The 48282-nt window shown below is 55.7% G+C and carries 42 protein-coding genes and 1 rRNA gene; 17 read left to right on the top strand and 26 right to left on the bottom strand.

The features are described from left to right. Together CSQ89_RS04950 and CSQ89_RS04945 are read right to left on the bottom strand one after the other, a co-directional pair. Positions 1–69 (bottom strand): 16S ribosomal RNA (locus tag CSQ89_RS04950); the annotation flags it as partial. Between the two features lie 457 nt (positions 70–526). Continuing rightward, positions 527–703 (bottom strand): oxidoreductase-like domain-containing protein, encoded by a 177-nt coding sequence (locus CSQ89_RS04945; protein ID WP_099405078.1) that lies wholly within the window; start codon positions 701–703, stop codon positions 527–529. A 64-nt stretch (positions 704–767) separates the two neighbouring features. Here CSQ89_RS04945 and dnaX point away from each other — a divergent pair, with 64 nt between their 5' ends. The 10 genes from dnaX (at position 768) to CSQ89_RS04895 (ending at position 10525) form a co-directional block, all read left to right on the top strand. Beyond that, entirely contained in the window at positions 768–2537 is a 1770-nt protein-coding gene (gene dnaX, locus CSQ89_RS04940) for a DNA polymerase III subunit gamma/tau (protein WP_099405072.1), read from the top strand. 39 nt (positions 2538–2576) lie between these two features. Next, positions 2577–2906, top strand: coding sequence for a YbaB/EbfC family nucleoid-associated protein (locus tag CSQ89_RS04935; protein WP_099405071.1), 330 nt, complete (start codon positions 2577–2579; stop codon positions 2904–2906). A gap of 30 nt (positions 2907–2936) precedes the next feature. Then, positions 2937–3533, top strand: a complete 597-nt coding sequence (gene recR / locus CSQ89_RS04930; protein WP_099405070.1) for a recombination mediator RecR — start codon at positions 2937–2939, stop codon at positions 3531–3533. A 119-nt stretch (positions 3534–3652) separates the two neighbouring features. After that, positions 3653–4390, top strand: a complete 738-nt coding sequence (minC, locus tag CSQ89_RS04925; protein ID WP_099405069.1) for a septum site-determining protein MinC — start codon at positions 3653–3655, stop codon at positions 4388–4390. A 65-nt stretch (positions 4391–4455) separates the two neighbouring features. After that, the gene (gene minD, locus CSQ89_RS04920; protein ID WP_099405077.1) at positions 4456–5265 is read left to right on the top strand and encodes a septum site-determining protein MinD; all 810 of its coding nucleotides are present in this window, start codon (positions 4456–4458) and stop codon (positions 5263–5265) included. Positions 5266–5268: 3 nt separating this feature from the next. Next, positions 5269–5532 carry a cell division topological specificity factor MinE gene (gene minE, locus CSQ89_RS04915; protein WP_099405068.1) on the top strand — a complete coding sequence of 88 codons (264 nt, stop codon included), beginning with the start codon at positions 5269–5271 and terminating at the stop codon, positions 5530–5532. Between the two features lie 83 nt (positions 5533–5615). Beyond that, entirely contained in the window at positions 5616–7334 is a 1719-nt protein-coding gene (locus CSQ89_RS04910) for an SEL1-like repeat protein (protein WP_099405067.1), read from the top strand. 246 nt (positions 7335–7580) lie between these two features. Continuing rightward, on the top strand, positions 7581–8513 hold the full coding sequence (locus CSQ89_RS04905) for a substrate-binding periplasmic protein (protein ID WP_233202965.1): 933 nt from the start codon (positions 7581–7583) through the stop codon (positions 8511–8513). 347 nt (positions 8514–8860) lie between these two features. Then, entirely contained in the window at positions 8861–9649 is a 789-nt protein-coding gene (locus tag CSQ89_RS04900) for a basic amino acid ABC transporter substrate-binding protein (protein WP_099405066.1), read from the top strand. Positions 9650–9727: 78 nt separating this feature from the next. Next, a complete protein-coding gene (locus tag CSQ89_RS04895; protein ID WP_099405065.1) occupies positions 9728–10525 on the top strand; it encodes an amino acid ABC transporter permease in 798 nt (265 codons plus the stop codon). A gap of 269 nt (positions 10526–10794) precedes the next feature. Here the strand turns inward: CSQ89_RS04895 and CSQ89_RS04890 are convergent, their stop codons facing one another. The 7 genes from CSQ89_RS04890 to CSQ89_RS04860 all read right to left on the bottom strand — a co-directional run bounded on the left by CSQ89_RS04890 (position 10795) and on the right by CSQ89_RS04860 (position 18436). After that, positions 10795–11352 carry a DUF2799 domain-containing protein gene (locus CSQ89_RS04890; protein ID WP_158228906.1) on the bottom strand — a complete coding sequence of 186 codons (558 nt, stop codon included), beginning with the start codon at positions 11350–11352 and terminating at the stop codon, positions 10795–10797. 150 nt (positions 11353–11502) lie between these two features. Then, on the bottom strand, positions 11503–12720 hold the full coding sequence (locus CSQ89_RS04885) for an argininosuccinate synthase (RefSeq protein ID WP_099405063.1): 1218 nt from the start codon (positions 12718–12720) through the stop codon (positions 11503–11505). Between the two features lie 20 nt (positions 12721–12740). Further along, positions 12741–13106, bottom strand: coding sequence for a 5-carboxymethyl-2-hydroxymuconate Delta-isomerase (locus CSQ89_RS04880; RefSeq protein WP_099405062.1), 366 nt, complete (start codon positions 13104–13106; stop codon positions 12741–12743). Positions 13107–13109: 3 nt separating this feature from the next. Further along, entirely contained in the window at positions 13110–13436 is a 327-nt protein-coding gene (locus tag CSQ89_RS04875) for a VOC family protein (RefSeq protein WP_308418114.1), read from the bottom strand. 117 nt (positions 13437–13553) lie between these two features. Further along, the gene (gene argF, locus CSQ89_RS04870) at positions 13554–14474 is read right to left on the bottom strand and encodes an ornithine carbamoyltransferase (protein ID WP_099405061.1); all 921 of its coding nucleotides are present in this window, start codon (positions 14472–14474) and stop codon (positions 13554–13556) included. Between the two features lie 146 nt (positions 14475–14620). Continuing rightward, complete coding sequence (locus CSQ89_RS04865) at positions 14621–16429, bottom strand: diguanylate cyclase (RefSeq protein ID WP_099405060.1); 1809 nt, start codon at positions 16427–16429, stop codon at positions 14621–14623. A gap of 21 nt (positions 16430–16450) precedes the next feature. Next, on the bottom strand, positions 16451–18436 hold the full coding sequence (locus CSQ89_RS04860) for an aminotransferase class I/II-fold pyridoxal phosphate-dependent enzyme (protein ID WP_099405059.1): 1986 nt from the start codon (positions 18434–18436) through the stop codon (positions 16451–16453). An 87-nt stretch (positions 18437–18523) separates the two neighbouring features. Here CSQ89_RS04860 and CSQ89_RS04855 point away from each other — a divergent pair, with 87 nt between their 5' ends. Further along, positions 18524–18838, top strand: a complete 315-nt coding sequence (locus tag CSQ89_RS04855; RefSeq protein WP_099405058.1) for a DUF3579 domain-containing protein — start codon at positions 18524–18526, stop codon at positions 18836–18838. Between the two features lie 390 nt (positions 18839–19228). Here the strand turns inward: CSQ89_RS04855 and CSQ89_RS04850 are convergent, their stop codons facing one another. From CSQ89_RS04850 to CSQ89_RS04825, 6 genes are all read right to left on the bottom strand, one after another. Next, positions 19229–20236, bottom strand: coding sequence for a DUF475 domain-containing protein (locus tag CSQ89_RS04850; RefSeq protein WP_099405057.1), 1008 nt, complete (start codon positions 20234–20236; stop codon positions 19229–19231). 251 nt (positions 20237–20487) lie between these two features. Beyond that, positions 20488–22014 (bottom strand): 4-hydroxy-3-polyprenylbenzoate decarboxylase, encoded by a 1527-nt coding sequence (gene ubiD, locus CSQ89_RS04845; RefSeq protein WP_099405056.1) that lies wholly within the window; start codon positions 22012–22014, stop codon positions 20488–20490. Continuing rightward, the gene (gene dacB / locus CSQ89_RS04840; protein ID WP_099405055.1) at positions 22011–23474 is read right to left on the bottom strand and encodes a D-alanyl-D-alanine carboxypeptidase/D-alanyl-D-alanine endopeptidase; all 1464 of its coding nucleotides are present in this window, start codon (positions 23472–23474) and stop codon (positions 22011–22013) included. The genes ubiD and dacB overlap by 4 nt, the downstream gene beginning before the upstream one ends. Before the next feature lie 108 nt (positions 23475–23582). Beyond that, entirely contained in the window at positions 23583–25742 is a 2160-nt protein-coding gene (locus tag CSQ89_RS04835) for a primosomal protein N' (RefSeq protein ID WP_099405054.1), read from the bottom strand. A 548-nt stretch (positions 25743–26290) separates the two neighbouring features. After that, a complete protein-coding gene (gene hemE, locus CSQ89_RS04830; protein ID WP_099405075.1) occupies positions 26291–27355 on the bottom strand; it encodes a uroporphyrinogen decarboxylase in 1065 nt (354 codons plus the stop codon). A 162-nt stretch (positions 27356–27517) separates the two neighbouring features. Further along, positions 27518–27979, bottom strand: a complete 462-nt coding sequence (locus CSQ89_RS04825; protein ID WP_099405053.1) for an Lrp/AsnC family transcriptional regulator — start codon at positions 27977–27979, stop codon at positions 27518–27520. Positions 27980–28144: 165 nt separating this feature from the next. Here CSQ89_RS04825 and CSQ89_RS04820 point away from each other — a divergent pair, with 165 nt between their 5' ends. Further along, positions 28145–29059 (top strand): DMT family transporter, encoded by a 915-nt coding sequence (locus CSQ89_RS04820; protein WP_199065223.1) that lies wholly within the window; start codon positions 28145–28147, stop codon positions 29057–29059. Positions 29060–29098: 39 nt separating this feature from the next. After that, a complete protein-coding gene (locus tag CSQ89_RS04815) occupies positions 29099–30262 on the top strand; it encodes an amino acid aminotransferase (protein ID WP_099405051.1) in 1164 nt (387 codons plus the stop codon). A 36-nt stretch (positions 30263–30298) separates the two neighbouring features. Here the strand turns inward: CSQ89_RS04815 and CSQ89_RS04810 are convergent, their stop codons facing one another. The 6 genes from CSQ89_RS04810 to CSQ89_RS04785 are packed head-to-tail and all read right to left on the bottom strand — an operon-like array spanning position 30299 to position 36391. After that, on the bottom strand, positions 30299–31879 hold the full coding sequence (locus CSQ89_RS04810) for an aldehyde dehydrogenase (NADP(+)) (protein ID WP_099405050.1): 1581 nt from the start codon (positions 31877–31879) through the stop codon (positions 30299–30301). Continuing rightward, complete coding sequence (locus CSQ89_RS04805) at positions 31876–32769, bottom strand: dihydrodipicolinate synthase family protein (protein ID WP_186293344.1); 894 nt, start codon at positions 32767–32769, stop codon at positions 31876–31878. The genes CSQ89_RS04810 and CSQ89_RS04805 overlap by 4 nt, the downstream gene beginning before the upstream one ends. Then, positions 32766–34079, bottom strand: coding sequence for an NAD(P)/FAD-dependent oxidoreductase (locus CSQ89_RS04800; RefSeq protein ID WP_099405049.1), 1314 nt, complete (start codon positions 34077–34079; stop codon positions 32766–32768). Before CSQ89_RS04800 ends, CSQ89_RS04805 begins: the two co-directional genes overlap by 4 nt. Further along, positions 34072–34305, bottom strand: a complete 234-nt coding sequence (locus CSQ89_RS04795; RefSeq protein ID WP_099405048.1) for a (2Fe-2S)-binding protein — start codon at positions 34303–34305, stop codon at positions 34072–34074. Before CSQ89_RS04795 ends, CSQ89_RS04800 begins: the two co-directional genes overlap by 8 nt. Next, positions 34299–35447, bottom strand: coding sequence for an NAD(P)/FAD-dependent oxidoreductase (locus CSQ89_RS04790; RefSeq protein ID WP_233202964.1), 1149 nt, complete (start codon positions 35445–35447; stop codon positions 34299–34301). The genes CSQ89_RS04795 and CSQ89_RS04790 overlap by 7 nt, the downstream gene beginning before the upstream one ends. Before the next feature lie 2 nt (positions 35448–35449). Next, the gene (locus tag CSQ89_RS04785) at positions 35450–36391 is read right to left on the bottom strand and encodes a 4-hydroxyproline epimerase (protein WP_099405046.1); all 942 of its coding nucleotides are present in this window, start codon (positions 36389–36391) and stop codon (positions 35450–35452) included. Positions 36392–36516: 125 nt separating this feature from the next. Between CSQ89_RS04785 and CSQ89_RS04780 the strand changes: the two genes are divergently transcribed. Next, positions 36517–37272 carry an AraC family transcriptional regulator gene (locus CSQ89_RS04780; protein WP_099405045.1) on the top strand — a complete coding sequence of 252 codons (756 nt, stop codon included), beginning with the start codon at positions 36517–36519 and terminating at the stop codon, positions 37270–37272. A gap of 194 nt (positions 37273–37466) precedes the next feature. On the opposite strand, the gene CSQ89_RS04775 is transcribed toward CSQ89_RS04780, so the two are convergent. The 3 genes from CSQ89_RS04775 to CSQ89_RS04765 form a co-directional block, all read right to left on the bottom strand. Beyond that, complete coding sequence (locus CSQ89_RS04775) at positions 37467–39167, bottom strand: glutamine--tRNA ligase/YqeY domain fusion protein (protein ID WP_099405044.1); 1701 nt, start codon at positions 39165–39167, stop codon at positions 37467–37469. 65 nt (positions 39168–39232) lie between these two features. Continuing rightward, positions 39233–40210, bottom strand: a complete 978-nt coding sequence (locus CSQ89_RS04770; protein WP_099405043.1) for a questin oxidase family protein — start codon at positions 40208–40210, stop codon at positions 39233–39235. A 254-nt stretch (positions 40211–40464) separates the two neighbouring features. Then, on the bottom strand, positions 40465–40818 hold the full coding sequence (locus CSQ89_RS04765; protein ID WP_099405042.1) for a DMT family protein: 354 nt from the start codon (positions 40816–40818) through the stop codon (positions 40465–40467). 63 nt (positions 40819–40881) lie between these two features. Here CSQ89_RS04765 and CSQ89_RS04760 point away from each other — a divergent pair, with 63 nt between their 5' ends. Together CSQ89_RS04760 and CSQ89_RS04755 are read left to right on the top strand one after the other, a co-directional pair. Further along, on the top strand, positions 40882–42042 hold the full coding sequence (locus tag CSQ89_RS04760; protein ID WP_099405041.1) for a L,D-transpeptidase Cds6 family protein: 1161 nt from the start codon (positions 40882–40884) through the stop codon (positions 42040–42042). A 6-nt stretch (positions 42043–42048) separates the two neighbouring features. Further along, positions 42049–43308: a L,D-transpeptidase family protein gene (locus CSQ89_RS04755; protein WP_099405040.1), complete on the top strand. Its 1260-nt coding sequence runs from the start codon at positions 42049–42051 to the stop codon at positions 43306–43308. An 83-nt stretch (positions 43309–43391) separates the two neighbouring features. On the opposite strand, the gene CSQ89_RS04750 is transcribed toward CSQ89_RS04755, so the two are convergent. Beyond that, positions 43392–44132: a beta-ketoacyl-ACP reductase gene (locus tag CSQ89_RS04750; protein ID WP_099405039.1), complete on the bottom strand. Its 741-nt coding sequence runs from the start codon at positions 44130–44132 to the stop codon at positions 43392–43394. A gap of 320 nt (positions 44133–44452) precedes the next feature. Beyond that, positions 44453–46057 (bottom strand): ABC-F family ATPase, encoded by a 1605-nt coding sequence (locus CSQ89_RS04745; RefSeq protein WP_099405073.1) that lies wholly within the window; start codon positions 46055–46057, stop codon positions 44453–44455. 148 nt (positions 46058–46205) lie between these two features. Between CSQ89_RS04745 and CSQ89_RS04740 the strand changes: the two genes are divergently transcribed. After that, the gene (locus CSQ89_RS04740; RefSeq protein ID WP_099405038.1) at positions 46206–47705 is read left to right on the top strand and encodes a hypothetical protein; all 1500 of its coding nucleotides are present in this window, start codon (positions 46206–46208) and stop codon (positions 47703–47705) included. Positions 47706–48282 lie beyond the last annotated feature (577 nt).

Genomic DNA, 48282 nt, shown 5'->3' with positions numbered 1-48282 from the left:
CCGTTCGACTTGCATGTGTAAAGCATGCCGCCAGCGTTCAATCTGAGCCAGGATCAAACTCTTGAGTTCAATCTCTGTTTTTTGAAACAATACTGACTTTTGCAAAATCAAAACCACAAAATGGTTTCAATCATTACGTAAGCCTTGGCTACTAGCCAAGCGCCTACGCTTATCGGTTGTATCTTGTTAAAGAGCGTTTGCTTCTTCAGACTAACTCCGCTACACTCATTCGTTTCGCTTCGTTTTTGTCTGCGTCAGCAGCAGAGAGGCGAACTATACGCACCGCCCCAACACGCGTCAACACCCCAAACACAACTTTCTGCTCAACCCTTCCAACAAAACAAATAAACCTCTGATTCGTAACAAATCACCACACAAAAATAATTAGCACACAGCCAACAAACCGCGGCCCGCTGTCGTTGTAACGTTCAAAACTCTGTCGAAATACATTGAAACTACCACTGACTTACAACCAAAGCCTCCCTGTACAGACAACTCAAGAAATTTCCTATATAAGTTTAGTGTTTCATTCTTTAGAGGCTTGTCTAAGCTCCCACTCAGCCAACCTAAGCCGGTACTCCTGTAGCTCCTCACTGTAAAAATCAAAAATACATGGGTCACAGCCACTGTTACAGCACTCACCAGGGGACGGCGCGATTGGCTCAACGGGGCGGGGGTCTTCATCCGACAGCTTGTTTTGCATTGGATACATCATTGATCACTCCTACTACCCGGACGAATAAACTGCTTCTGTTAGAATTGCCCGCATGACTTATCAAGTTCTCGCCCGCAAGTGGCGCCCAAAATCGTTTTCGACGTTGGTTGGCCAAGAGCACGTGGTAAAAGCCTTGAGCAACGCATTGGAAAGCCAGCGCCTGCACCACGCCTATCTACTCACGGGTACCCGTGGAGTAGGTAAGACCACCATTGCCCGGATTCTCGCCAAGTCGCTCAATTGCGAGTCCGGCATTACGGCCTCGCCCTGTGGGCGCTGTGACGCCTGCTTGCAAATTGATGCTGGCCGCTTTGTAGACCTACTGGAAATCGATGCCGCCTCAAATACCGGCATCGACAATATCCGTGAGGTGCTGGACAACGCCCAGTACTCACCTACCCAGGGCCGGTTCAAGGTCTATATCATCGACGAAGTTCATATGCTCTCCAAGAGCGCCTTCAATGCGATGCTAAAAACGCTGGAAGAGCCACCCAGCCATGTGAAATTCATATTGGCGACCACCGACCCACAAAAGGTCCCGGTTACTGTATTGTCGCGCTGCCTTCAGTTCTCCTTGCGGCAGATGCTACCTCCACAGATAGCAAAGCATCTACAGCAGGTACTGGATGCTGAGGCTATTCCTTACGAGATTGAAGCTCTCACACTACTGGGCCACGCGGCGGCCGGCAGTATGCGAGACGCACTTTCATTGCTGGACCAAGCCATTGCCTACGGTTCAGGCAAGGTGGAAGAAGCCGGAATTCGCACCATGCTGGGCGCAGTGGATCAGTCCTATTTGTATGACCTACTGGAGCAGTTAGCCAATCAGAATGGAGCGGGGCTTATGGCCGCGGCAGAACAATTAGCCGTTCGTGGCATTGCCAGTGATGCCATCTTACAAGAACTCTCCAGTCTGCTTCACCTGCTGGCATTGATGCAGACCGTACCCACTGCGATTACGCAGGACCACCCCCAATATTCAGCACTCAATGCCTTAGCCCCCCGCTTCAGCATTGAGCAAGTGCAACTGCTATATCAAATTACCCTGCATGGCAGACGAGACCTCGCGCTTGCACCCGATGAGTTCGCAGGCCTGAGCATGACACTGCTGCGCATGCTTGCGTTTGCACCTACTCGCCGCCTAGCTTCGGCGGAAGCACCAGTCGCACCGGTTAGTCATCAAGAGAGCCCGACCAAGCCAACTGCCTCAGCAATCGCCGCCACGCCTGTCATTCAAGCCGCAGAACCGGCCAAGCCATCTGTTGCAAAGACGATGCCGTCAACCGCAGCCTCCACGAAAAAGGCTATTGGCGCAGAGTTGCTTCAAGAAATGCAAGCGCCGCCACCGTGGGAAAGTATGCCTGCCAACGAAGCTGCACCTCGGCCGGATGATGCCCCAAACGATACGCATAGCGATGAGAACCAACGTGGCTTTGATGGTAATTGGCCGAAATTACTCAAGCAGATTCGACTTGGCGGTCAAGCGGGCATGCTGGCCCAGCATGCCGAACTAGTTGCCTTCACGGGACTGCATTTCGAGTTAGCAGTGGCCGATACACATCGCGTGGTAGCCGGCCCTGAATATCGCGAAAAACTGGAACAGTCGCTCGGGCAACACTTCGGTGAGCGCGCCACGATCAAGATAAATGTCGGCGGTGCTACAGAATCAACACCAGCAGCCTTACAGCAACGCGAGCGGGCGGCACGGCTGGCTGAAGCGGAAGTCGCACTCAATGCCGACCCCTTGGTGCAAGCCCTGATTTCCGAGTTCGATGCCACCATCCTGCCTGAATCCATACAACCGCGTACAGAGCCTATCTAGAGTGCGCAACCCAACTCTTATCTAAACAAAGGAATAACCATGTTCAACAAAGGCGGCCTGGGCAATCTGATGAAGCAAGCCCAACAAATGCAAGACAATATGAAAAAGGCCCAGGAAGAATTGGCCAATATCGATGTAGAAGGACAGTCTGGCGCCGGCATGGTCAAAATTGTGATGAACTGTCACCATGCCGTGAAGCGCGTGAGCATCGACCCCAGCGTGATTGACGACGACAAGGAAATGCTGGAAGACTTGATTGCCGCGGCATTCAACGATGCGCTACGCCGGGCCGAGCAAACCTCACAGGAAAAAATGGCTGGCTTCTCAGCAGGCTTGAACCTTCCCGCCGGCATGAAGCTACCGTTCTGATACGTGTAGCCGCCGTCAAATCAGCGCTTTATGAAGACCCCCTCCCCGCTCAGTCAATTGATTGATGCATTACGGGTACTACCAGGTGTTGGGCCGAAGTCGGCTCAACGCATGGCCTACCATCTGCTGCAGCGCGATCAGGCAGGGGCGAGCCAATTAGCGCACGCTTTGGCAAATGCCCTCACCAGCTTACGCAACTGCGCGCGTTGCAACACTTTCACCGAACACGAATTGTGTGAACTGTGCGCAGCCCCGGGTCGCGACGATCAACAACTCTGTGTTGTAGAAATGCCGGCGGACTTGCTGCGCATGGAGCAAACCCTGGCATTCAAAGGTCGATACTTCGTTTTAATGGGTCGGCTCTCTCCTTTGGATGGGGTTGGCCCGGGGGATATTCACTTCGAAAAACTGCTGGCACGCGCTCAGGACGGCGTGGTGCAGGAGGTCATTTTGTCCACCAACTTTACCGTTGAGGGCGAAGCAACCGCACACTACCTAGCTGAGTTACTGCGCACACAGGGACTACGAGTCAGCCGAATTGCCCGTGGCTTGCCCGTGGGTGGTGAACTGGAACATGTAGACAGCAGTACCCTTGCCCAGGCGCTGATCGAGCGCCGTAGCCTTTGAGCTGCTGAATGCACTGCAACTATCTGGCGCATAAGGCTTGTCTTGTTGAAGCAATTGCCGTGAACCAAGTACACTCCCGCAACAATTTCCTAATCCCATGCCGTCACAGAGCGCACTAGATGACCGCCTCCGTTAAACCGGCCCAAACGCGAAGCGTAGTGCCTTTTGAAATCAAGAGCACTGCACTTAATCTCATCGCATTCAGCCCGAAGACTGCTGACCTCACTACCCTGGAAACTGCACTAGGGCAGAAATTTGGTGGCAGCGATAATTCGTTTGATGGCGATGCGGCACTGATCGACCTGAGCGACTGGCCGACTGAGGCCGGTGCGCCCAATTTATCTGCCCTGGTCACCCTGTTAAGGCGTGCCGGCATGCAGCCGTTAGCCATCCGCGGCACTGGGGGCCTAAACCGTGAAGCGATTGCTGACACCGGCCTTGCCCTGTTGCCCGGCCTTCCTCCTAAGGAAAACAGACCAGCTGCGCGTGCCACCCCTACCGAGCCCGCAGCTTTACCCAGCGGCACCATGATCATCGACAAACCAGTACGTAGCGGACAACAGGTCTACGCACGAGGTGGTGATTTGATTATCCTGGGCTTGGTCAGCCATGGCGCAGAAGTCATTGCCGATGGCAACGTCCATGTCTATGCACCACTACGTGGCCGCGCGCTTGCAGGTGCACGTGGTGATCGCTCAGCACGAATTTTTACCCATTGTATGGAAGCCGAGTTGCTCTCAGTGGCCGGGGTTTACCGCGCTATTGACGAAGCCCTACCCCACAGCATCAAGAGCCTACCCACCCAAGTCCGCCTGGATGGGAATCGGCTAGTGATGGAAGCCATGGACCTAGACTGATGCCTAACGATATTGCAGCGTTGCCAAGCAGCGCACTCCATTTAGAAAACTCAGGAAAAACCAACGTGGCAAAAATCATCGTCGTTACCTCTGGCAAAGGCGGGGTCGGTAAAACCACGACCAGCGCAAGCTTTGCCTCTGGGCTCGCCTTACGCGGCAAGAAAGTCGCCGTGATCGACTTCGACGTCGGCTTGCGTAATCTTGATCTCATCATGGGTTGCGAGCGGCGCGTCGTGTATGACTTCGTCAATGTCATTCAGGGCGAAGCCTCGCTACGCCAAGCCCTGATCAAGGACAAGCATTGCGACAACCTATTTATCCTCCCCGCCTCTCAAACTCGCGACAAAGAAGCCTTGACGCGCGAAGGTGTGGAAAAAGTACTACAGGAACTCGCAGCAGATGGCTTTGAGTACATTATCTGCGACTCACCTGCCGGTATCGAAACAGGCGCGCTGTTGGCCCTTTACTTCGCAGAAGAAGCCATCGTCGTCACCAATCCCGAGGTATCGTCGGTACGGGACTCAGACCGCATCCTCGGCATTCTGGATGCCAAGTCAAAGAGAGCGGAAGAAGGTGGCTCAATCAAAGCGCACCTCTTGATCACACGCTATTCACCCAAGCGGGTCGAAGCAGGGGAAATGCTGTCTCTGGACGACGTGCAACACCTTCTGCGTATTCCTCTGATCGGCATCATTCCTGAATCGGAATCCGTATTGCAGGCCTCAAACAGCGGCACGCCGGCTGTACATCTAGAAGGCACCGACGTGGCGGAAGCCTACAAAGATGTCATCGGCCGCTTCCTGGGTGAAGAACTGCCCATGCGTTTTGTCGAAGCCCCCAAGCAGGGTTGGATCAAACGCTTCTTCGGAGGCTAAGGCATGTCAATTCTTGACTATCTGCTTGGCAACAAAAAGAAATCTGCCTCTGTGGCGCGAGAGCGACTACAAATCATCTTGGCGCATGAACGTGCGGGCAGCCGTGGCAGCCCCGATTATTTGCCCGATTTGCAGCGTGAGCTGATCGCCGTCATTTCCAAATATGTCGCCGTTGGCCAGGACGACATCAAGGTATCGCTGGAACGGCAGGATGACTACGATGTGCTGGAAGTAAATATCGTTCTGCCAGAGACTACGAAGCGCTAAACAAGGGAAGCCGGGATTTACCGGCTTCTCGCCATTAGTCAAACGCTAAACCGGCTACGAAGCCGGTGTCACGATTCGCCACCATGACCGATCACGCCGAAATCCCTGCGCAGGCCGAACGACCTGTTCAACTCGACAAGTTCCTCAGCCAGCGCGACACCGAACGTTGGTGCAAGCGCTTGTCACCTGAGCACCCTGCCACTGACTATTGGCTGTGTCACGAAGCCCGCATGCTGCAAAGCTTTCAGCGTGATAGCCGCTATGCAGCCCGTTTTGTAGCGGTAGATCTGGACAGACGTATGCTGGTCAGCGAAGCCAGCGGCCACCCACTTACCCACTGGCTTGCCACACCGGCAGGGGAGCTAGAGCACCCGTTCCAGCGTTCCAGCGATTTGGTACGGCTCATATTGGCCAGCCTACGTGCACTGGCACACCTGAACCGCTTTGGACTGGTACATGGTGGGCTGCGGCCTGATATCTTCGTGCTGGCACAGAATGACAAGGGCGAGATTGATTTTAATAGCCTGAAGCTGATTGACTTTGGCGTGGCGCGTAATCCGCAACAACGAATAGAAAAACCGCTGTTTATCGACCTGACCAGCCCCGATGCTGCTTATTTGGCCCCCGCGATGCGGGAAGCTGTACAACGCGACTGGCAAACCTACGCCAAACTTATCGGCGAGCACAGTAAAACCAGCTGGTATGAATTGAGCGAAACCGGCCGGCATCAATACGATAGCGTGCTGATCCCCGAACTCAGCATCAATTCACTCGATTGGCGTACCGACCTGTACGCGCTGGGCCATTGGTTTAAGCAAATCTCGCTGCATCGTATCGACTACTACAAAGATGCACACCAGGAAGCCCTGCCTGCGCTCATCAAGCGCATGCAAAAACCTGTGTTGTCAGGTGGTTTCACCAGCCTCGATAACTGCATCAAGGCCTTTGAATCCCTCGAAATAGACCAGCGCGCATTGGTCATTCCCGAAGCCCCGCAAACCGGTGCTGTATTCAGCATGCAACCCACCCCAGTTTTGCATGCTGCACAACTTCTGGCGGGTGCACCTACTTTACGGCTGGACGATGAGTTTTCGCCCGGCCCCAACACCTTGCCACGCGCTGACATCAAGTCCGTGTCAACAGGAAGCCGGGGCAAACTGATGGGAGTGGGCGTAGGTTTGATCATGGTAGCAGCAGTGGGCGCTGCCCTGCTCAGTTCCAAAGAACAGCATGCCAGCAAGCCGCCGCAAGCGCTGCAGCAAACGGCTTCAATGCCCGCTTTTGATAGCACCCCATTGGCCCCAACCCCCATTGCAGCGGCAGCGCCGATTCAAATACCCGAGACAACTGCATTGGCCGGCCTGAGATTGGAAGACCTACGCAGCGCAGCCGATGCCGGCGACCCAGCCGCACAAACCCAGTTGGGACTTCGCTATCGCAAAGGCCTGGGGGTGGCGGCAGACAACGAAAGAGCCGTCGCTTGGTATCGCCGCGCAGCAGAGCAAAACCATGCGGAGGCCCAGGCTTATCTCGGCTTTATGCTGATGACAGGGCGTGGCACACGTCGGGACGATGCAGAAGCCGTACGCTATTCTCGCTTGGCTGCCGAGCAAGACAACGCGACAGGACAATACAATCTGGCGCTGCTCTACTTGTCTGGCCGGGGTGTACCTGCCGATAAATTGGAAGCTTACCGTTGGCTGCAAAGGGCCGCTGAACGGGAAAATGGGGCCAGACAACGGTTGGAAGAGCTAAAACGCCAGCTTAGCCCAGCCCAACTGGCGGCGCTCGGTGTTCACTGAATTATCGGTTTCCACCACCCTACCCGGTCTTTTCGCAAACCAGGCCAGCAATCCCCTTTGGCTGGCTGGTTGCCCCTCTCGCCCCCAACGCCAAGTGCAGGCCCCCTTGCGTTGAGGGCAATCAAGTACGCGCTGGTATGCCTGTAAACCATCAGCGGGCTATATTGGTTTGACCATGAAATAAAGCAAGCGACAGCAATATTTGAATCAGCGGTGATCTAGGGCTACATCGAAAGGGGTAAAACCATGTTCGACAAGCTGTTCTCAATCACACCCTTTGGTACAGCTCTTTCATTGCTGGCGTTATGCGCATTACCGGTTGTAGCGGATGATAGTGTGGCCACGTCCACCCCAGAAAACATACAGAACATCATTTACCCTGCGCCAGAAAGTCCCACAGACCGCCGTTTTGACGACCTAGTCGAATTCCTGCAAATGGCGCTCGAACGCACGGTAAAGGAATACGGCCCCTATAAATTGATGCCCAGTACGTTCGTCATGAATGAGACCCGCTATATTATGGAAATAAAAAACAACACTGGCAAAATCAATGTGATATGGAGCTCTACATCGCCCGATAAAGAGAAAGACCTCCAAGCCATTCGGATTTCACTTCGTAAAGACCTGCTGGGTTATCGCATCGCTCTGATTAATGCAGGCAAACAAGCGGACATCGATAAAATAAAAACGCTGGACGACCTTAAGAACCTAAAAATAGGACAAGGAAGGGGTTGGGGTGACAATGCGGTTTATAGGGAAAATGGCATTTCGGTAAGCGAACATAATTACAAAGACCTGTTTCGGATGGTCACAGAGAAATACATAGACCTATTTCCACGTGGTATTACAGAGGTATTCGACGAATACGAACTTAACCATTCAGAACTGTCTGGCCTGAGTATTGAGCAGCACTTGGTAATTTATTACCTTTGGCCTTATTACTTCTTTACCAGCCGTAAAGACATCGTATTAGCACAGCGAATCGAAAAAGGCCTTCAAATGATGCTGGCGGATGGCAGCTTTGAGAAAGTATTCAATCGGCATAACAGCCAAGTCATTCTAAAAGCCAATCTGAAGAATCGCCGGATCATCCAGATTAAAAACCCCTTCCTACCGAAAGATGCACCCGTTGGATCGGGCAATATTCAACCGTTGGATGCTGCTCATAATGGGGTTTGAGTTTTTGCTCCCGACAAAAACGGTTATTCAATACTCATCTGATCAACATCTGCCGTTCGGTCAACCCTGTTCGTCAGGATAGCCATCAGACTCAAGCCAAAATGGAGTAGAGGGCATTTAGCCGCAGCTCACAGCCCCCCTACTTAAACCACAATAGATCTCTCAACACTACCTGCCGGGACACCCCGAGCAGATCAGCACCTTCATATCACCAAACGCAGCGTTGTAGCAATCCAACATAGGGTAATCCTAATACAGCAAAGCTTAATTCTCTAAGCAATCGGGTGTATACAGTCTGCCGTTTCCTTATCGCTCACCCAAATTAGTAACCCGATTGAGAGAAAAACATGCATACCAGCCGCCGCCTCGTAATGAGCGCCTTCGCTGCAGCCCTGTTGCTGGCTGCCTGCGGGAAGAAAGATGTTCCCCCTGCCAACCCGGCTGTGCCGGCCATGCTGACCGTGAAGGTTGCAGCAGATGCCGTTTTTGCACCGTTTGAATCCGAAACCCAAGACAAGAAGGTAGTGGGTTTTGATGTCGACGTGCTGACTGCCGCGGCCGAGCAAGCGGGTTTTCATGTGGATTTTGTCAATACACCATGGGAAGGCATCTTCAATACCCTCACCACCGGTGACCGCGACATCGTGGCTTCGGCTGTGACTATTACGAATGAGCGCAAAACGTCGATGGATTTCTCGGAACCCTACTTCGAGGCCAAACAGCTGATTGCCATCAATGACGGCACCAAGGTTGAATCCGCGACAGACCTGAAAAACAAGAAGGTCGGCGTACAGACGGGCTCGACCGGCGATGAAGTCGCCCAAGGGCTTCTGGGTAAAACCAACGCCAATATCAAGCGATTTGAGAGCGTGCCACTGGCTTTGCAAGAGCTACAGGCTGGGGGGGTGGATGCCGTCATCGCCGATAACGGCGTCGTTGCGCACTATGCGGCCAATAATCCAAACGCCAAAATCAAGACCTTGGAATCGGCCGGCTTCAGCAAGGAGTTTTATGGCTTTGCCGTGAAGAAGGGTAATACCGTGCTCTTGGCCAAGATCAACCAGGGCTTGGCCAAGATTAAGACAGATGGCACTTACGACAAGATTTACACCCAATACTTTGGTACCCAAAAGTAATTGATCCACCGTTTCTGCTGTAACTAAGAAGCGCGATTTCACGTAAATTGCGCTTCTTGATTTTTAGGGTTCGCTCATATGGATTTCGTCAGCGCCTGGAAGGCTGTTCAGGAAGCAGTGCCACTCCTTAGCCACTTTCGTCCCGATATCGTCTGGGAATATCACAAACTCTTTATCGAAGGCGCACTGATGACGATGGAAATCACCGCCGTCGCCGTGGTGTTTGGCACATTGATTGGCCTGCTTGGCGGCTTGGGTCGATTGGCCGAGGTCAAACATGGTCCATGGCGCTTGCCGGTGTTCTGGGGCGTACGCATGCCCACTGCTGCCTATGTCACCTTCTTTCGCGGTACACCCTTGTTTGTACAAATCATGCTGGTGCATTTCGCACTGATGCCCCTCTTGGTACACCCTACCGATGGCGTGCTGATTTCCGGAGAGCTTGCCCGCACCCTGCGCCAGGATTACGGTGCATTTCTGTCTGGCGTATTGGCGCTGACGTTGAATGCAGGCGCCTATATCACCGAAATCTTCCGTGCAGGCATCCAATCCATACACAAGGGCCAAGCTGAAGCTTCGCGTTCTCTGGGCATGAATTACTGGCAAACCATGCGCTTCGTGATCGTGCCGCAGGCTTTCCGCCGAATGTTGCCGCCGTTAGGTAACGAAGCCATCATGCTGTTAAAGGACTCGTCGCTGGTGTCAGCAATCGGCCTTGCAGAAATGGCTTATGCTGCCCGCACGGTGGCTGGAGCCTATTCCCGTTACTGGGAGCCGTATTTGGTAATTTCGTTCAGCTATCTGGCAATGACTTTGCTGATGGCAGCCGTGGTAAGCAGGCTGGAGAAGCGTTATCAGGCCGCGGGCGGTATGTAATAAGCACGTGTTTAATGTCTGGCGTACACCGGTAATACCGCGTTAGAACCTGTCTAAAGTCTGCTGCGCGTCGGCAATATGGCGTTGAAAACACCCTCGGAATGCTCATTTACCACTCGTAAACTCCGCTTCCTCAGCTGTTTTCGCCTTATCTTGCCCTAGCTCGCGAGACATTAGACAGGTTCTTAGAACAGACTTGACACCCGCATAGTCCCCTAATGGTTTAATGACTACGCAAGACAAAGCCGGCATCAGCCGGCTTTTGTTAATCAGTATTCGTTAGGCAGCAGGTTCCAACGGGTTTCCAATATCAGCTGCCGGATGCGCCCGTCACGCCGATTCCGTTCATTGGCATCGCGCTGCTGCATATATCTGCGCCGTTCCTCTTCGTTGTTGGTCTTACCAATCAAGTCGTTCAAGCGGCTGTTCTCTCTATCCCAGCGGCTAAAATCCTCTCTGAGGGCATCAAGGTCACGACGCAATTCATAACGTGCCCGACCGCGTTCGTACTCACGCAGAAACCCTGCTTGTGTTTCCGGTGTACAGACACTCTGATACGACTCGCCACTTATACCCACTCGATAGCCATTCTCGGGCGTGCAATACGTCCGCAGTCCACGTTCACGTCCTCTGGAGTATTCGGCAGGGTCGGGCAATACGCCCGCCTTCCGGCAGGCATCTGCGTAATCACCCAGCCGGCTGCCACTGCCGCCTCGACCATCCCGCTCGCCCACACCATACCAATCACCGGTACGACATTCCGCCTCCGACATTGCTGCGCAACCACTCAATGCCAGCACAGCCAGCACTAGCAGCGTCTTTTCCATCTTCATCTCCCGTACTACTTACTTAACTAACATAAACCAATAACCATCTATTCAGCCGCACCATAACTGCACTTAACCCAACGTAACCTGAATAAAAAACCCGGCGCGAGGCCGGGTTTCTTGTTTGCTTACGATTGCACGCGGTTACATCTAGCCACGCTTGGCTGCCGCAATGCGCATGCGCAGTGCGTTGAGCTTGATAAAGCCTTCGGCATCTTTCTGGTTATAGGCGCCGCCATCGTCGTCAAAGGTAGCGATGGTCTGGTCGAACAGTGAATCTTTCGAATCGCGGCTGACGACGCTGACGCTGCCTTTATACAGCTTGACCCGCACCCAGCCATTTACGCGCTCCTGAGTCTGGTCGACGAGGGCCTGGATAGCGCGGCGTTCCGGGCTCCACCAATAGCCGTTGTAGATAATTTCCGCGTAGCGTGGCATCAAGTTGTCTTTCAGATGTGCCACTTCCCGGTCGAGGGTAATCGACTCGATACCACGGTGCGCCTTCAGCAAAATGGTACCGCCCGGCGTTTCATAACATCCGCGCGACTTCATGCCCACATAGCGGTTCTCGACCAGATCCAACCGCCCAATGCCATTGCGCCCACCCAACTCATTGAGCTTGGCCAGTACATCATGCGGCTTTAAGCGCACGCCATTTACCCCCACCACGTCACCGCGCTCGAATTCGAGGTCAACATATTCAGCCGCATCGGGGGCTGCCTCGGGCGATACCGTCCAGCGCCACATACTTTCCTCGGCTTCGGCTTTCGGGTCTTCCAGGTGGCGGCCTTCGAAGCTGATATGCAGCAGGTTGGCATCCATCGAATACGGTGCCCCTCCTTGCTTGTGTTTCATATCAATGGCGATGCCACCTGCTTCGGCATAGGCCAGCAACTTCTCACGCGAGAGCAGATCCCACTCACGCCAGGGGGCGATCACTTTCACACCGGGTTTGAGGGCGTAGTAGCCCAATTCGAAACGAACCTGATCATTGCCCTTACCCGTCGCACCATGGCTGACAGCATCCGCTCCGGTGGCATTGGCGATTTCGATCTGGCGCTTTGCGATGAGCGGTCGGGCAATTGAGGTACCCAAGAGGTATTCGCCTTCGTAAACCGTGTTCGCACGGAACATCGGGAAAACAAAGTCACGCACGAATTCTTCACGCAGATCATCAATGAAGATGTTCTCCGGCTTGATGCCAAACTTGATCGCCTTGGCACGAGCCGGCTCCAGCTCTTCGCCCTGGCCGATATCGGCGGTAAAAGTAACGACTTCGCACTGGTAAGTGTCCTGCAGCCACTTGAGAATAACGGAGGTATCGAGCCCGCCCGAATAAGCGAGCACAACCTTCTTAATGTCAGACATAGCGTACTTTCTGCTGGTGTTCAGTTTGAAACAATCTTGGCGTAGTAATCGCCTTGGATATCGACCAACTCAAAGCAGAGCTGGCAATCACGCTCGTTGAGCGAAGTGGCGTAGTGGGCGGCGACGATAGGTTGCATCACCGCCAACGCTCGTCGCTTGAATTCATCGGTACGGCGGTTGATGAAATAGAGCTTGAGGTGCACAAAAGCGTGACGCGGGTTGCCGTCGCCGGCATACCAGTCGGTCAGCTTGATAGCGCGGCTCTTGATGTCATTGACTTGCACATCGCCCAAGCTAACCAAGGCCTGGTGCAATTCAGCAAACAACGCGCGGAAATCCGGCTGGTCCGGGAGGTTGTCACTGTATTCGAGGGTGATATGCGGCATGGTCTAGTTGGAGCAATGGCAAACGGCTTCGATGTTGTGGCCGTCCAGGTCGAGGACAAAACCACCGTAGTAGTCGGGATGATAATGCGGGCGCAAGCCAGGTTGTCCGTTATCACGGCCACCTGCCGCCAGCGCCGCCTTGTAAAAGGCATCAACAGCGGCGCGGGTTTCCACCCGGAATGCAATATGGACCGGGGGTTTATTCGGCGTCCCCGCATGGATCCAGAAGTCCGGCTTACCCGTAGCTACCTCACCATACCCTGCCACATCACTATGGCCGGTCACACTGGCGGGAAACTCCATCAACTTGGCATAGCCGATGGCTGCCAACGCCGCTTCGTAAAACGCCCGGCTTTTGGCGAAATCCTCACAGCGATACTGGTGTGATCAATCATGTCTGGCCTCCAGGAAGGTAAACGTACGATGGAAAGGTGACTTTAATAGGGATCAACTGTTGACGTGGCCCAGCAGCAGAAATTCAATCAGGGATTTTTGTGTGTGCATGCGGTTCTCCGCTTCATCCCACACGATGGATTGCGGACCATCCAATACCTCAGGGTCCACCTCTTCACCACGGTGTGCCGGTAAGCAGTGCATAAACACGGCATCCTTGTCGGCCAATTTCATCAGTTCATCGCTGACTTTATAGTGGAGAAAATCAACGCGCCGTTGCAGGCTTTCCCGCTCGAACCCCATGGAAACGCAAACATCAGTGGTAACCACATCGGCTCCCTTTACCGCTTCACGCGGGTCGTGGGTCTGCTCGAAATGCGCGCTGTCGTAATCGATACCGTCCAACACCTTCATCTCGTAGCCCTTCGGTGAAGCCAAGTGCAGCTTGAAGTTGAAAATCTTGGCGGCCTGTAGCCACGTACGCGAAATATTGTTGGTATCACCAATCCAGGCTACTGTCTTACCCTCGATCGATCCACGGTGCTCGATATAGGTGAAGATATCGGCTAGGGTCTGGCACGGGTGGTACTCGTTGGTCAGGCCATTAATGACCGGTGCATTGGAATAAGCAGCGAAGGTGTCGACGATACGCTGCTCATAAGTACGCAGCATGACGATATCGCACATGCGGCCAATTACCCGCGCCACATCCTCAATTGGCTCGCCCCGCCCCAACTGCGTGTCTTTGGACGCCAAAAACATGGCATGGCCGCCGAACTGGTTCATGCCGGATTCAAACGACACGCGCGTCCGCGTTGAGCTTTTCTCGAAAATCATCGCCAGCGTCTTGCCGACCAAGGGTTGGTATAGCTCTCCTCGGCGCAGGCGATCTTTCAGTACGCGGCTGCGCGCGAACAGGTGCTCGTATTCGTCGCGGGTAAAGTCGGTGAACTGGAGAAAATGCCTGACACTCATGCTGGAACCTTAGGTTTGTTGCGAAACGAAGAGCCACGAGCTTCCCCGATGCAGCAAGTTGCGGTCAAGCAGGATTTTCATCCATGCGACATCCATTTACTAAATTCAGTCACCTTCCAGTACACCCAAATCAGGCAATCCGCCGGTTACACCGCCACCAGCACGCGCTTACGCCCAGCCGCTTTGGCGCGATACAGCGCCCCATCCGCCGCCATCAAAAGTTCGTCCACTGTCTTACCATGGCGTGGAAATTCAGCAATGCCCGCCGAGAATGTCAAACCGGTAAGTGTTTGACCATACAGCTCGACCAATACCGACTGGAAGGCTACCAACAACGTCTCGGCACGTGAAGCTGCCAATTCAAAGCCGATATCCGCCAATACAAGGCAAAACTCCTCGCCGCCAAAGCGGCAGGCGAAGTCTGACCCTCGGATATTCGCGCCCAACAGCTTGGCCAATTCGATCAGCACCTTGTCCCCCATCGGATGGCCATAACAGTCATTGACCCGCTTGAAGTAGTCGACGTCAATCAACACAACACAACCTGGATAGCCGCGTCGTTCGGCAAGCTGCAACTCTCCAACCAACGCTTCCTGCAAGTAACGGCGGTTGTACAACTCGGTTAGCGGATCACGAATGGCTTGCTCGCGTAGTTGCTCCTGCAAGCGCTCGATTTCCTCCACCTTCGCCGCCAGTTCCCGATTCAACATTTCCAGCTTGGCCCTGGCATGCTCAGCTTCAGCATGTTTGACCAATGCACTATCACGGTCACGCTCTGCTTCGCTGAGCTCACTTTGAAGCTGCATCATCTGGGTACGCGCCCGGGCGGCGCTGCCTTGGATCCGTTGGAAATACTGCTGAAAGCGCTCCATATAGGCATAGGCTTCCCGCCACTGGCCCAAAGCAGCGTAGGTGCGCGCCAACTCGCGGGGAATCTGGACCTGATAATAAGGATCGCGCAACTTGTTAAGCCGGCTCTCCGCCTCGCACAGCGCGGCCAGAGCAGCATCGAGGTGACCACAGCCACGCTCAACCAGGCCCAGCACCCAGTAGCAATGCGTCTCCACTTTGATCTCGCCACAGGCCTGAGCTGCTTTCAGTGCCTGGTTCACCTTGGCAAGCGCACGTTGCCAGTCGCTATGCGCGGCATAGGTATGGGCGGCAATGACCTGGTAGAACGCGTTGTTCGCCCTGCCAGTCCATTTGACCTGATCGCTGATAACCAGATAAGGCTGAATGGTTTCGTAAGCTGCCTCATGGGCACCCATAGCCAGCTGGCACATCGCCAGATTACTCGCCACAATGGGCGCCATTGTGCCCAAGCGCGATCTACTGACCATGGCATCAGCCTCGATCAAAAAACTGATCGCATCTTCATAATTGCCGGCGCCATGTTGCGCATCGCCCAGATTGGACAACACCATGGCCAGATGGTCGGGTGAATCCAACTGACGGGCCGCACGCAAGGCATGGTAGTAATGGCGCATTGCACTATCTATTGCCCCCGCATCGACACAGGTAGCTCCCAGCGCGTTGTACATCATGACCGTATCGACGGGTTCAGCCTCATCCAAACCGGCCACATAGCCGATCAGTTCGGCATAGGCTTCTTCGGTTTTACCCACCCGTCCCAACAACGCCGAGATACCAAAGCTGGCCCGCATTGCACCGCAGGCATCGCCAATATCCTCAAAAAAGACTTTCAGTCCATAAAATTCCCGCTCGGCTATTGCTTGATTACCAAAGCGCATCTGGTAAATCGCCAGCGTGAGCCCGGCATAGGCTTCGCGGCGTCGGTCGTTCTGCGCGCGCGCCTGTACCGCTACCGATTCGGCAAGCACACAGGCATGCACCGGGTCACCGTACTGACAATGCCAGGCCTCTGCGTTGAGCCGGTCCAGTTCAACGCCATTCAGGGGTGGGTGGGTCGGGATGGGTAAAACACTATGCATCATGGCCACTTGATATTTTTGGAATCAGGCCACGCTATCCAACGGACGTAATCCCAGCTCATCTGCCTCCGTCAATATACGGATACAAGGCAGCCAGCCATCAAACACCACGCCATGCAGTTCCACCTGCTTTTGACTACGAAGTAGGTTGACCAGATAGCTGATGATTTCCGGCGTAATCACCTGGCCCGGCACCAAGACCGGGATACCTGGCGGATAGGGCACGATCTGGTCAGCGCTGATCCGGCCGGCCAGTTTGGCGTTGACCTGATCTGCCTCATCAAGCAAAGGCGACAACTGGCCACCGCAGTAGAACGCATCACGCGGCAGGTATTTCAAGCTGGTGAAATGCGGAATAGCGGGCGTGCGATACAAGCGCCGCGGTGCACGCCCTTCGCGGCTGATGCGCATCAAAGCATCGTATAAGCGCGATACCTTGCTCTTGGTGGTGCCGATGGTCAACAACAAGGTGATCGTGTTGAACGTCGACTTCTCGATCTGAATATTGAAGCGCTCAAACAGGAGCTTTTGCAGCTCGTCCACCGTGTAGCCACAGGCTGAAATATCGACAGTGATCTTGGTCGGGTCGAGCCGGACACCATCAGCCTTCACTTCATTCGGTAATAAGTCATCCAGTTCCAACACGCGGAAAACGCCCGTCGCGTTGATCATCTCCTTCAACTCCGCAGCCAGCGCGAGCGTGCGGCTAAGCAGCTTGTAGCCTTCCATACTCATCTGCCGACGCGCCACGTCCAGACTCGCGATCATGCTGTACTGCGGGCTAGTGGAGGTATGCATGTTGTAGTTCTCGCGGAACACATGCTCGTCGAACTGCGGGGCGTTGACGTGGATCATCGACGCTTGTGAAAAAGCACTCATGACCTTGTGGGTAGACTGGGTGGCGAAGTCCGCACCGCATTCCAGTGCGGTAGGGCGAAATTCGGGGTGAAAACGGGCGTGGCCATACCATGCCTCGTCGATGATGACCTTGATACCATGCTTGTGCGCCGCTTCAATAATCGGCTTCAGGTCGTAACGTAGGCCATCGTAAGTACAGGATGTCAGGATCATCGCCCGCGCATCGGCATTGGCTTCGATGGCCTTCAAGATCACCGCCTTGGCCACAGGCCCAAACAGCCCATATACCTCATTGGTGCTCGAATCCATATAAACGGGCAGTGCACCGGAAATCACCACGCCGTGGTGAACCGACTTATGGCAGTTACGGTCGAGCAGGAGCTTGTCGCCCGGCGCCAGCAGAGTTTGCAGAATCACCTTATTCGCGGTGGAGGTGCCATTGGTGGCGAAGAAGGTGCGTCGCGCGCCAAATGCCTTGGCGGCGATCTGCTGGGCTTCTTCGATAATGCCGGTCGGGTGAAGAAGCGAATCGAGCATCGGCACCGAGCAGGACAAATCGCCTTTAAAGATGTGCTCACCCATGAAATCGTAAAAGTCTTCCGCCCACGGGCTACCACGCAGGCTATCGCCCGAGCTATGGCCGGGTGTATGCCACGCATCCTTGGCCATGAAGACATATTGCTTGAGCTTGTCGTAGAAGGGGGTGTGCGCACGCTCCTGGAACTGTGCATTCACAATGCGATACCAACCCAGGTAGTCTGGGTCGTCACGATAGAAGTACCCATCTACCGTTTCGCACAGCAGGGTGTTGACCACCTCGTCCTCATTTTCCTGGGCAATCAACACATAGACGTCCAGCTCAGGCCGCAGCGCGTGGATTTCATGCACCAAGTCCAGCGCCGTCATCTGTAATTTCTTGCTGCGTGACTTGCCGGCGAGCTCACCATGCAGTTGGTCATCCACGATCACCGCCTGGATTTCACCGTCCTCACGAATCGCCAACAGCGCTTCGGCAGCCGTTTCCACGCCAGAACAGGTAACGCCGAGCGGGTTATCCAATTGCCGTGCGGCGGCATTCAATCCTTTAACCAATGCTTTGAGCACCAGTTTCTCGTCGTTTACCAGTAAAATACGACTAACCGGTTTCGGCATCTTGTCTCCCCTTCTATTCTGATAAGAGCGGGGTCGCCGCTCAAGCCAGCAAGAATAATCCAAAGCACCTACCCAAGCACACAACAGATGATTTGCAACCCGTACGAAGTCATCATCCAAGGCCTGACTAAAAATGGCCGAGAGTTTCGCCCCTCCGATTGGGCGGAACGCCTATCCGGTGTTCTGTCCACCTTCGGGATGGACCAGAAACTATCCTATGCACCCTACGTTCGCCCGATGGTGATGGAGAACGTGCGTTGCGTCGCGATCGATAAGCAGCTGGAAAAGGTAGACCCTCGCGTCTACAGCTTCCTCATGAGCTTCGCGAGCGATAACGACCTCCGCGTCATTGACTGCCGCCAGTTGATGGATGAGCAATACCATAACCAGTTTCTGGGCTGAACCATCCGACGCTAACCTGACGGCACCCTCATAGACCCAGCAGAACAGCGCGATGGCGTTATGGCCATCGCGCTTTTCCGTGCTTGTTTCTTGAGGAAACGCTTAGAACCTGTCTAAAGTCTGCCACGAGCAGCTGTCAGCAGGGTGTAGCACAGCGCAGAAACCGACATGCACTTTTTGTACATGAAGCTTTCGAGCAGCACATGAGCCCTGATCACAGCTGCGCAGTAAGAACCTGTCTAAAGTCTCGCGAGCTAGGGCAAGACAAGGCGAAAAAAGCCGAGGAAGCGGAGTTTACGATTGGTAAATGAGCATTCTGAGGGTGTTTTCAACGCCATATTGCCGACGCGCAGCAGACTTTAGACAGGTTCTAAGATCGTAAACAGGGTGTCAGGTGGATTTGTTGTGCCTAACTGACGACCAAAGCGCCAAGCCGATAAAGCCTGCGCCTATAAGGCCGGTCGCCACTTCGGAAACCTCATGGAAGGTACCGACAAACATGATGGTAGCGAGCGCACCGATGGCGTAGAACGCGCCGTGTTCCAGATAGCGGAATTGATCAAGCGTTTGTTTTTCGACAAACATGATGGTGAGCGAGCGCACAAACATCGCGCCAATACCCAGGCCGATGGCGATAATGAAGATGTTGTTGGACAGCGCAAATGCGCCAATCACGCCATCAAAACTGAAGCTCGCATCCAGTACCTCCAGGTAGAGGAAAGCCGAGAGGCCCGTACGTGCCACCACACCAGCATCACCGGGTTGTTCGGTTTCCAGCAGCGAAGCAAAGCCATCGACCACGATATAGGTCACCAACCCCGCAACCGCCGCAATGACAAACGAAAACCGCTCTTCCTCGTGCAGCATGGTTGAAATGCCGTACACCACGGCCAGACAGACCGCAATTTCCACGGCTTCCATCTTGCCCAGCTTGCTCAACGGCGCTTCGATCAGGCGCACCCAGTGCACATCCTTTTCCTTGTCGAGGAAAAACTTCAGGAAAACCATCATCAGGAAAGCGCCGCCAAAGCCAGCCACCACCACATGCGCCGAGGTCAATGTCTCGGCATATTTGACGGGCTCGCTTACCGCCAACATGAACGCCGCCCAAGGATTCAACTGCGCCAGCACTGCCACAATCAGCACCGGAAACACCACCCGCATCCCAAATACTGCGATGAGCATGCCCCAGGTCATGAAACGATGACGCCACTTGTCATCCATGTCCTTCAACACCGTGGCGTTGACCACAGCATTGTCGAATGACAAAGACACTTCAAGCACCGACAGAATCGCAGCAATAAACGCCGCCTTGGTGCCCCCAATTAAATACGCTGCGACCAAACCGGCCACGGTAACAAATACAGAGCCCTTGAAATATTTAAGTAGTGTGGGCATGAACTTCCCTTGTTATTGATATTTTTGGTGTTGCAAAGGGGGCACTGAGAGCCTGTCTAAAGTCTTGCGAGCTAAGGCAAGATAAGGCGAAAACAGCCGAGGAAGCAGAGTTTACACAGGCTAAATGAGCATTCCGAGGGTGTTTTCAACGCCAGATTGCCGACACGCAGCAGACTTTAGACAGGTTCTTAAGGCCCAAGACTTCTGTTTAACATCCTCAGCAGCGCCATAAAAGGCGCCCAGCAGTACGACTAATCCAAGCCCAGCTTATGCCAAAGCGCATCGACACTGGCGACCACCGCCGCATCACGCTCAATTGGCACGCCCCATTCCCGTGTGGTTTCGCCGGGCCATTTGTTGGTGGCGTCCAAACCCATCTTTGACCCCAGCCCCGATACCGGTGAGGCAAAGTCGAGGTAATCAATCGGCGTGCTGTCCACCAAAGTGGTGTCGCGGCTCGGGTCCATACGGGTCGTGATCGCCCAGATCACTTCCTTCCAGTCCCGCGTGTTCACGTCGTCGTCCACCACCACGATGAACTTGGTGTACATGAACTGGCGCAGGAAGCTCCAGATACCAAACATCAAGCGCTTGGCATGGCCAGGGTAAGCCTTCTTGATGCTGACCACCGCCATACGATAGGAACACCCTTCCGGTGGCAGATAGAAATCCACAATCTCAGGGAACTGCTTTTGTAGGATGGGCACGAATACTTCATTGAGCGCCACGCCCAGCACAGCCGGCTCATCGGGAGGTTTGCCAGTATAGGTGCTGTGGTAGATCGGGTCGGGCCGCATGGTGACGCGATCAACCGTAAAGACGGGAAACCAGTCCTGCTCGTTGTAGTAACCGGTATGGTCGCCATAGGGCCCTTCCAGTGCATACAGATAGCCGCCCACTTCCTTCATCGGCACACCTGTTTCACTCACACCGGTCCAGCCTTTGTCAGCAGGGGGGATATGCCCTTCTAGCACGATTTCGGCACTGGCTGGCACTTGCAGATCATTACCCAGACACTTCACCAGCTCGGTTTTACTACCACGCAACAAGCCGGCGAACTGGTATTCGCTCAAGCTGTCGGGCACCGGCGTGACAGCTCCCAGAATAGTGGCTGGGTCACACCCCAGCACCACCGAAATCGGAAATTTCTCGCCAGGATGGCGAATGGCATGCTCGCGAAAATCCAGCGCTCCACCACGGTGCGCGAGCCAACGCATGATGAGTTGGTGCTTGCCGATCAACTGCTGGCGATAGATCCCCAAATTCTGCCGTGGTTTGTGCGGGCCACGCGTCACTACCAGCCCCCAGGTAATCAGCGGGGCTACATCACCCGGCCAGCAATGCTGAATGGGAATGCGCTGGAGGTCGGCCTGCTCACCTTGCCACACCACGTCCTGGCAGGGTGCTTTCTTGACCACCTTCGGGGCCATGTTCAACACCTGTTTCAAGATTGGCCATTTCTCCCAGGCATCCTTCAACCCTTTGGGCGGCTCGGGCTCTTTCAGATACGCCAGCAGTTTGCCGATCTCACGCAGGGCGCTTACTTCCTCTGCCCCCATGCCAAGCGCCACCCGGCGTGGCGTGCCAAACAGGTTGCCAAGCACCGGCATGCTGTAGTCGGGTACGTTTTCAAACAGCAATGCCGGCCCTTGGGCGCGCAGCACCCGGTCGCAGATTTCCGTCATTTCCAAATGACTGGAAACAGGTGTCTTGATGCGTTTGAGCTCACCCATGGCTTCAAGCTGGGCAATAAAGTCGCGAAGGTCGTGGTATTTCATGGCTTGGCCACTTGAGTAAGCGTCACATCGGACGTAGCGGCCCATTGCAACAGATTATCGAGCACAGGCTGGCCAGCATCAGCGCGTGGATGATTCAAAATACCGACCACACCCCAGCTGCGTCCCTTTGCGTCGCGGACATAGCCCGCAACCGCTTTCACATCATTCAAGGTACCGGTCTTGATCCTAGCGGACCCAGCCAACGGCGTACCGACAAGGCGCGTACGCATGGTGCCATCCAAGCCAACAATCGGCAGGCTGGCGGCGAATTCAGCCGCATAGTTGCTACGCTGGGCAGCTTGCAGCACCTGGGCCAAGTGCCGAACGCTGATCCGCGCTGCGCGCGAGAGGCCTGCACCGTTATCGATCACCAGCTCGGGGAAGTCCAACCCTTGTCGCGCCAGCCCGCCACGCACCGCCTCAGCTGCCGCCGCCTGGCTATCCAGCCCCACCAACGGCTGATTCGCACCCAGCGTCAGGAAAATCGTGCGCGCCATCGTGTTGTTCGACAGCTTGTTCACGTCACGAATCTGTTCAGCCAAGGGTGGCGACTGTTGTTCCGCCAGAAGTTTGGCATCGCCAGGTGTGACCGCTTCACGGGTCTGCCCAGCGATCGTGCCGCCCAGCTCAGCCCATAGTCCGCGTGTAAGTCGGCTGGCAAAGTCCGTCGCACCGAGCAATCCCAGATAACGGCTGGCGCGGCAACCTTGTGGAAACCCGCCCTGTAACATCACGCGTACCTGGCCATCCGGCAAAGTCGTCACCTCGGGCCTTGCCCAGGTTTGCGACCAGCTGGCGCAATCACCCTTTAACAGCTTCATCCGGCTACCCACCTGCACACCTGCCATAGCCGGGTCGATACGCACCTGCATGCCACCAGATTCAGTATCCATATCAAAGCGTAGCGCCTTGAAATTCATCAACAGCGCATCTGCTGCCACGTTGTAGGCGCGCTCCGGCTCTTCATCGAACGGGGCGGCATCCTTATCACTGGCCGGCAAGGTGAAATAGCTACGATCAAGCACCAAGTCCCCCGTCACCTTGCGTATACCGCGATTACGCAGTTCACGGAGCAAGAGCCAAACCCGCTCGTAGGTCAGCTTGGGGTCCCCCCCACCTTTCACGTACAAGTTGCCACGCAAGGTATCGCCCTCCACTGGGCCATCGGTGTACAAGCCGGTACGCCAGCTGAAAGTCGGCCCCAGCGTTTCCAACGCCATGAAGGTTGTCAGCAACTTGATAGTGGAGGCCGGATTAACGGGTAAATCCGCACCGTGGGTCAGTCTGGGCTGGCCACCATCAAGTGGTACCACCACTGCCGACAGCGCCGATTCGGGTATTTTGGCGGCACGAAGGCTAGCCACAACGGTGGCTGGCAGCTGCGCCTGAGCCATCGGCGCAAGCAAGCCGGCCAATAGTAAGCACAACCCATAGGTCGGCCGTTGCAATTTCAGTAACAAAATTTCTCCCTAATTACTCATCACAACTGAGGGCAAGATCGTATACATGCTCTTGCCAAACATAATCTTACTTTGCTGTACCACCCGTAACGGACTTTGAATCGGTTTTCAGAGTTCCAACGGATCCACATCCAGCGCCCAACGCACCTTGCCGGGTTTTTGTGCGCGCAATGCCGCCATCCATTCAGTCAGGAAAGCCATCAGCCGCGTACGCGCCGTGGATTGCACCAGTAACTGCCCACGCTCGCGATTGGCGAGGCGCATCATACTGGCGGCCACCGGGTCCCACACCGTCACCGCATCGGACTGCGGTGCAAGGTTCGCGGCTTGGCTCAGGTAAGCCAACGCTTCCGCCAGTTGATTGGCTTCGGCACGCAACACGGCTTGGTACAGAAAAGGTGGAAAACCCGCAAGTTTGCGCTCGGCCAGCTCACCGGCCGCAAAAAAAGCATAGTCGTCAGCCAACAGTGCTTGGTACAGCGGATGTTCGGGAAAATCTGTCTGCAGTAATACCTCACCCGGCTTATCCGCCCGGCCCGCCCGGCCCGCAACCTGCGCCAATTGGGCATACAAGCGCTCGCTGGCGCGAAAATTAGCCGAGTAAAGCCCGTTATCCGCACCAATCACCGCCACCAGGGTGAGGTTGGGAAAATCGTGCCCCTTGGCCAGCATCTGCGTACCCACCAGGATATCCACCTCACAGGCATGCACCGCCTTGAGCGCGGTTTCAAAGCTGCCTTTGCGCCGCGTACTGTCGCGGTCAATGCGTAACACCCGCGCCGCAGGGAAGTGTTCGGCCAGCATGTCTTCCAGCCTTTGCGTGCCCTGCCCCAGCGGCTTCATATCCTGATTACCGCAACCGGGGCACACCCGTGGCAGGCGGTCTTCTGCGCCACAATGGTGGCAACGCAACTGACGTTCGCGCAAATGCACGGTCAGGCGAGCCGAACACCGCGTGCAGGCCGCCATCCAGCCGCATTCGCTGCAATGCATCACCGGGGCATAGCCACGCCGGTTCAGAAAGACCAGCGACTGCTCACCCCGCGCCAGGCGCTCGCCAATGGCTGCCAAGGTGCGTGCATGCATGCCATCGCTCAACGGCTGGCGCTTGGTCGACAATAAATGCAAAGTAGGCGGCAGCGCACCAGCCACGGCTCGCTGAGTCAATTGCAAACGGCGATAACGTCCAGCTTCTGCGTTTTGCCAGCTTTCCAGCGCCGGCGTGGCAGAACCCAGCACAATCGGCACGCCAGCTTGACGAGCGCGATACACCGCCACGTCACGAGCGGAGTAGCGCAAGCCATCATGTTGCTTGAAGCTGGCATCGTGTTCTTCATCCACCACGATCAACCCAAGCCGCGGCGCCGGCGTGAAAACAGCCAACCGGGTCCCCAATACGATGCCAGCCTCACCACGGGCAGCCCGCACCCAGCCCGCAGCGCGTTCACCCTCCGCCACGCTGCTATTAAGGCTGACAATATCCACACCGGGGAATCGCTGCCGGAAACGCCCTTCCAGCTGCGGCGTCAGGTTGATCTCGGGCACCAGCACCAATGCCTGCTGGCCACGCGCCAATGTGGCGGCGATGGCATTCAAATAGACCTCGGTTTTGCCGCTGCCAGTGATGCCATGCACCAGAAAGGCGGCAAAACCCGTTGCAGCAGTGATTGCGGCCACGGCATGCGCTTGCTCGTCGTTCAGTGGCGGGCCAACCGCAGCGGAAGGCATTACGGTCTGCTGCACCTGTGCCACCACCAAGCCTGCATCTAACCAAACCTGGACAGTCTTCCAGGCAGTACTGCCGGCTGCGCGGATTTCGGCCTCGTTACGCGGAGTCGCCAATAACTGCGCCAACCGCAGCTTCAATGCAGCCTGCCTGGGCAGGCTGGCTAGCAGCGTTGCAACGTCTACCGCCCGATAGTGCAGCGCTTCTGCCACACGGAAAACATTTGGGTCCCGGAAGCGGGTTGGCAGGGCGGTGTGCAGCACTTGGCCGATAGGGTGCTGGTAGTAATCGGCGCAGAAGCGAAACAGATCAAGCAGCCCTGCCGGCAAGGTAGGCATATCGTCCAACACGGCTTCTGCTGTCTTGATGGCGGCGACGTCATAAGCCGGCTGCTCAACCATCTCCAGCACCACACCAACGAGACGGCGCGTACCAAATGGCACCACCACCCGCCGGCCAATATCAGCCGCAGTAGCGACATCCAATCGATAGTCGAACAGTCGCGGCAAAGGTACATCTAGGGCAACACGGAGATAGGGCATGGGCTGTCAAGGAAAGAATTTTCAGCACCGCCAATGGCGCTTAAACACCCGTAGTAACAGGGGTTTTTCGACTGTCCACATTTTCTGTGGATAACTTTGTGAGCAAGTTTGTGAGAACCAGATAAATCCACGGAATTACAGGCTTATTGCTGGCTTGCACAAAAAACAGGCTTGAAATTATTTTCAATAAAATCAATTACTTATTAAATAAGCCGCTGCTGTGGCTAGTTTAAGGTCTGCTTGACAACCCAATATGGCCAGCTAAGGGAAACTGTGCATAACTTAGCGTACATTTCAAGTGCGTTACATCAAGAAGTATCAACAAGTCTATGTTTTTATTGGATTTAATTAAAATTACGATAACAAAACTTGTTTCGCCTTAGTCTATTTCCGTTAAATCTGCGCTAAATCTATAGCAATACTCACCAAATACAGGGTCGGAAACTACCTCTGAGTCCCGACACTGTGCGGCCAAACAAGCATCCAAACAGAAATCACACAAACAAAATGTACAGACAAGACGCCACTCGCAAAAGCAGGGGCAGCAATCAGGCAATATGGTATGGACGAGAATGCCGGTGTACCGCCTCCACCAGGGCAGTGACATGCTCGGGCGGCGTGAACTGCGAAATCCCATGGCCCAGGTTGAAAACATGGCCACTACCTGCTCCGTAGCTCGCTAAGAGGCGTGCGGTTTCCGCCTCAATGGCTGCGGGGCCGGCAAACAACGCATTCGGATCCAGATTGCCTTGCAGGGCCACTTTGTCGCCTACCCGGCGACGTGCGTCAGCCAAATCCACGGTCCAATCAAGCCCAATGGCATCACAACCCGTCGCGGCAATGTCTTCCAGCCACAATCCACCACCCTTGGTGAAGACGATTACCGGCACTTTGCGGCCATCATGTTCTCGCTTGAGGCCTGCGATGATTTGCTGCATATAACGTAGTGAGAATTCCTGGTACTTGCCATACGCCAGCGCCCCACCCCAGCTATCGAAAATCTGTACCGCCTGGGCGCCCGCTTCGATCTGGGCATTCAGATACTGGGTAACTGCTTCGGCATTGATCGCGAGGATATGGTGCAAAAGCGTGGGCCGCTCGTACATCAGCGTCTTGATCTTGCTGAAGGTATCGGACCCGCCGCCTTCAACCATGTAGCAGGCCAAGGTAAACGGGCTGCCCGAAAAACCAATCAAAGGCACCCGGCCATTCAACGCCTTGCGGATGCTGCTGACAGCGTCGAACACATATTGCAACGCATGCATATCAGGTACAGCCAAAGCCTTGATAGCCGTTTCATCGCGCAATGGCCGCTCGAACTTCGGGCCCTCGCCCTCGGCAAAATACAGCCCCAGGCCCATGGCATGCGGTACAGTGAGGATGTCGGAAAACAAAATGGCCGCATCCAAAGGGTAACGCTCCAATGGTTGCAGCGTCACCTCTGTAGCCAGTTCGGTGTTCTTGCACAGGTCAAGAAAGCTGCCCGCCCGCTCACGGGTAGCGCGATATTCAGGCAGATAACGGCCCGCCTGGCGCATCAACCATAACGGCGTGTAATCGGTAGGCTTGCGCAGCAAGGCGCGCAGGAAGGTATCGTTCTGGAGTTGGCTCATGGCGTGTCGCCGGCCTGCAAAAGCGGCGCGGCTGATAATCTGGGGCAGAAGCGCATCATTATGCCAGCCTGCTCCGTCACCTCCCAGCCGGATAAACATTCATCGCCCGTTAAAGTCTGTTGCAAACCCCGCCGAACACCCAAATCAGCCTTGCAAGCGCGCTCAAGCCAAGCCATTCAGGGGCAGTGGCCCACCGCTCTTGACGGTACGGATGGCGAAATTGCTGGTGATGTCCTGCACCATGGCCAGGAACTGCAACTTGCGCACCAGCTTTTCATAATCGGGCAGATCACGCACTACCACCTCTAGGAGGTAATCAAACGCGCCCGACACCACATGACAAGCAATCACCTCTTCCATCAGCACCACGGCTTCCTCAAACAGGCGCACGGCATCTTCGCGGTGATGCATCAGCCGTACATTCACAAACACCGTGGTGGCTAATTGCAGCCGCTGCCGACTCAGCACGGCGCGGTAACCACTGATGATGCCAAGGTCCTCCAGCCGCTTCAGCCGCCGAGCGCAGGGCGACGGAGACAACGCTACGCGTTCGGCCAATTCCACAGTGCTGAGCCGGCCTTCCTGCTGTAAAACAACCAGCATCTGACGGTCAATCCGGTCCATAAATTGCCCCAAGTGTAAATATTGATATTTTCAAGCTTATTTTTATGAAAGTTTGGTGGAAACAACCAAACATTCGATTTTACTTCTCAAACTATGCCCAAATAAACCCACTCATAGCAGGGACAATTCTCCGTATCTTCAGCCTTATCGCTATTGGAATCCGCCGTGTCGACTTCAATCCAAGCCAAACCTCTCCTGTCCTCATCGTTGGATACACAGCGGCTAGCCATAGGCATGGGTTACTTAGCGCTTGCCGTCACGGTGCTGATCTGGGCGGGGTTTTTCTTGTCCTTGCGCGCAGGCGCACGGGCCAATCTCACGCCGGACGCGCTGGCGCTATTGCGATTTGGACCTGCTGGCTTGGTCTTCCTGCCCGTACTGATCCAACGCTGGCAACGCATCAAGGCGGTGCCCTTGCAGCACCTTGTCGCCATCGTAGCCGGCAGCGGCCTGCCTTACTTCCTGATTGCCAGCGAGGCGATGCACCACGCGCCAGTTAGCGATGGCAGCACACTGGTTCCCGGTACCTTGCCCTTGTTCGTGGCCGGTATCACAGTGCTGGTCTACCGGCAAAAACTGGCGGCGGGCCAAGGCAAGGCGCTGATGCTGATTGGTACAGGTGCAACACTGATGCTGGCTTTAAACCATGGCAGTGGGGAAGTGTGGCAAGGCTATGTACTTTTCCTGGTGGGCAGCCTGATGTGGGCCAATTTCACTGTCTCGCTGCGTCAGTCAGGCCTGACACCGTTGGAAGGGGCCGCGCTGATTTCCACAACATCGCTGGCCCTGCTGCTGTGCTGGTTGCTGGTATATCCACCGCTCGGTCTGGCCACACTCCCCTTGCATGAGCTTGCATTACAGGGGCTGGTGCAAGGCTTAGGCGTGGGCATCCTTTCCACCCTTTGTTATGCGTTTGCCGTTGCCAAGCTTGGCGCCAGCCGCGCCACCGCAGCCGGTGCATTGACACCTGTATTGGCTTCCCTGCTGGCCGTGCCATTGCTTGGCGAGATACCCAGCCTGAGCGCCCTAGCCGGTATGTCCCTCATCATTGTGGGCGTCTTCCTGGCCAGCCGTCGCTAACCCGCTTTCGCTATCGTTTCCTCTATCCGGAGTACCCTCATGTTCCAAAATCTCGTGCCTGCTGCTATCGACCCGATTCTGTCGGTGGCAGAAGCCTTTCGTGAAGATCCCCGCCCACATAAGCTCGATCTGGGGGTAGGCGTTTATCGCGACGTCAGCGGTAATACACCGGTGATGGCTGCCGTGCGCCAAGCAGAACGATGGCTGGTGCAAGTCCAGACCAGCAAAAGCTACATCGGGCTGGCTGGTAATCTGCGCTTCAACCAAGCTGTCACGCAGTTGGTTTTGGGCCACGCCGAACCAGCAGGCTGGTTCACCTTGCAAACACCAGGTGCCAGTGGTGGCCTACGCCTGCTGGCCGACCTGATTGCCGCCAGCCGCCCAACTGCCACCGTATGGATCAGCGACCCCAGCTATGTCAACCACGCACCCATCATGAGGGCGGCTGGTTTACAGGTAGGGCAGTACCCCTACCTCGACGCCACCGATGGCAGTCTGCGCCGTGAGGCATTCTTTAGCGCTGTCGCAGGTATGGGCAAAGGCGATGTATTGCTGTTGCACGGCTGCTGCCACAACCCGAGCGGCGTGGACCTGGAAATGGCCGACTGGCAACGCTTGGCCGGCATGGTGACGCGGCAAGGCTTTGTCCCGTTTGTTGACTTGGCGTATCACGGCTTTGGCGCAGGGCTGGAGCAGGACACTGCCGGCCTACGCCTCTTGGCGGATGCCAGCGAAGAGATGTTGGTCGTGTATTCGTGCTCCAAGCACTTTGGCCTGTACCGCGAACGCACGGGTGCCGCGTTGGTGAAATCGGCTGAGCCAGCCCGGTTAAAAGCCAAGCTATTCGAATTGGCGCGACACAGCTACACCATGCCACCCGACCATGGCGCGGAGGTGGTGGCGATAATCATGGAATCGTCTGAACTGGCTGCGCTATGGCGGAATGAACTCGACACCATGCGCGAACGCATACAGTCGACCCGTGATCAACTGGCCAACGCACTGGCGAAGCGCGGCATGGCAGTCGACAACCTGCGCCGCCATAAGGGCATGTTCTCCATGCTGCCTTTGGGCGAAGGAGGCATTGCCCAGCTACGCAATGATGCCGCTATATATATAGTAGCCGGCGGGCGCATCAATCTGGCTGGGTTGGACCCAGACAAGATCGACATGCTGGCCGATGCAGTGGTCAAAGTGTCGTGATAGATTCCTCCATAGACTAGGTTGTGATGAATGGATTCAGCGTTGTCGTTGCCCATCCACCAAGCGCCAGATTGATAGCGGATTGGCAAGCTGTAAAGCCGGTGGCAGCAGGGCCTCCGGCCAGTTCTGGTAACAAACCGGCCGTGCGAAGCGCTGAATAGCAGCGGTGCCCACAGAGGTGCTGCGGCTGTCAGCCGTGGCAGGGTAAGGGCCGCCATGCACCATGGCCGGACAAACCTCCACCCCAGTTGGCACACCGCCAAACAACACGCGGCCGGCCTTGCTGGCCAATAGCGCCGTCAAGCCAGGCCAATCGGCCAACTCCTCGGGCTCGGCATGCAAGGTGGCGGTCAGTTGGCCATCAAGCCGACGCAATATCGTCAACATTTCCAGGGCAGAGGCGCACCGCACCAACAGGATGGACGGGCCGAATACCTCGCGTGCCAGCGCCGGCTGGTTCAACAGGTTTTGGGCATCGATCTCCAGCACCACCGGGCCGCTTTGGTATTCTCCATAGGTTGCACCCAGCAGCTGCACCACACCGGCTTGCTTTGCCATGGTGGCGATGTCGTCATGAAACGCAGCGGCATTCCGGGCCGTCAGCATGGGGGCAATAGGTATCAATGCCAACTTACCCAGTAGACGTGCACGCAACCTCACGTACCCCTCACCGTCTACGGCCAGCAATAGTCCGGGACGGGTACAGAACTGACCATTCCCCAACGCAACCGATGCCGCAAGCCCATCGGCGATCAGCTCGGCGCAGTGCGTCAATGCCCGCGGCAATGCCACAACAGGGTTGACGCTGCCCATTTCGGCATAGACCGGAATCGGCACCGGGCGGGCTGCGGCCAAGTCCATCAATGCGCGCCCCGCCCGCAACGACCCGGTAAAACCTACTGCCCGCAATGCAGGGTGCCGCACCAGGGCTTGTCCAACCGTAATACCGTCATCGAACAGCAGGGAGAACACCCCTTCCGGCAGATCCAATACCTGGGCAGCCGCCACCACAGCCCAACCCACCAACTCACTGGTCGCCGGGTGGGCCGGATGCGCTTTGACCACCACTGGGCAACCCGCTGCCAGTGCAGAAGCGGTATCGCCACCCGCCACGGAAAACGCCAGAGGGAAGTTGCTGGCCGCAAAGACCCCCACCGGGCCAATTGCCTGCAAATGCGATCGCAATGCCGGGCGTGGCTGTGGCAAACGTTCTGGTTGCGCGCTGTCCAAACGGGCATCCACCCAACTGGCTTCCTCCGCCACGCTGGCGAATAGACGTAACTGGCCGGTGGTTCGAGCCAGCTCACCGCGAACCCTCGCCTCGGGCAAGCCGGTTTCCTGCGGCACAACCATCGCCAATTCATCAGCCAGCGCTTCCAGTTGTTCGGCAATACAACGCAGGAAAGCGCCGTGCACCACGCCGCCGAGTGCGGCGTACTGCGGCGCCGCGGCTTCAGCCAATACAACCGCGTGGTTCACATCTGCTTCGCTGGCGCGATAGAAGTGCGGCGGCAATACCGCACCGGTGGCGGGATTACGTGCCTGGAAACTGACTGCGCCGCGCTCCGCCAAGCCATACCCCATTAATGACAAGCCTTGCAGCATCGGTGTATTCATAGCGCGGGCCGTGTGGCGAGTGCATGGGCGATGACGGCTTCCGCCTCGGCCAGCTCAGCCCCAACCAACTCCAACCGGGGGGGGCGGACCCTACGATGACCCACATCGAGTTTTTCCTGCACCAGCTTGATCAGCTGGACAAACTTGGGCACGGTATCGAGCCGCAACAAAGGCAGGAACCACGCATACAAGGCAGCGGCCTCAGCATGGCGGCCATCACGGGCCAATTCAAACAACCGTACCGACTCCTGAGGCAGCGCATCCACCAAGCCGGCAATCCAGAACTCTGCCCCGGCAGCAACGCCCTCAACCAGCACATCATCCACCCCCACGCCCAGCTTGAGGCGATTCCCCGCCAACGCTTTGATGGCGGTTATCCGGCGGACATCGGTAGACGACTCCTTTACGGCCTGCACATTCTCGAATTCGTTCGCCAATTCCAGAATCTGCTCGGGCTTGAAGTCAGTCTTATAAGCCACAGGGTTGTTGTAGATGATGCAGGGCAACCGGGTGGCCTTCAGCACCGCCGCCATATGGGCCTTCATTTCACGCCAGTCGCTGGAATAGACATAGGGTGGCAGCACCATCAAAGCCCGTGCCCCACGTGCCTCTGCCCCCTTGGCCAACTTGACGGCCTCGGCGGTGGACAAAGCCGCAATCCCAGGTATCACGGGTAAATCCACCGCCATGGCCACGGTCTCGATCACGGCCAGCTTTTCTTCCAGGCTCAGCGTGGCCCCCTCCCCCAGCGAACCGCAAGGCACAATCCCGGTACAACCCGCACCCGCCAGCCACTGCACATTACGATTCAGCGCCTCGTGGTCAACATTCAGGTCGGGTTTGAACGGCGTGGTGATAGCGGGCATGACGCCCTGGAAATTCACAGTCATGACGAAGGGGCCTCGGTAGTTTCCAGCTGCAGCAAGCTGCCCAGCCGGGTGGGTTGAATAGGCGGTCGGCTGCCGGTAACCGGCCAGCCATAAAGGGTTGCACAGGCAGCGCCACAAATACGCCCCTGGCACGCACCCATGCCGCAGCGCGTTTGCAGCTTGGCTTCACGCCAGTTGTTATAGGCCAGCAAATCACCGTGGCGTACGTCTTCGCAACGGCATACCAGCGTTTGGGCATCAGCCAGTTGGCGAATAGCAGGGTCAAGTGAAAAGTGGTGGGCCAATTGGGCAGCAAAACGTAACTGATGCGCGCGTGCTGGGATCAACGCCTGCGCAGCCTCGACTTGGCCCGCCGCTGCCAAACCTGCCATACGACCTTCCAGCAGGGCTTTGTCCACACCGCCAATACCGCAGGCTTCGCCCACGGCAAACACATTGGGCTGCGAGCATTGCAGCAAGGCATCAACCTTGGCGGAGCCGTCCTGCAACGCACAACCCAAGGCTTGCAACAGCTCGGTGTTCGGCACCAAGCCAAACCCCACGCCCAGCCAATCGCAAGCCAGTTCACGAACATGCTGGCCTTGTTGCAGACGAACCGACTGAAGCCGTTCTTTCCCCAATGCCGCCAGCACATGGCTGCCGGCGCGATATGGCACCCCACGCAAAGCCCAGCGTAAACGGGCCGCCTGTGCCAACTTGGCAGGCCAATGGCGCAGTGACCAGACAAAGCCGGCAAGCTGGCGTGAAGCAGCTTGTTCCGCAATCAGCAATACCTGAGCACCCGCGGCCCTAAGCGTGGCAGCGCTAGCCAGCAATAAGGGGCCGCTCCCCGCCAACACAATGCGTTTACCGCTTACATCCAGCCCTTGCTTCACCAACGCCTGCAGGCCCCCAGCCCCAGTTACGCCCGGCAAGGTCCAGCCAGGGAAAGGCAGCAGTAATTCGCGTGCGCCGCTGGCAACAATCAGCTTTTGGTAGTGCAGATAACGCGCTTGGCTCGCGTCTTCCAGCAAAAGGCTGCCCGCATTTTGGGTTGCTACCACGCGTGCTGCCGGCAATACCCGTAGGCCCTCGACACGTGCCAATCGTGCCGTGAGTTCTGCGGGTATGGCGGGGTTCGTCAGCCAAGCCTCACGGTTGGTCGCCGATCGGGAGCCTGCGGTTAGGCCGGCCCGCCAAATCTGTCCACCGGGCTTAGGGTTATCGTCGATCAGGCATGCAGCCCTGCCGTGTTCGCAGACTGCCAATGCTGCGGCCAACCCGGCAGGGCCTGCGCCAACAATGGCGATTTCGGTATGCAGGTCAGACATCACGCTGCACCACCATCCCTTCACGTACTGGTAGCTGGCAAGCACGCTGGTGCGGCTGCCCATCCACCGTCACTCTGCATTCAAAGCACACACCCATGCCACATAACGCTGCGCGGGGCTCGCCACTCGCAGAGCGCCGTCCCGGCAGCCCAGCCAGTACCGCAGCGAGGCTGATGCCCGAAGGTACCTGCCGGACTGTTCCATCGAGTTCAATTCGAATCAGCATGTGGCAGCCTCCACGGCTTGTATGGGCGTCGCCGCTGTCCATGTATCAAAGCGGGCCGGGTCATATGGGTGAGGGTCGAGGCTGGGCCGTGTATTGCAAAGCAGGTCGGCCAACAGTTCTCCACTGGCCAGGGCCGTTGTGATCCCCAAACCCTCATGACCTGTCGCCAGCCAAAGCCGTTGGCAGCCCGGTACACGACCCAGCAATGGCAATTTATCGGGTGTAGCAGGCCGAAAGCCCGTCCAACTTCGCAACGCCTGCAATGCAAGCAGACCGGGCAGATATTCACAGGCACGCGCCAGCATGCGTTGTAGCAAAGGCCAATTCAGGCCGGAGTCGAGGTCGTTGTATTGGCGCGAAGAGCCGATCAGCAATTGGCCAGTAGCCCGCGGTTGCACATTGAATGCCACCGAATCGCCATCGTTGGTGTGGGCAGACCGGATATAGCCCAACTCCACAAGCTGGTGGTGCACGGTGGCCGGGTAACGTTCGGTAATCAACAGCTGACCCTTGCGTGGTTTCAGCGGCAGCCCGGGCACAAGACGGGTCGACTGATTGCCTGCCGCCACGATGATGTTGGCGGCGCGCAACGTGCGACCATCGCTGAGCGAGACTTCGCCTTCATCATTAACGCAGTTGACTTCGGCATTGCGTAACAGGACAGCCCCTAGCGCTTCGGCTTGGCTTAGCAGCCAGCGACTTGCCACCGGCGGGTAAAGTACCGCTTCGTCAGGCCGCCTCAATGCACCAGCCAACCCATTGACCAATGCAGGCTCACAGCGCCGCAGCTCATCCGCAGTCAGTAACTGGCTATCAAGACCATGTTGACGTAGCAAGATCTGCTTGCGCTCAGCTTCGGCCATTTCTTCATCGTCACGCGCCAACCATAAGGTGCCGCAAGCACGGTATTCCGCCTGGCTGGGCAAAGCATGCTGCCGCGCCTGCCAGCGCGCGAGACCATCACGGCTCAGCGCCAGCTCAGCCGGGTTGTCATCCAACACCACCAAGTGCCCCATCCCCGCCGCCGTCGTACCTGCCGCAGGGATGCCTGCCTCCAATACCTGCACGCATAGACCCCGTCGCGCGCAAGCCTCGGCCACGGCGCTGCCGATAATACCGGCACCGATAATCAATACATCCACCGTCACAACCGAATGCCCCAGGCAAACGGATCAGCCGGGTCGATCAACAGCGTGGACTCGGCGGTGATGTAGGCCGACCCTGTCAACAAGGGCACACACGGACCGCCATCAAGGTTGTAACTGCCCTCAAAAATGCTGCCGATGACGCTTTCCTGCCGCCATGGCTGGCCCGGCGCCAGCTTACCGTCCGCAGCCAGGCACGCCAGCTTTGCGCTGGTACCCGTACCGCAGGGTGAACGATCGTACGCAAGGCCGGGGCAAAGCACATAGCTGCGCGAATCGGCCAACTCACTCGGGCCAAACAGTTCGATATGATCAATCTCCGCCCCATCGACACCGGTAAGCCGCTGGGCACGTAAGGCCGCGCGAATACGGGCGCTGCAATCGCCCAATTGGGCCAGATTGTCCTTGGCGACACGTAGACCATGGTCGGCTACCAGAAAAAACCAGTTTCCTCCCCAGGCAATATCGCCATGCATTCGGCCGAAACCGGGCACCTCCACCGCTACATTGGCGGCCAATCGGTAACTTGGGACATTGCGCAGCGCAACCCGGTTAGCGTCCAGCAAGGTCGCTTCGACTACCCCAACAGGCGTATCGATACGGTGGGTGCCGACGCGGATATGACCCAGATGCGCCAACGTAACCATCAAGCCCATCGTGCCATGGCCGCACATGCCCAGCGTGCCGACATTGTTGAAGAAGATCACACCAGCGGCGCAATCAGGCTCAGCAGGTTCACACAGCAATGCTCCGACCACCGGGTCTGCCCCACGCGGTTCATTCACAATGGCTGAGCGATAGGCATCGAAATCGTGTTCAAAATGCCGGCGACGTTCAGCAAGGCTACCTTGCCCCAGATCCGGCCCACCGCTGACGACCACACGGGTGGGCTCTCCCCCGGTGTGCGAATCGACCACAGCAATACGTTGAAAAGCAGACATGGCGGCAATCCCGCGGCTTCAAAAGCCAGATTGAGAATGCACTCATGCTAGATTTACGCGTCGTCGTAATCTTGTACGATCCGCGCATTAAAACGCCTCGTTTGGACAAATATGGAAAGAAGCGGATGGAGACAAGCCTGAAATCCTGGCGTAGCGATTTTGTCGCCCGCCTGGCCCAGCCTTTGTTTGTCGAGGCATTATTCGATCACATGCCTGATATGGTGTTTTCTATCAAGGACCGTGCAGGCCGGTATGTTTGCATCAGTGAAGCCTGTGCCGACCGTTGCGGGCTCGACCACAAGCGTGAAGCCGTTGGCCGCACGGCGCACGAACTATGGCCGCGCCATATGGCCGACCGTTACACCGAGCAAGACGAGCAGCTGTTTCGCACTGGCCAACCTGTGCTCGATAAGCTCGACCTGACCCTGTTCAACAACCGTAAACCGGGGTGGTGCCTCAGCAACAAAACACCACTACTGGATAAGGCAGGCCAGCTGATCGGCTTGGCGTGCTTATCACGCGACCTGCTCGAACCCAGCCGCGCCGGTATTGTGGATGCCCGCATGGCTGAAGCCGTCGACCGGATGTTGGCACGGTATGCGGAACCACTGCGTATAGAAGCACTGGCCGACCTTGCCGGCATTTGCACCGCCCAGTTTGAACGACGCATGAAGAAAATCTTCCAGCTATCAGCCGGGCAATTCCTGACCAAGACGCGCATCGACGCCGCAGCCCGTGCCCTGGCCGAAACTGACACCGCTATTTCAGAGATTGCGCTGGGTTGTGGGTTTTGTGACCAGAGTGCGCTGTCGAAGCAATTCCGGCAGCTGACGGGGTTTACGCCCCGCGATTACCGACAGTGGATACGTGGTACGCAGTAAAGCCTCTTCACGATCTGTCGTGAAGAGGTCCTAAGAACCTGTCTAAAGTCTCGCGAGCAAGGGCAAGATAAGGCGAAAACAGCTGAGGAAGCGGAGTTTACAAGTGGTAAATGAGCATTCCGAGGATGTTTTCAACGCCATATTGCCGACGCACAGCAGACTTTAGACAGGTTCTAAAAGGTCACATAGCTAGACTATTTAACCCAGCTATCCTTCAAGCCAACCGTACGGTTGAACACCAGCTTGCTGCCGGGAACGTGGTCTTTGCGATCGGTTACAAAATAACCCAGCCGTTCGAATTGGTAACGGGTTTCAGGCGCTGCGCCGGTTACCGCGGCCTCCACATAACCCATGACGGTCTTGAAGGATTCCGGGTTGAGGAATTGGACGAAATCGATGTATTGGCCATCCTCACCCCGCACAGCATCGGGGCGCTCCACGGTGAAGAGGCGTTCGTACAAGCGGACTTCAGCCTGCACCGAATGCTCGGCGCTCACCCAATGGATGACGCCTTTCACCTTGCGGCCAACCGGGTTCTGCCCAAGTGTGGCCGGGTCGAGTGAGCATTTCAGTTCAACCACCTTGCCCGTGGCGTCCTTAATGACTTCGTCACACTTCATCACATACGAATAACGCAGGCGCACCTCACCACCGGGTGTCAGGCGCTGCCAACCCGGAGGTGGCACTTCGGCGAAGTCTTCACGGTCGAGATAGATCGTGGCGGCGATGGGTACGTCACGCTCACCAAACTCCGGGTGATGCGGGTGGAAAGGCGCACTGCGGCTACTCGTCACACCGGCTTCGAAATTGCTCAGCGTTACCTTGATCGGGTCCAGCACCGCCATCACGCGCGGTACCTCGGCTTCTAACGTCTCGCGCACTGCGCCTTCCAGCACGCTGTAGTCGATGACGTTTTCACTTTTGGACACACCACAACGCTCGGCAAACAAGCGGATACCGGCCGGGCTGTAACCACGCCGGCGCATACCGCTGACGGTAGGCATGCGTGGGTCATCCCACCCGCTCACCTTGCCGTCAGTAACCAACTGGTTGAGCTTGCGCTTGGAAGTCAGCGCGTACAGCAATTCAAGACGTGAGAATTCAATTTGCTGCGGGTGGCAGCCGATGGAAATATTGTCCAGCACCCAATCATACAGCGGGCGATGATCGGCAAACTCCAGCGTACACAGCGAATGGGTAATGCCTTCCAACGCATCCGAAATACAGTGGGTGTAGTCGTACATCGGATAGATGCACCATGCATCGCCCGTACGGATGTGGTGCACGCGGCGGATGCGGTAGATAACCGGGTCGCGCATGTTCAGGTTGGGCGACGCCATATCGATTTTCAGGCGCAGGGTGCGGCTGCCATCTTCGAATTCGCCTGCACGCATGGCGCGGAACAAGGCCAGATTCTCTTCCACGGTACGATCCCGGAACGGGCTGTTCTTACCAGGCTTGCCGAAGTCCCCACGGTATTCACGCATGTCATCGGCGTTCAACTCGCACACATAGGCCAGCCCCTTGCCGATCAGCTCTTCCGCATACAAATACAACTGCTCGAAATAATCCGAAGCCCAACGTACATTGCCGTCCCACTCAAAGCCGAGCCAATGCACGTCGTCCTGAATACTTTGGGCGTACTCTACCGATTCCCTTTCAGGATTGGTGTCATCGAAACGCAAATTGCATTCCGACGCCAAACCACGCGCTTTGTAGTCTTCCTTGATGCCGAAGTTCAGGCAGATCGACTTGGCATGGCCCACATGCAGATAGCCATTGGGCTCGGGCGGGAAGCGTGTAATGGTGCGTTGGTGTTTGCCACTGTCCAAATCGGCATCGATGGCGCTGCGAATGAAATTGGAGACGACAGGCGTAGTGGTATCGGTAGTCATGGCTTAAGGCAAGGCTTTGAATTTGTGCAAGACCGGGATTTTACCCGATAAGCACGCCGCTGCCCCTACCAGCCAAGTACCTGCGCCGCCACTTGTTGGTAAAGCGCCTTGCCATAGTGCAGCGACTCTTGCCGGCAGCTGTATACCAGCTTGATTTGATGTACGTCGCGCCTCAATACAGCCCGGGCGGTAATTTCGTCCCAGCCGGGACTGCTCGTAGTCAGCGCTACCGGTTCGAGCACGGGTTTGCCTGCTTCGATGTAGGCAGCACACGCCGCCAGCCAGAACAGACGCAATGCAGCTGCTTCGTCATCACAGTAAGGCAATACCACACGCAGGGCATGGCAACCAGTCAGCATATGCAGCACAGTAAAGTCACGGCTGCTTGCATACAGTTCTACTACCAGTTCGGCAATCTGGCCCAACACGGCGTCACCCGCCGCCAACTGGCTGGCCTGCTCGCGAAACCCAGGCAAAGATGCGGCTATCACCATGCCCGAACCAATCAAACGCTTCCCTTCAGGCAGGCTGAGGTTTGGGTTGTCCGCCAATGTCTTCAGGCAATCTGCCGGCGTCAGGTTGCCGGGTGCATCTGGCGTTCCTATAAACTGGTAGTAACTGGACCAATACGCCAGGGCCGCCGCTATTTCTGAATCTGACTGCGCCTTCAAGCCATAGGCCAAACGGATCAATCCATGGAAGGAACCAGCAGATAAGCCTGGCAACAGCAGGGGCAAATAGCGCGACAAGACGGCTGCGCAGCCGCCTGTTTTGATCGCGGCAAGATAAAAATCCCGGTATTCCGGATAAGCCGCCTGAATCCCCATGTGGCCAACGATGTCCTCCGCCGAGAACACGCGGGTAGCGGGGGTAGCCAGCGTCAATTGGGCTGATTCTTCATACAGCCAAGCCTGCAGCCGTTCCTCACCCGCACCAAGACGCCACAACGCAATCAAGCCCATCGGCAAATGGTTGGATAAGCCCAAGTGATGATCGGGTGCATAACTCGACGCGGTATCGAGCAACGCTGCCAGACTGAACATAGAACCTCCAGATAGACGATAAATGCTCAGCAAAATTATAGATGTCGGGCGCCAAGACTGAATGAATACCAGGCGATTACATTACCAATGGCGTAAGAACTTGTCATAAAGTCTGCTGCGCGTCGGCAATATGGCGTTGAAAACACCCTCGGAATGCTCATTTACCCTGTATAAATTCCACCTCCTCGGCTGGTCCCGCCTTATCTTGCCTTAGCTCGCAAGACTTTAGACAGGTTCTAAGCCGATGCCGATAATCAGCCGCGGAACATGAAGTAGACCGCGCCCAGCAAACACATGCCCGCCCAGACGAAATCCCATTTGAATGGTTGATCCATATAAAAGACGGCAAAAGGCACAAACAAACTCAGGGTAATAACTTCCTGAATGATCTTCAGTTGCGCCAACGAATAGACACCGAAGCCGATCCGGTTGGCCGGCACCTGCAACAGGTACTCAAACAGTGCTATCCCCCAGCTTGCAATCGCGGCGATATACCACGGCTTTGTGGCAATATCCTTCAGATGGGCATACCACGCGAAGGTCATGAAAATGTTGGCGCAGACCAACAGCAAGACAGCTTGTAGGCCGGGAGGGAAATAAGCTGGCATGGCGAGCGTGGGGAGTCTGATAAAATCGAGAGTTTGTATGCCTGCGCGACGATCGTCTAGCCAATGCTCCCCTCTCAACTGTTATGCCTGATTCTTGCCGCCACCCTGCTGGCGCCCGCCTTTGCCGACGAAGAGGACGATAAAGTTGCGGCCGAGCTGGCGCGTGGCCAAACGGCCGATGCCTTGAAACTTGCCGACCAAGGACTGGTGAAAAAACCTCGTGATGCGCGTTTACGGCTACTGAAGGGCAACGCACTGGCAAGCCTGGGGCGTGTAAACGAAGCGATCGAAATCTATACAGGGCTCACACGCGACTACCCAACATTGCCAGAACCTTATAACAACCTTGCCGCGCTGTATGCCCAGCAAGGCCAGCTGGATAAGGCCCGTACCACGTTGCAGATAGCGTTGCAGACCAATCCCACCTACGCAGCGGCGCATACAAACCTAACAGATGTGTATGCCAAATTGGCTGCCCAAGCCTATGAAAAGGCCTTACAGCGGGATGTCGTCGAGCGTAGCCAAAGCACCCCTGCACGCCAACCCACACCGGCCGGCGGTTCCGCCAAGTTGGTGTTGGTACAGGATTTATTAAGCCGTAACGCAACTGCACCCGTCGTGCAGGTTTCAAATCACGCAGCTCACGCAACCCCTACACCTTCTTTACCGCCGGTAAAAAGCGCCGATAAGCCCCAAACCAGCCTGCCAGCCGCCGTTACCCCGCCGCCTAGCAAACCAGTTGCTGTTGTATCTACAACAGTACCCGCCAAGCCAGTGCCGGCCGCCAGCCCAGTCCCACCAGTCAAAGCAGTGGAGAAAACCCCACCCAAGCCTGCTGACAAACCACCGGTTGTGGAAAAACCAGCGGACAAAGCCAAGGACTCATCGGATACTGAACAACAGGTGCATAAGAGTGTTCTCGCCTGGGCTGATGCTTGGGCAAGTAAACGCGTGAGTGTTTACTTAGCCAGCTATACCAAGAGCTTCAAGCCCGCAGGACAAAGCCGTTCGGATTGGGAACAACAAAGACGTGAACGCATCAATGCCGCAAAGAAGATCACGGTGAAGCTGGATAAGCTGCGCATCAAACTGGATGACGATCGGGCAACGGTTCGGTTTGTTCAACGCTACACTTCAGACAGACTCGACTCATCCACCGGCAAAACCTTGATTTTGGAGAGAAATGGTAGTCGTTGGCTCATTGTCGAAGAGCGGGTAGGATAAGCAATTATGTCGCGCTCTTGGTTGAAAATCGCCGTTTGCCTCACAGCCGGCCTCTACCTCGCCCCGGCGGTCAACTCCATGCAGTGGCCGCAAGATAAAGCGCTTCCTCAAACCCGCCTACCCGACACATTATTGTCCGCACAGGCCCACCCCGAAGAGGTAGTGGTAGCCGCAGTCACCGCTATTCGTGAAGATAGGTTGGCCGATGCCGACCGTCTGATTGACGCGCTGCTTACCGAGCGCCCCAATTACCGGCTGGCACATTTACTCAAGGGTGATTTGCTCCTGGCACGCGCCCAGCCACTCGCGGGCATAGGCAGTGGCCCACAAGGCGATGAAAAACTCGCCGACCTGCGCGCAGAAGCCACAGTTCGGATACAGCGCTATAGCGCGCCACCGCCCGCCAATGCCATACCGGCCAACCTGCTTCAGCTCAATGAAGCGCAGCGTTATGCAGTCGTTATCGATGCCGGTAAATCGCGACTCTATTTATATCGCAACGACAATGGCGTGCCGCGATATGTGCTCGACTTCTACATGACCATCGGCAAGCTCGGTTTCGATAAGAATCGCGAAGGCGACCAGCGCACACCATTGGGCGTGTATTTCGTCACCGGCCATATGCCGCGCGAACAATTGAACCAAACCTATGGCAAGCGCGCCGAACTCTATGGTGTTGGTGCCTGGCCCTTAAGCTATCCGAATGATTGGGATCGCCAACAGGGGCGTACGGGTAGCGGCATTTGGCTGCATGGCGTGCCGTACGATACCTATAGCCGCGCGCCCAAGGCTTCGAATGGGTGCGTTGCGTTATCCAACCCGGATATGGTCGCATTGGGCGGATATCTGCTCCCCGGCACCCCTGTCGTCATCACCCCATCAATCGAGTGGTTGGCAGAGAGTGACTGGCAAATCCGCAGAACCGCCGCCCAAGCGGAATTGGAAGCTTGGCGAAGCGACTGGGAAAGCCTCAACACCTCCAACTACCTGGGCCACTATGCCAGCGATTTCCGCACTGGCAAGACGAATCTGGCAAGCTGGAAACAGCAGAAAGCCAGCGTTAACGCCGACAAGGAATGGGCCAAGATCCGCCTGGAGGGATTAAGTCTGTTCAGCTACCCCACCAACGATGGGGACGGCCTTTTGATGGCCAACTTTGAGCAGGACTACCAAAGCAGCAATTTGAATATGCGCAGTAAGAAACGTCTTTACTTCAAACGTGAAGCACAAAACTGGCGCATCGTATATGAAGGGTCACTCGGTTGATACAAACCAAATTAGCTAATTGAAAAAATAACCCGTCTCTAAGAACGGGTTATTTTTTTGATGCCCCGATGATAAATCAAATATCAAATCACCAAACCACCATCGACCGATATAACGGCGCCATTGATATAGCTGGCATCGTCACTGGCCAAGAAGAGATACACACTGGCAATCTCATCCGGCCGTGCCAATCGGCGCATCGGCACTTTTTCTTCCATTGCCTGGATGACCTTCTCCGGCATGTCCTTCAGAATTGGCGTGGCTACAAACCCCGGGCAAACCGCATTGGAACGAATACCGCGCTTACCAAGTTCCTTGGCCCATGTCTTGGTGAATCCAATCACGCCAAATTTGGCGGCGGCATAGTTGGTCTGCCCAAAATTCCCATATAGGCCGACTACGCTGGAAGCGTTGAGGATAACGCCACTCGCCTGTTCAATCATGGTGTCGAGTACACCCTTGGTGCAGTTGTACACACCTTTCAAGTTGATATCGATTACGCGGTCGAACTGTTCTTCGGTCATCTTGCTCAATTGGGCATCTGCGACGATACCGGCATTGTTCACCAGCACATCAATACGCCCCCATTGTCCCTTTACGCCGGCAACCATTGAGGCGATCTGCGCTTTGTCCGTTACATTGACGACGTAACCAACCGCCTGCCCCCCATTGCCGACAATCTCACTGACTACGCTATCAATACCGGCCTGGTTGATGTCGCATACGACTACGCGCGCCCCTTCCTTGCCGAAGCGTAAGGCAGTGGCTTGGCCTATACCACTAGCCGCACCGGTGATTACCGTAACCTTGTCCGCTAAACGCATAGATCCTTCTCCCTAAGCTTGCTGCGTTATTGCAGCGATACACATACGAGTACACAAGGGGGAACGCAGCGCCCTTTCGGGACACTGCGTTCTGTCTGCTCCATGCTTCTTCTTTGTATATATTCGCTTGAGCGGCCATTGCGGCGGCTCGGGAGACGGCGGTTTGAATCTGCCGGCTTGATCGCCCGAATATTTTTATTGGGCTACTGAAGATGTGCATAACTATAGTACGCCCAACTTAGAGCAGCAACTCAAAACGTGAACTTTAACCATGTAATAACGAACACGATGCGTTATTACAACAGTTCAGCCTAGAGCAATTACGCAATTCCCTGACTGTTAAGATAGTCCTCGTAACCACCCATGTAATGAACATAGCCACCATCGCCTTTTAGTTCAAGTACTTGAGTTGCCAAAGAAGAGACAAAGAGGCGATCATGCGACACAAATATCAATGTGCCTTTATACAGGTCCAAAGCAAGGTTCAATGACTCGATTGACTCCATATCCATATGGTTGGTCGGCTCATCCATGACCAGCACATTGGGCTGTTCCAGAATCAACTTGCCATACAGCATGCGTCCCTTTTCACCACCAGACAGTACACGCACCGACTTCTTCACGTCATCACCGCTGAACAACAACTTGCCTAGCACACCGCGAATCACCTGATCGTCGTCACCGGGCTTGCTCCATTGCTTGAGCCAGTCGAACAGATTGTCGTCTGTATCAAAGTCTTCTTCATGGTCCTGGGCGAAATAGCCCAGCTCAGCCTTCTCTGCCCATTTAACATTACCGGCATCGGCCTTGAGGACACCAACCAGCATTTTCATCAAGGTGGACTTACCTACACCATTACCACCAATCACCGCCAGTTTTTGGCCAGCTTCAAAGATAAGACTCAAATTCTGGAGCAGCGGCTTGTCGAAGGACTTGGATAGCCCTGTCGCTTCGAAAGCCTGGCGGTGCAGCTTGATCTTGTCATCGAACTCGAAGCGTATATAAGGATTCTGCCGTGATGAAGGCTTCACCTCGACCATACCTTCCTTGAGCTTGTCAGCTAGCTTCAAACGACTGGTAGCTTGCCGGGCCTTGGATTTGTTGGCTGAAAAACGCGCCGCGAACACCTGCAATTCCGCAATGCGTTCCTTGGCTTTTGCATTGGCCCCCAATTGACGTTCCCGCGCCTGGGTGCTGGCTTCCATGTAGTCGTCGTAATTACCCGGGTAAATCTGAATCGTGCTGTAATCCAGATCGGCCATATGGGTACAAACCTGGTTCAGGAAGTGACGGTCATGGGAAATGATGACCATCGTGGAATTACGTTCATTCAATGTATCTTCCAACCAGCGGATAGTGTTGATATCCAGGTTGTTGGTCGGTTCATCCAGCAACAGCACATCCGGATCGGAAAACAGTGCCTGCGCCAGCAATACACGTAACTTCCAGCCGGGAGCCACTTCGCTCATCAAACCATTGTGCTGTTCGATTGGCACACCGGCACCCATCAACAGCGCGCCTGCGCGGGCTTCAGCGTCGTATCCGCCCATTTCGCCGAACTTCACTTCCATGTCGGCAGCACGCATGTAGTCGTCTTCTGTTGCCTCAGGGTTAGCGTAGATGGCATCCTTCTCATGCATGGTGGACCATAGTTCGGCATGACCTTGTAACACCACATCCAGCACACGCTGGTCTTCGTAGCCAAACTGATCCTGGCGCAACTTACCCAGGCGTACGCCCGGATCGAGACTAACATTGCCATTTGTGGGTTCAAGGTCGCCACCTAGAATTTTCATGAATGTCGATTTACCCGAACCATTGGCGCCAATCAAACCATAACGATTGCCGCCGCCGAACTTGACTGAGACTTTTTCAAACAGTGGCTTGGCGCCGAATTGCATGGTGATATTGAAGGTGTTGATCACCGCGAAAACTCCAGGCTGGCGTGGCATAAAGCACGCATGACATCAAAATAAAAACCCGCGCATAGCGCGGTGCGAGAATATTAAGTAATTTTACCATACCCGTTAGTTCCGACCTGGATGGCCTTTCCCGCAAGGCACAATTAAAAACATGTTCGATATCAAAGGTTTGATTGACGCACTGCGGCGTCGTGCGCACGATGATGAAGATGCAGGGCCTTCAGCGACCAAGCTGATGGCTGAGTTGCCACGCGACCAAACCCTGCTGGCGCTGACTGAAATCGTCAAAGCAGTGGCCGAATTGAACCGTAACGCCAAGGTTGGCCTGAAAGAACGCTTTCGCTCAGTCCAATCGCTCGATGACAAGGCACGCCCCCTGATGGCCTTGTTGATCGGCGTGTATCAAGGCAAGGCAACCATCGAGGGTATTCCGCCACGCCAGGTGCTACCCAGCCTGATTGCCTGCTGGCAGGAACTTGCCTCGGCGTACAAACTTTGCTTGAAGCAGCATGCCCAACAACCTGCGGCACGCTTTGCCAGTGAATCGGAATTAATCACCCTACGTGCCATTGCCTACTACGCCGAACAAGCGCGCTGGGCTTATCTACGCCATTACGAGCCCGAGTTGCGTATCTGGCGCAACCTGAACCATCTATTTTTAATTGCGGACTCTTCCGATTTTTCGCACAAGGAAATTGCGCGTTACCCCGAGGAAGCACCGTGCCCTATCGTCAACTATTACCTACTGATCGTCTTATTCAAACTGGCGGAACCAGAACGACGCAGAACGGAAGACCTGGCTTTTCTCAATCAAATCCTGCCCCGTTGCGTGAATCTGGTCCGCCCAGAAAAAATAATCCGCATACGTGAACAGAACTATGCCGTTAATCTTGATGACACCCTACCCCCAGTAAAACTACGTCGGAATATGGTGGGCGAGCGTTACCGTTATTTTGATACCGAGGCGCTGGCTACACATTTTCATTCACTGAGCCCTCATCCACTCGACAGTGCCGCGCTGAATCCCATCGATCTGGCACTACGCGAAAAATTATTGGCCGACCTTGCCGTAGTCTATTCACGTGCCGGGCAGACACGCAGCAGACGTAGCGAGCGCCGTACTCGGGAAGCACCTGCCAGCGTGGCATTGGGATTAAAGCAAATCGCCCACGCATTGCAATCCAACGCAACAGAAGCGGAGTGGGAAACCTGGACGCTAGGCGACGAAAGCAGCAACGGGATAGGCCTGCACTACCGACCAGGTTTTGACGACCATCTGGAAATCGGGGAAGTACTACTACTACGCCAGGATGGGCACATCGGACTGACTTTCGTCCGCCGCATGGTCAAGCATCGTGATGGTCAAATACAGGTAGGCGCAGAAAAAATCGCGCCACAAGCCCAATTGGTGATATTGCAAGCCAATGGCCAGCCAAACCCTGCGTGGGCATTGTATTGCCCCGAGTCCCCCCACAATAGCCGCATGCTGCTGCTCGATAGTGATCTCTATCACCGGCATAACGAATACACGCTCAGCGCCGGGCAGCAAAAATTCCGCGTGAAGCTCGGGCCTGCGCAAGAACGGCTGCCAAAATATGTCTTCGTCACCTTTCAAGTACTGGAAAAATCAAACGATCCGCCGGCCAGCTAGGCACCGCCGAGATAACCGATGCTGCCGAGTTGCCAAATTCAATTAGCTTCGACATATGTTTGTGTCCTGCACAAGAAGCCAAAGCAAGCCGGGACGATGCCCTAGCTGCCAAGTAACGCCTTAGAACCTGTTTACGATCTGTCACGAGCAGCCGTAAGCAGGATAAAGCGCAGCGCAAAAACGGAATGTACATAGGTACATGAGGCTGCGAACTTCTTGGTGCGAAACACCGTAGCATTTCGGCGTCACCCTTGCGGGGGCTATCGGGCAGCACATGAGCCCTGATCACAGTTGTGCAGTAAGAACGTAAACAGGTTCTTAGAGTACACAGGCCAACGCGCGTGAAGCATCTCCCGTCAAGTCGTCGTTATGTATCAGGCTCGATGCGCTGGTTAGCCAAATTAGCCTTGGCAACGGGGTACAATCGCCGCCCTCGCTTATCTGTTAGTCACTGATGTTACGCAGTGCATACGATAACCTGTCGCCATGAAGAACAAAGAACTCGATTTGTACACCGACTATTTGCTGAGCACGTTTGGTGCGGCGACAGCAACGGGCTTGTCGGCGATGGTAGGTG

It is taken from the genome of Chitinimonas sp. BJB300, from assembly GCF_002735695.1.
Lineage (GTDB): Bacteria > Pseudomonadota > Gammaproteobacteria > Burkholderiales > Chitinimonadaceae > Chitinimonas.
Note: the sequence above shows the minus strand (reverse complement) of the source record. Positions and strands in the feature narration are given on the sequence as shown.

Bases quoted from the DNA above. Each gene is read 5' to 3' on its own strand.
- CSQ89_RS04810 (WP_099405050.1), bottom strand. From the start codon at position 31,879: ATGAATACACCGATGCTGCAAGGCTTGTCATTAATGGGGTATGGCTTG.
- CSQ89_RS04850 (WP_099405057.1), bottom strand. From the start codon at position 20,236: ATGCCCACACTACTTAAATATTTCAAGGGCTCTGTATTTGTTACCGTG.
- CSQ89_RS04945 (WP_099405078.1), bottom strand. From the start codon at position 703: ATGCAAAACAAGCTGTCGGATGAAGACCCCCGCCCCGTTGAGCCAATC.
- CSQ89_RS04890 (WP_158228906.1), bottom strand. From the start codon at position 11,352: ATGGAAAAGACGCTGCTAGTGCTGGCTGTGCTGGCATTGAGTGGTTGC.
- dnaX (WP_099405072.1), top strand. From the start codon at position 768: ATGACTTATCAAGTTCTCGCCCGCAAGTGGCGCCCAAAATCGTTTTCG.
- CSQ89_RS04765 (WP_099405042.1), bottom strand. From the start codon at position 40,818: ATGCCAGCTTATTTCCCTCCCGGCCTACAAGCTGTCTTGCTGTTGGTC.
- recR (WP_099405070.1), top strand. From the start codon at position 2,937: ATGAAGACCCCCTCCCCGCTCAGTCAATTGATTGATGCATTACGGGTA.
- CSQ89_RS04775 (WP_099405044.1), bottom strand. From the start codon at position 39,167: ATGACTACCGATACCACTACGCCTGTCGTCTCCAATTTCATTCGCAGC.
- CSQ89_RS04885 (WP_099405063.1), bottom strand. From the start codon at position 12,720: ATGTCTGACATTAAGAAGGTTGTGCTCGCTTATTCGGGCGGGCTCGAT.
- CSQ89_RS04760 (WP_099405041.1), top strand. From the start codon at position 40,882: ATGCTCCCCTCTCAACTGTTATGCCTGATTCTTGCCGCCACCCTGCTG.
- CSQ89_RS04855 (WP_099405058.1), top strand. From the start codon at position 18,524: ATGATTTGCAACCCGTACGAAGTCATCATCCAAGGCCTGACTAAAAAT.
- CSQ89_RS04800 (WP_099405049.1), bottom strand. From the start codon at position 34,079: ATGTCTGACCTGCATACCGAAATCGCCATTGTTGGCGCAGGCCCTGCC.
- hemE (WP_099405075.1), bottom strand. From the start codon at position 27,355: ATGAGCCAACTCCAGAACGATACCTTCCTGCGCGCCTTGCTGCGCAAG.
- CSQ89_RS04795 (WP_099405048.1), bottom strand. From the start codon at position 34,305: ATGCTGATTCGAATTGAACTCGATGGAACAGTCCGGCAGGTACCTTCG.
- CSQ89_RS04910 (WP_099405067.1), top strand. From the start codon at position 5,616: ATGACCGATCACGCCGAAATCCCTGCGCAGGCCGAACGACCTGTTCAA.
- CSQ89_RS04805 (WP_186293344.1), bottom strand. From the start codon at position 32,769: ATGACTGTGAATTTCCAGGGCGTCATGCCCGCTATCACCACGCCGTTC.
- CSQ89_RS04785 (WP_099405046.1), bottom strand. From the start codon at position 36,391: ATGTCTGCTTTTCAACGTATTGCTGTGGTCGATTCGCACACCGGGGGA.
- CSQ89_RS04865 (WP_099405060.1), bottom strand. From the start codon at position 16,429: ATGATGCATAGTGTTTTACCCATCCCGACCCACCCACCCCTGAATGGC.
- ubiD (WP_099405056.1), bottom strand. From the start codon at position 22,014: ATGAAATACCACGACCTTCGCGACTTTATTGCCCAGCTTGAAGCCATG.
- CSQ89_RS04835 (WP_099405054.1), bottom strand. From the start codon at position 25,742: ATGCCCTATCTCCGTGTTGCCCTAGATGTACCTTTGCCGCGACTGTTC.
- CSQ89_RS04895 (WP_099405065.1), top strand. From the start codon at position 9,728: ATGGATTTCGTCAGCGCCTGGAAGGCTGTTCAGGAAGCAGTGCCACTC.
- CSQ89_RS04935 (WP_099405071.1), top strand. From the start codon at position 2,577: ATGTTCAACAAAGGCGGCCTGGGCAATCTGATGAAGCAAGCCCAACAA.
- CSQ89_RS04905 (WP_233202965.1), top strand. From the start codon at position 7,581: ATGTTCGACAAGCTGTTCTCAATCACACCCTTTGGTACAGCTCTTTCA.
- CSQ89_RS04880 (WP_099405062.1), bottom strand. From the start codon at position 13,106: ATGCCGCATATCACCCTCGAATACAGTGACAACCTCCCGGACCAGCCG.
- CSQ89_RS04750 (WP_099405039.1), bottom strand. From the start codon at position 44,132: ATGCGTTTAGCGGACAAGGTTACGGTAATCACCGGTGCGGCTAGTGGT.
- CSQ89_RS04860 (WP_099405059.1), bottom strand. From the start codon at position 18,436: ATGCCGAAACCGGTTAGTCGTATTTTACTGGTAAACGACGAGAAACTG.
- CSQ89_RS04815 (WP_099405051.1), top strand. From the start codon at position 29,099: ATGTTCCAAAATCTCGTGCCTGCTGCTATCGACCCGATTCTGTCGGTG.
- CSQ89_RS04740 (WP_099405038.1), top strand. From the start codon at position 46,206: ATGTTCGATATCAAAGGTTTGATTGACGCACTGCGGCGTCGTGCGCAC.
- CSQ89_RS04770 (WP_099405043.1), bottom strand. From the start codon at position 40,210: ATGTTCAGTCTGGCAGCGTTGCTCGATACCGCGTCGAGTTATGCACCC.
- minE (WP_099405068.1), top strand. From the start codon at position 5,269: ATGTCAATTCTTGACTATCTGCTTGGCAACAAAAAGAAATCTGCCTCT.
- argF (WP_099405061.1), bottom strand. From the start codon at position 14,474: ATGAGTGTCAGGCATTTTCTCCAGTTCACCGACTTTACCCGCGACGAA.
- CSQ89_RS04780 (WP_099405045.1), top strand. From the start codon at position 36,517: ATGGAGACAAGCCTGAAATCCTGGCGTAGCGATTTTGTCGCCCGCCTG.
- CSQ89_RS04900 (WP_099405066.1), top strand. From the start codon at position 8,861: ATGCATACCAGCCGCCGCCTCGTAATGAGCGCCTTCGCTGCAGCCCTG.
- minC (WP_099405069.1), top strand. From the start codon at position 3,653: ATGACCGCCTCCGTTAAACCGGCCCAAACGCGAAGCGTAGTGCCTTTT.
- CSQ89_RS04825 (WP_099405053.1), bottom strand. From the start codon at position 27,979: ATGGACCGGATTGACCGTCAGATGCTGGTTGTTTTACAGCAGGAAGGC.
- CSQ89_RS04755 (WP_099405040.1), top strand. From the start codon at position 42,049: ATGTCGCGCTCTTGGTTGAAAATCGCCGTTTGCCTCACAGCCGGCCTC.